General features: G+C 69.9%; 14 protein-coding genes (2 of these 14 cut by a window edge). 5 read left to right on the top strand and 9 right to left on the bottom strand.

Annotated features, from left to right (window positions below; all coding sequences use genetic code 11):
• Nucleotides 1-817: the 5' end (the start) of an SDR family NAD(P)-dependent oxidoreductase gene (locus tag ACFY3D_RS31910; protein WP_389986327.1), read on the bottom strand. 34,835 nt of this gene lie to the left of the window's left edge; 817 of the gene's 35,652 nt are visible here — the first part of the coding sequence; it begins with the start codon at nt 815-817; the stop codon falls past the left edge of the window.
• Nucleotides 818-1,226: 409 nt separating this feature from the next.
• Here ACFY3D_RS31910 and ACFY3D_RS31905 point away from each other — a divergent pair, with 409 nt between their 5' ends.
• Nucleotides 1,227-2,252, top strand: a complete 1,026-nt coding sequence (locus ACFY3D_RS31905) for a DegT/DnrJ/EryC1/StrS family aminotransferase (protein ID WP_389986324.1) — start codon at nt 1,227-1,229, stop codon at nt 2,250-2,252.
• A 161-nt stretch (nt 2,253-2,413) separates the two neighbouring features.
• Here the strand turns inward: ACFY3D_RS31905 and ACFY3D_RS31900 are convergent, their stop codons facing one another.
• The gene (locus ACFY3D_RS31900) at nt 2,414-3,961 is read right to left on the bottom strand and encodes an ArnT family glycosyltransferase (protein WP_389986321.1); all 1,548 of its coding nucleotides are present in this window, start codon (nt 3,959-3,961) and stop codon (nt 2,414-2,416) included.
• 51 nt (nt 3,962-4,012) lie between these two features.
• Nucleotides 4,013-5,857: an asparagine synthase (glutamine-hydrolyzing) gene (asnB, locus tag ACFY3D_RS31895; protein ID WP_389986318.1), complete on the bottom strand. Its 1,845-nt coding sequence runs from the start codon at nt 5,855-5,857 to the stop codon at nt 4,013-4,015.
• A gap of 634 nt (nt 5,858-6,491) precedes the next feature.
• On the opposite strand from asnB, the gene ACFY3D_RS31890 reads away from it, so the two are divergent.
• A complete protein-coding gene (locus ACFY3D_RS31890; RefSeq protein ID WP_389986315.1) occupies nt 6,492-7,727 on the top strand; it encodes a glycosyltransferase in 1,236 nt (411 codons plus the stop codon).
• 221 nt (nt 7,728-7,948) lie between these two features.
• Here ACFY3D_RS31890 and rfbB read toward each other — a convergent pair whose 3' ends face one another.
• Nucleotides 7,949-8,914, bottom strand: coding sequence for a dTDP-glucose 4,6-dehydratase (gene rfbB / locus ACFY3D_RS31885; protein WP_389779851.1), 966 nt, complete (start codon nt 8,912-8,914; stop codon nt 7,949-7,951).
• 275 nt (nt 8,915-9,189) lie between these two features.
• Between rfbB and ACFY3D_RS31880 the strand changes: the two genes are divergently transcribed.
• Nucleotides 9,190-10,419, top strand: a complete 1,230-nt coding sequence (locus ACFY3D_RS31880; RefSeq protein WP_389986312.1) for a methyltransferase domain-containing protein — start codon at nt 9,190-9,192, stop codon at nt 10,417-10,419.
• A 53-nt stretch (nt 10,420-10,472) separates the two neighbouring features.
• Nucleotides 10,473-11,411 (top strand): NAD-dependent epimerase/dehydratase family protein, encoded by a 939-nt coding sequence (locus ACFY3D_RS31875; RefSeq protein ID WP_389986309.1) that lies wholly within the window; start codon nt 10,473-10,475, stop codon nt 11,409-11,411.
• 48 nt (nt 11,412-11,459) lie between these two features.
• Here ACFY3D_RS31875 and ACFY3D_RS31870 read toward each other — a convergent pair whose 3' ends face one another.
• Entirely contained in the window at nt 11,460-12,212 is a 753-nt protein-coding gene (locus ACFY3D_RS31870) for an alpha/beta fold hydrolase (protein WP_350949965.1), read from the bottom strand.
• Between the two features lie 326 nt (nt 12,213-12,538).
• Between ACFY3D_RS31870 and ACFY3D_RS31865 the strand changes: the two genes are divergently transcribed.
• Nucleotides 12,539-14,308, top strand: coding sequence for an ABC transporter ATP-binding protein (locus ACFY3D_RS31865; protein WP_389986305.1), 1,770 nt, complete (start codon nt 12,539-12,541; stop codon nt 14,306-14,308).
• A gap of 126 nt (nt 14,309-14,434) precedes the next feature.
• On the opposite strand, the gene ACFY3D_RS31860 is transcribed toward ACFY3D_RS31865, so the two are convergent.
• The 4 genes from ACFY3D_RS31860 to ACFY3D_RS31845 all read right to left on the bottom strand — a co-directional run.
• Nucleotides 14,435-15,415: an enoyl-CoA hydratase/isomerase family protein gene (locus tag ACFY3D_RS31860; RefSeq protein ID WP_389986302.1), complete on the bottom strand. Its 981-nt coding sequence runs from the start codon at nt 15,413-15,415 to the stop codon at nt 14,435-14,437.
• Between the two features lie 169 nt (nt 15,416-15,584).
• Nucleotides 15,585-34,859: a type I polyketide synthase gene (locus ACFY3D_RS31855; RefSeq protein WP_389986299.1), complete on the bottom strand. Its 19,275-nt coding sequence runs from the start codon at nt 34,857-34,859 to the stop codon at nt 15,585-15,587.
• A gap of 38 nt (nt 34,860-34,897) precedes the next feature.
• On the bottom strand, nt 34,898-51,838 hold the full coding sequence (locus ACFY3D_RS31850) for an SDR family NAD(P)-dependent oxidoreductase (protein WP_389986296.1): 16,941 nt from the start codon (nt 51,836-51,838) through the stop codon (nt 34,898-34,900).
• Nucleotides 51,839-51,878: 40 nt separating this feature from the next.
• A protein-coding gene (locus ACFY3D_RS31845) for an SDR family NAD(P)-dependent oxidoreductase (protein WP_389986293.1) crosses the window boundary here: on the bottom strand, nt 51,879-57,671 show its end. The gene runs 44,802 nt beyond the window's last position; the window shows 5,793 of its 50,595 coding nt (coding positions 44,803-50,595); its start codon lies beyond the right edge, outside the window; it ends in the stop codon at nt 51,879-51,881.

Here is a 57,671-nt window from a genome sequence, read left to right as displayed (position 1 = left end):
CCGCGCTGCCCGAGATGACGCAGTACACGTGGTCGCCGTCCGCGACGGCGCGCGCCAGCGGCTTGAGGAGGACGACGGCGCCGCCCTCGCCGCGGACGTAACCGTTCGCCCGCTCGTCGAAGGTGAAACACCTGCCGTCGGGGGACAGCGCGCCGAGTTCCGCGGCCGCCAGGGCGCTCTCCGCGGCGAGGTTGAGCTGGACACCGCCCGCGAGGGCCATGTCCGACTCACCGCTGCGGATGCTCTCGCAGGCGAGGTGCACCGCGACCAGCGACGACGACTGGCCGGTGTCCACGGCCATGCTCGGGCCCGTCAGGGCGAGGAAGTGCGACACCCGGTTGGCGAGGATGCTGCGGTTGACGCCCGTGAGCGAGTGGTGGCCGATTCCCGCCGCGCCGCTCTGGCGGCTCAGCAACGCGTAGTCGTCGGCCATCACGCCGATGAACACGCCGACGTCGGTACCGCGCAGGAGCGCGGGCGCGACACGCGCGTTCTCCAGCGCCTCCCAGCCGAGTTCCAGCATCAGCCGCTGCTGGGGGTCCATCGCACGGGCCTCACGGGGCGAGATCCCGAAGAAGCCGGCGTCGAACCGGTCGACCGCGTCCAGGAAGGCGCCGTGCTCGCCGGGCCCCGGCTCGGTGTTCGCGCTCCAGCGGCCGGGTGGCACCGTGGACACGGCGCTCACTCCGTCGCGCAGCAGCCGCCAGAACTCCGCCGGACCTGGCGCGGAGGGCAACCGGCAGGACACTCCGACGATCGCGATGCGATCGTCGTCCGTGCCGGAGTCATGGTCAGGCATGAACTCGGGTCGATTCACGCACCGCTCCCCATACACGTCGTCATGCCGATACGCGGAGACTCGATTCGCCGCCCGGCGAGGGTGGGCGCTCGGATCACCGCGTTCGGCTCGTGGCCTCACGGCCAGCACGAACTATGCCGAGCACGGGCTGCGCGTTTCACTAGTTGTGCGGCCACCGCAGGTCAGGCGGCGCGAGAAGCCGGTGTGGGACGGACCGGCGCGGATCCTAGTGTTTTCACGAGTGCCGTCCGGGTTCTTCTTTGGTTGGCCCGGCACGTGCCCGGAGAGTCCCGCGTCGCGGCGGGGAAGGCGGGATTTTCTGAGCGCCTCCTATCGTCCCGTGCCAACGAGCCCGGCCGGCTGATGAGTGAGGAACCCCATGGCGTTCAGATATCAGGTTTCGAAACCGTACCTCGCAGGACGGGAGATGGAGTATCTCACCGAGGCCGTCGGCTCCGGCTGGATATCCTCGCAGGGCCCCTTCGTCAGGCGCTTCGAGGAGGAGTTCGCCCAGTACAACGGCGTCTCGTACGGCGTCGCGTGCTCCTCGGGAACGACCGCCCTCACCCTCGCGCTGCGGGCGCTCGGGATCGGCCCCGGCGACGAGGTCCTGGTGCCCGAGTTCACCATGGTGGCCACCGCGTGGGCGGTCACCTACACCGGCGCGGTGCCGGTGTTCGTGGACTGCGGCGACGACCTCAACATCGACGTCTCGCTGATCGAGTCCCGGATCACCCCCCGTACCAAGGTCATCATGCCGGTGCACGTCTACGGCCGGCGGTGCGACATGGACGCGATCATGAAGCTGGCGCACGAGTACAACCTGAGGGTGGTGGAGGATTCGGCGGAGGCGCACGGCGTGCGTCCCGTGGGTGACATCGCGTGCTTCTCGCTGTTCGCCAACAAGATCATCAGCGCCGGTGAGGGGGGCGTCTGCGTCACCAACAGCGAGCATCTCGCCCAGCAGATGGCCCACCTGCGCAGCATGGCCTTCAGCAAGGAACACGACTTCATCCACAAGAAGCTGGCCTACAACTTCCGCATGACGAACATGCAGGCCGCGGTCGCCCTCGCCCAGCTGGAGCAGATCGACGAGATCCTCGCCATCCGCAAGCGGATCGAGAACCACTACGACAGCGGGCTCGACGGCATCGAAGGGCTCACCCTCATGCCGCCCCGCGACGTCCTGTGGATGTACGACATCCGGGCGGAGCGCCGGGAGGAGCTGCGGGAGTTCCTCACCGACGCGGGGATCGAGACCCGGCCGTTCTTCCAGCCCATGAGCCGTCAGCCGATGTACTTCAACCCCGACTGGCCGACGCTGAACGCCGCCCGCTTCGCGGCCGACGGGCTCTACCTGCCCACCGACCCCGGGCTGTCCGAGGCCGACCAGGACTTCGTGATCGAGAAGGTGCGGGAGTTCCATCTGGAGGGTCGGCACACGCGTATGTGACCCGTCGGCCGGTACGTCTCCGGGCCGTTGTCCGCCGGTCGCTCCGGACGGTCGTCCGTCCGTGCGTCACCGCCCGTCCGTCCCTGCGTACACGTCGCTCGTCCGTCCGTACACGTCACCGCTCGCCCGTCCGGCTCGTGCGTCACCGCCGGCGCGTCGCCTCAGATGGCCGTTCGCCGGAACTCCGGCCACAGCTGCGGCCACGGGGCCCGCGGATCGTCGCACCGCCAGACGGGCGTGCCGACCTCCAGGCCGAGTCCGGTGTCCACGGTGGCCACCTGCCGCACGTCGCCGAAGTACGTGCGCAGCCGCTCGCCCTCGTCGCCGACGTACAGCACCGTGCGGGTCCCCTCGGGGGGCATGCCGAAGTACCAGTACCCACGGCTGCCGCTGTACGTCTTCGGCAGCCCACGCTCACCGCCGTAGAACTCGAGGGCGGCGGCCTGCCAGTAGACCCTGGTGATCACCACGGCGTCCCGCCGCTCGTCCGGCGGCAGTGTCCGGTACGCCCGGCTGACCGTGTCGGCGAACTCCGGCCAGCCGAACTGGCCGATCGTGATGAGCTCGACCCCGAGGTTCTCACCGGCCCTGGGCTGCCGCACCCACTCCGCCGGCAGCACCGGTAGCCAGTAGAGGGACGGCAGCACCGACAGCGCGACGACCGGCCAGGTGGGCACCCAGCGCCACCAGCGCGCCGCCCGGCGCCGCTGCAGTTCGACCGCGGCCGCGGACCACAGCACGGGGAAGAGCCCGATCACGTAGTACCACCGGCCACCGGCCAGCCAGAAGACCAGGATCACCGTGACGGCGGTCACGCCGTAGAACCGGTAGGGCCTGAGCAGCGGGGAACGCAGCAGCCGCCACAGGCCGTACCAGGCGAGCACGGCCCCGGCCAGCAGGCCGGGCTGGGCGAGCACGAGCGGGAGGAACAGCGCGCGGCCACCGTTCAGGCCCACCTCCTCCGACACCGTCCGGACCATCTCGAACTGCGGCCATCCGTTGCCGGCCTGCCACGCCAGTCCGGGAAGCGTGGTGAGCAGGGTGATCGCGGCACCGGCCCACAGCAGCGGCCTGCGCGGCAGGTCCCGTGGCCCCACCGCGAGCGCGGCCACCGCCAGTGCGAGCCACAGCACCGGGATGAGGAACTTGACCTGCAGGGCGACGGCCGTGGCGAGACCCGCCCACAGCAGCGGGCGGTCGTCGGACCGCCCCTCCTCACGCAGCCGGACCCAGCGGATCACCAGCCATGAGACCACCGCCCACAGGAAGCCGTCGAAGGCGTTCGTCGCGAGGAGGTGGCCGTTGACGACCATGCCGATCGCCGACACCGCCGCGGTCATCACCTGCGCCCGGCGCCGGCCGCCCAGCTCCCTCGCGATCTGGGCTGCGACGACGACCCCCAGCGCCGTGACGAGCGTCGCCGGAAGCCGCAGCGCGACCAGGGATCCGGGAAACAACGTGTCCATCACATGCGCGATCAACGGGAGCAGTGGCGGCTGGTCGGCGTACCCCCAGCTCAGGCGCTCGCCGGCCGCCACGAAGTACAGTTCGTCGGCGAAGTAGCCGTATCGGCCACTTGTCACCAGCAGCAGCACCGCGACCGCTCCGGCGATGACCGACACCGGACCCCGGGCGAGAGGTGCGATCGTGCCCGGAGGCGGGGCGGTCTCCGCGGTCGCCGCCCGCGCCTTCATCACCGGCTCGCCCATCCCTCACCCGTCCTGTTGTTCCTCGAACCGCGACGTCCCACCGGGAAACGGTCAGGAAATGGCGAACTCGGGCGAGTAGATGTCAAGCCAGCAGTGCATGTCGATTATCTTGTCGAGCAGAAGCTTGTCTCCGTGCGATATCTTCGCCGAGTCCATTTCGACAATGGACTTCAGCCATTCTCGGTTGAACAGCGTGAACAGCGGGCTGTGCGCGTCGGCCAGCACCTCTTTGGCCTGAATCTGCAGGGTGCTCGAATAGCGGACGTCATGCATCATCGTCGGGTAACCACTCTTCACCCGATTGGCCACCGACGGCGGAAGCAGATCCTTCACGGCGTGCCTCAGCAGGCTCTTCTCCCTGCCGTCGAACGACTTGAGCTTCCAGGGGGTGTTGTAGAGGTACTCGACGAGACGGTGGTCACAGTACGGAACCCGCACCTCAAGGCCGACCGCCATGGACAGCCGGTCCTTACGGTCGAGCAGCATCCGCAGGAACCGGGTCAGGTGCATGTGGAACATGACGCGCATCTGACGCTCGACCCGCGACGCGCTGTCGAGGTGATCGACGGCCGCCACCGCCGTCGCGTACTGATCTCCGAGATAGCCTTCCAGTCCCATCGCCTGCAGTGCCTCCCCCGTGAAAGGCATGACGGCGGAGGCGCTGGGCTGCGAGTTGAGCACCGTCGCCATCCAGGGAAAGATGGGAAGCGCGCGCATGTTGTCGTGGAACCACCGGTAGCCGCCGAAGTTCTCGTCCGCCGCCTCGCCGGACAGGGCCACCGTCGATTCATTGCGTATTTCTCGAAACAGCCTGTACATCGAGATGTCCGATTCACCGAACGCGTTCGGCGTGTCCCGTGCAGTGATCACGGAGCGGCGAATGGTCGGATCGGCCAGATCATCCGCGCTCAGCACCACCTGCCGGTGCACCGGCTTGATCAGGTCGACCATGTCCTTGACGAACGGCGCGTCCGGGGTGCTCCGGAACACGTCCGCCTTGAAGCGGTCGACGTGATCGACGAAGTCGACCGAGAACGTACGTACCCGTTCACCGCTCGCGGCCAGCCTGGGCGACGCGAGAGCGGTGATCGCGCTGGAATCCAGCCCACCGGAGAGCAGGACGCACTGCGGCACGTCAGAGATCAACTGTCGGCCGACGGTGTCGTCGAGCAGCTGCCGCACTCGTTCGACCGTCTTCTTCTGGTCGTCGGTGTGCGGCGCCGTCTGGAGTCTCCAGTACGTCCTGTCGCGGATTCCGCTCGCCTGGACGGTGACGATCGTGCCCGGCTCGACCTCGTGCATCCCCTTCCAGATCGCCTGGCCCTGCCCGATTCCGGTCACCGCGGTGCGGATCCCGTCGAGGTCGATGGCCTTGCGAGCGAGGGGGTTGGCCAGAATCGCCTTCGGTTCCGATCCGAACAGCACACCGTCGCGAGTCGGGTAGTAGTAGAGCGGCTTCACCCCCAGCCGGTCACGGATCATGACGAGCTTCTGGTCACGGGAATCCCAGACGGCGAACGCGAACATCCCGTTGAGGTGGTCGGCGACGCCTTCCCCCCATTCGAGATAACCGTGCAACACGACCTCGGTGTCGCTCGCGGTGAGGAACCGGTGCCCTTTGGCCTGCAGTTCCTTGCGCAGCTCGATGAAGTTGTAGGCCTCGCCGCTGTACACCAGGACCACGGGACCGTTCGGCGTGGCGAACTCCATCGGCTGCACGCCGCCGTCCAGGTCGATGACCGCCAATCTTCGATGACCGAGCGCGACGTGTCGTTGAAGCCATGTTCCGGAGGCGTCGGGCCCGCGCAGCGCCATGGTGGCGGTCATCGCGTCGATCGTGGCCTGCCGTTCGGTCAGATCCGCGTCATAGGACACCCAGCCGGTGATCCCGCACATAAAGGGTTCTCTCCTTGTCCGTCAAAGAAATCGACCGCGGCTCTCATGAGCGACCTGCCCGGTCGGATCCCGGCAGACCACCGATGAGGGTCGAGAGGTCTGCCGCGGACCTGGCCTTCCACCAGGGGCGGCCCGTACCCGGCACTCGCCTGTCGGCCGGAGGCTTGGACGACATCGGAGAGATGTCATCGTCCACCCCGCCCCGGTAACGCAGACACCGGCCCCGGCACCCTACTGAGACCTGATGCTATGAACGCTCGGCTAGGAAAACGCCTACTTAATCCGAGAATTCGACGCCACCTGCGATCACGCCTCCGACCTGGGACAACAAGGGAATTCTGTGTCCACGGAAGCACGGCACCCATAAAACGGACACCGTTTTTGAAAGAATCAGGCGGGCCGTTAACAGCCGGCCGCGCACCGGGCCGCGAGCGCCCGCCCATCACCCGCATCGACGCCGCGAATCTAATGATTTCCGGGGGTCGGTCACACCAGGATGTGCCGGACAGGAAAACAAGATCGCTGCTCGGATCCGCGCACATGTCACCTCGGCAGCCGATCCAGGGAGGCAACCAAGGGTGTACCCGACTTCGACCGCCACCGGCCCGGCCCTTGAACGTCCGACTGTGACGCGATGCGCGCTCTCATAGCGACCGTCGGCTCCGAGGGGGACGTCCAGCCTTTTCTCGCCCTCGGAAAACGCCTGATCGCCGAGGGTCACGACGTCGTGTTCTCGGCCTCCGACAGCTACACCGCACGCGCCGAGGCCGTCGGCGTTCCCTTCGTCGGCAGGCCGACCTGGAACGAGACGGAATTCCAGGCGAACTACCTCCGCATCATCAGCGAGAGGAACAAGCTGCGGCAACTGACCGTGGTGATCGAATTCCTGGCGCAGGAGCAGCGTGCCGCGCTACCTCAGCTGATGGCGCTGGCCGGTGAGGCCGATGTCGTCATCCACTCACCGCTGGCCATCGGCGCGGTCGCCGCGGCACGCGCGGTCGGCACGCCCCACGTGAGCGTGCACCACACCTGGCCGCTGCGCCGAGCACGCGGACACGGCCCGACCAATGTCGACCTCGGCCCCGTCGGCAACGCCTTTGCCTGGGCGGTCACCGGCGCGGGAGTCAGGCTCGCGACCGACAAGCTCCTCAACCAGGTCGTCGCCGCGGCCGGCCTTCCCCCCTGGCGCGACATTCTCTTCGACGCGAGCCATTCGCGCCTGCTCAACCTCATCGCCATCAGCTCGCACACCCTTGAGCACGATCCGCTCTTCGGTCCCGCCTACCTCAACACGGGATACTGGTTTCTCGACGAGCCGGACTACGTGCCCCCGGACGACCTCGCGGCGTTCGTGGCCGCCGAGCCGCCGGTCGTGATCGGCTTCGGCTCGAACAACGGGTTCGACGCCAACGCGGTCACCGAGCAGCTGCTCGACGCGGTCAGCGGCCTGGGCCGGCGCGTCGTCCTGCTGTCGGGCTGGGCGGGGCTCGGAGACCAGGAGCTCCCGCCCCACGTCTTCCTGGCGGGCTTCGTCCCGCACGGGTGGCTCTACGCCCGCGCCGCGTGCGTCATCCATCACGGGGGCGCCGGCACGACCGCGGCGGCGTTCCGCGCCGGTATCCCGCAGGCGGTCGTGTGGCTCCAAGGCGATCAGCTCCACTGGGGAAGAAGGATCGCGCAACTCGGCGTCGGGCCGTCTCCTCGTTCCCAGCACGCCCTCAAGGCCGGCTGGTTGCGGGGCGCGCTCGACAGCCTGCTCGACAACGGCGACATGGCGGCCCGTGCCCGGATGCTGGGCACCGCGATCCGTGCGGAGGACGGAACCGGTATGGCGGTCCGCGCGATCGAGAAGGCGTTCGCGGCCAGGTGAGGACGGCCCCGGCGGCAGTCGCATCGCACCCGAAACCCGCGCGGCGAGGCGCATGACCCGGGCGCGGCCGTACCGCCGGGGTGCCCTCACGGTGCTGTCGGGGTGCGGGGATCGAAGTCGTCGAGAGGATCCGTACGGCGGGCCGTCGGAGATCGCGTCACCGCGCGGGTTGCCCCTCACACCAACCCGCGAAGCGGCACCGGGACTTCCGGTCGCGATCCCTACGCGTCAAGGGACTCCCACCAGGATCGGTTCTCCTGATACCAGGTGACGGCGTCCGCGAGGCCCTCCTTGAAATCGATCACGGGTTCGTAGCCGATCTCCTCGGTGATCTTCCCGTGGTCCAGCGAGTACCGGTAGTCCTGGACGCGCCGGTCCGGCACGTAACGAACCCGGTCCCAGTCGGCACCGGCCAGTTCGAGCAGAAGACCGGTCAGCTCACGGTTGGTGAGCTCTATCCCGCCGCCGATGTTGTAGATCTCACCGGCGCGGCCCTTGTCGAGGACCATGGAGATGCCACGGCAGTGGTCGTCGACGTGCAGCCACTCGCGGACGGCGCTGCCGTCGCCGTGCAGGGTGAGGTCACGCCCCTGGAGCAGGCGGGTGACGAAGCGAGGGATGATCTTCTCCGGGTACTGCCGGGGTCCGTAGTTGTTGGAGCATCGGGTGATCGAGAGGTCCAGGCCGTAGGTGCGCCAGTGCGATCGGGCGAGGCAGTCACTGGCCGCCTTCGACGCCGAGTACGGGTTGTTGGGCTCAAGCCGGAACCGTTCCGTCCACGACCCCTGCTCGATCGACCCGTACACCTCGTCGGTGGACACGTGCACGACCCGCTGGATCCCGTTCATCCCGCACTGTTCGAGAAGCCGGTGGGTGCCCATCACGTTGGCCCAGACGAACGGCTCCGCGTCGTCCACCGCCCTGTCGACGTGCGACTCGGCGGCGAAATGCACGACCGCGTCGTGCCCCGGCACGAGGTCGGCGAGCAGTTCCCGATCGCAGATGTCACCGCGTACGAAGGTCAGCCTTGGATGTTCCTCGGGCAGGTTCTCCCTCCTGCCGGCGTAGGTCAGCTTGTCCAGAACGGTGATTCGGGTGTCCTCGTGGCCGGGATATCGGCCTTCCAGCATTGACCGAACGAAATGGGATCCGATGAACCCAGCTCCGCCAGTGACCAGGATTCGCATCTGATACTCCTTCATCCGCGTTACCTGCCTCGCCTCTGGCGGACAACTCGGACGGAAACACGGTGTCGGCGATCATGTGATTCCCCCAGATCAAGGGGTTTCGTTCAGGCGATTGTGCCTCAGCCGATCAGGTAATTCCCCTAGTGTTGTCGGACGTAGGCTCCGACCGCCGGCCGATCGAGGACTGGTCGTGAGCTGTCGAAACGCCTTCCGGCAGATCGAGCGCGGTGGCCACGGCGGCCGGGCGACCCGACAGCTGGAGGGAGAGAACGCTGATGGACACCACCAGCCGGTGCCTGGTGTGCGGGGCCGACCGCCTGGAGGAGGTGGTCTCGCTCACCCCGACTCCGCCCGCCAACGACATCGCGCCCACCGCAGAGCTGGCCCGATCCCAGGAGCGATACCCGCTGGACCTCGTGCGCTGCGCCGGATGCGGTCTGGTCCAGCTGGTGGACGTCATTCCCCGGTCGGTGCTGTTCGCCGACTACCGGTACGCCACGGGTGCCGCTCCCGCCCTCGTCGACCACTGCCGTGCGCTGGCCACCCTGGTCACGGATCGGCTGGGGCTCGCCGCCGGGGCGAAGGTGCTGGAGATCGGCTCGAACGACGGCACGCAGCTGAGCTTCTTCGGTGAGCGCGGCATGCGGGTGCTCGGCGTCGACCCGGCGGTAGAGGTGGGAACCTACGCGCGGGAGCACGGGGTTCCGACGCTGACCACACATTTCGGTGTGGAGACGGTCGAGAGGATCCTGGGCGACATCGGACCCGTCGACGCGGTGCTGGGCAGTAACGTGCTCGCCCACGTCAACGACGTGAACGGAGTCCTCCGCGCGATCCGCATGCTCCTCAAGCCGGGGGGCAGCGCCGTCATCGAGGTCGCGCACGTCCTGCCGATGGTCCAGCACGGTATCTTCGAGTTCGTCTACCACGAGCACCTTTCCTACTTCTCCCTGCACGTGCTGGCCCGGGCGGCCGAGGCGAACGGCCTCGCGGTGTTCGACGCCGAGCTCATCTCGACCCAGGGAGGCTCGCTGCGCTGCTGGATAGGCCGCGACGACGACGGCCGCTCCCCGAGCGCCGAGTTCGACCGGATCCTGTGGGCCGAGGTCGACGCGGGGGTGCCCGACGGCGGTTTCCTCGACGGCTTCGCGAACCGCGTCGACCGGGTCTGCACGACCCTCAACGACGTGCTGGGCGGCCTGTCGAAAACCGGCCGGCGGATCAGCGGGTACGGCGCGTCGGCACGAGCCGTCACCCTCCTCTCCCAGGCGGGAGTGGGCGGCGAGATCGACTGGATCGTCGACGACAACCCGCGCAAGGTGGGCAAGTTCACGCCGGGCGACGGTATCCCCATCGTGGGCTCCGAGCGGCTCGTCGCGGGCTCGACCGACTACTGCGTACTGTTCGCCTGGAACTTCGAGGCCAGTATCCGCGCACGGTCGACGGCGTTCTCCACGGCCGGCGGCTCGTTCGTCGTGCCGTTCCCCGAGCTGTCCATCCGGTGAGGCCGATCCTGCCGGCCCGGCACATCGCGTGACGATCGTCTGGAGGAGTTGACGTGCACGTCCTGGTCACCGGAGGTCTGGGTTATCTCGGCCGTGCGCTCACCCCCGGGCTTCTCACCGCCGGTCACCGGGTCACCGTCCTGACCCGGGGCCACCCGGACGCGGAGCGGCCCGCCGACGTCGGCCTGGTGCAAGGCGATGTCCGCGACCGCGGTCGCATCCGGGAGATCGTCGCCGCCGGACGCTTCGACGCGGTGTGCCACCTCGCCGCGGTGTCACGGGGGCGGGACTCGTTCGCCGACCCGCTGACGTACTACGACGTGAACGTGGCCGGTACCCTCAACCTCCTCATGGCACTCGACGACATCCGCGAATCGGTGCCGCCGGTTCGATTCGTGTTCGCGTCGACCGACAAGGTCTACGGTTCGCGGCACGTCGGCGCCCTGGGCGAGGATGTGGAGCCCCATCCGGAAAGTCCCTACGCGGCGTCGAAGGTCGGTGCGGAGCAACTCGTCGCCGCGTACGCCGCCACCGGGGCGATCGGCGCGGTCACGCTGCGGTGCTTCAACATCGCCGGAGCGGCCGGCGGGCGCGCCGACACCGACACCGCGCGCATCATCCCGAACATCTTCCGCGCGCTCACCGGCGAGTCGCCGTACGTCACCCTCAACGGCGACGGGTCCGCGGTCCGCGACTTCGTCCACATCCTCGACGTGGCGGCGGCGATACGGCTCTCCCTCGCCGCCGTGCGGGTGGGCGAGCACCGTGTCTACAACATCGGGAGCGGCACCGCGTCCAGCATGGCGCAGGTCGTGGCGACGGCGGAAGCCGTGACCGGGCTCCCGGTACCGGTCAGGAAGGCGCCGCCCAAGCCGGAACCGCAGATCCTCACGGCCGACAACGGCCGCGCCGTGAAAGAGCTCGGCTGGCTTCCCGAGCGATCGGACCTCACCGAGATGATCACCGAGGCGTGGAACGCCTGGAACGCCTGACGATCGGCCACGCGGTCGAGGCCCGCCGTCCGCGACGGGCCGGCGCGGCTACGCCCCGAGTTCCCTGGCGATCTCCTCGTTCACCGCCTGCTGGTGCCGGGTGAGGAAGAAGTGACCGCCGGAGAACACCTTGATACGGAAACGTCCCGAGGTGTGCCGGCTCCAGGACTCCGCCTCCTCGATCGTCGTCCTCGGGTCGGCGTCCCCGGTCAGCACGGTGATCGAACCACTCATTCGCTGCTCGGGATCTCCGGTGTAGGTCTCGATCGCACGGTAGTCGCCTCGCAGCGCGGGCAACGCCATCCGCAGGATCTCCTCGTCGCCGAGCAGCCCGGCGTCCGTGCCGTTCAGCAGCTTGAGCTCGGCGATGATGCCGTCGTCGTCGCGCCGGTGCACCGACTCGTCCCGCTGGGTGGACGGCCCACGGCGTCCCGAGGCGATCAGCGTGTGGGGCGCGTTGACCCCCTTGCGCTCCAGCCGGCAGGCCACCTCGAAGCCGATCACCGACCCCATGCTGTGGCCGAAGAAGACCGTCGGCTTCTCCGACAGCGTGATCAGCTCGTCGACGATCCGATCCGCCAGGGTGCCGATCTCGGTGATGCACGGCTCCCGCAACCGATCCTGCCGACCGGGGTACTGGATGGCCACCACATCGGCGCCCGGCGAGAACCTGGCCGAGGCCGGACGGAAGAAGCTGGCCGATCCGCCCGCGTGCGGGAAGAACACCAGGCGCTTACCCGCCCCCGCCGCCGGATGGTAGCGACGGACCCATGCGGTGCTGACGTCGTCCGCGATACTCACGATCCGTTGACCCCTTCATCTCTCCGAATAGCACTCGGGACCAGTGAAACCCATCGCGACTCACAAAAACACTAGAAGCCGGGCCGGTGGGTTCCGCCCCGAGGCCGCCGACCTGTCTTCAGGCCACGAACTCCGGTGATTTCCTGGTCTTTCGCCGTTTACTGTCACCACTGGCCGTCACTGCGCGCCGCCACCGAGTCGCGCCGCCAGGTCGATCGGCCGGCCACCGTCCGGGTGCGCCGGGTACGCGCCGTACAGAGGATGTCATGGACGCAGACAGCGGAGACCCTCGGGGTCAGCAGGCAGGCGGCATACCAGCGCCTCGGATGGAGAAGGTTCCGCGCGGGCGGGTGCGCCTCGGCGGCCTGGGCAGGTGGAACTCGTGGCGGCCGCTGTTCGACCTGGTCCGGCCGCACAAACGCGTGCTGCTGCTGGGTGGCGTGTTCACCCTGGTGGGGAGCTCCGCCGGGCTGGCGATGCCGATCCTCGCCAAGAGCGTGATCGACGCCTTCGGAAACGGTGGCGACCTCGCCGGCCCGATCCTCTGGCTGTCGGTGGCGGTCCTGCTGGCGGCCCTGCTGCTGGGGGCGGGTCGCTTCCTGCTGGAGCGGATGGGCGAGGGAATCGTGCTGACCTCGCGCATGAGCCTCGTCGACCGCATCCTGCGGCTCAGGGTGGCCGACGTGGACCGGCTCAAGCCGGGAGACCTGCTCTCCAGGGTCAACTCCGACACCACGCTGCTGCGCGCTGTCTGCACGGACGCGCTGGCCAGCTCGGTGAACGCGATCTTCATGTTCCTGGGCGCGGTGGTGCTGATGGCCGTCATCGACGGCCTGCTCCTCCTGGTCACGCTCGCGGTGGTCGCCCTGATCGGCCTGATAGCGGCGTCGATCGTGCCGCGCATCGGCCGGGCGTCGCTCCAGGCCCAGGTCGCCCTGGGTGAGATGAGCTCCATACTCGACCGCGCGCTCCAGGCGTTCCGCACGGTCAAGGCCAGCGGGGCCGAGGCACGCGAGATCGCGGTGGTGGGCGTCGCGGCCTCCGAGGCACGTGACCGCGGCGTGGCCGCCGCCGCGTGGACCTCGGTCACGAGCGTCGGCACCTGGATGGCCACCCAGCTGGCGTTCCTCGCCGTGCTCGGAGTGGGCGGCGCGCGCGTCGCCGGCGGGGCGTTGGAGATCTCGTCGCTGGTCGCCTTCCTTCTCTACATGTTCTACCTGGTCTCCCCGATCGGGACGCTGATCGACAACCTCACCCAGATGCAGAACGGCCTGGCCGCGATAACCCGTATCCAGGAGATCTCCGAACTTCCGTCCGAGCCGCCCGTCCCCGAGACGCGGGAGCCGGAGAGCACCGACCCCGTCGGCCTCGTCTTCAGCGGCGTGGTCTTCCGGTACGGCGAGAACCGGTCGATCGTCCACGACCGGGTGGACTTCGAGGTGCCCGCGGGCGGCATGACCGCCCTGGTCGGCCCTTCGGGAGCCGGCAAGTCCACGGTCTTCGGGCTCATCGAACGGTTCTACGAACCACAGGCCGGGCGAATCCTCATCGACGGCCGGGACATCCGCGAATGGCCGCTGAGCGAGCTGCGCGCCTCGCTCGGCTACGTGGAGCAGGACGCCCCCGTCCTCGCCGGTACATTCCGGGAGAACCTCGTCTTCGGCGCGCCCGGCGCCACCGAGGAGGAGATCGCCCACGCCGTGGCCCGCACCCGCCTGGACGATCTGATCGCCCGCCTGCCCGAAGGCCTCGACACACCTGTCGGCCACCGCGGCGTCCTGCTCTCCGGCGGGGAACGCCAGCGGGTGGCCATCGCGAGGGCACTGCTTCGCAAACCCCGTCTGCTGCTGCTCGACGAGGCCACCTCGCAGCTCGACGCCGTGAACGAGCTGCGCCTGCGCGAGGTGGTGGCCGAGGTGGCGCGGGAGACCACGGTACTGGTCATCGCCCATCGGCTCTCCACCGTCACCGGCGCCAACCGGATCATCCTCATGGAGGCGGGCCGGGTCCGCGCCTACGGCACCCATGACGAGTTGGTCGACGCCGACGACCTCTACCGCGAGCTCGCCGCGACCCAGTTCCTCGTCACGTCCTGACGCTTCAGGAAGCCGGTGCGGCATTCGCGGGCGACAGCCGCGAGGCCGCTCCGGCGGGGCGCTCGAACCTTCGGCCGCGAGATCCGCCGGCCGGTGCTCTCCCCGTCGCGACGGGGAGAGCACCGGTCATGACGGTGTCGGTCCGTGCGCGGGAACGTTCATGTCGAGCGCGGTGCCCTCGGTCCAGGGTTCCGGCCGGGTCAGGAACACCGAGTCGCCGTCGGTGCCCTCCTGCATCCGCACCCACCGCCGCATGGCGGCCTGGGTGACCGGTGACGACATGCTCATCAGCGCGGCGACGGCCTCCTGGTTGAGGCTGGCCCTGGCCGAGAGGGAAGGGGCGTCATTGAAGATCCGCTTCTGCAGGGCCACGGCCTTCCTCGGTCGCCTGGCATAGCGTTCCGCCATCCGCCGCACCGTGTCCAGCAGGTCCTCGGCCGGCACCACCCGGTTCACCAGGCCCAGTTGCAGAGCCTCCTGCGGCGTGTAGGAACGCGCTTCGAGCATCATCTCCAGGGCCCGGGACGGCCCGAGGAGCTGGACGAGCCGCTGCCCGCCCAGGGAGGTGTTCAGCCCCAGCGACAGTTCGGGCAGGCTGAAACCGGCATCACGGTCGGCGGACACCCGCATGTCGAAGAAGACCGACATCTCCAGGCCACCGCCGCCGCACGGCCCGTTCACCGCGGCGATCCACACCGCCGGGGAGTGCATCAGCCGCAGCGCCATGTCATGGAACCGGGTCACCGCGAGCAGTCCTTTGAGCGAGGAACGGGCGATCAGACGTTCACCCGCCCGGCCCGTCATGGTCCGCACAGTCCGGTACAGGTTCTGAGCGACCGCGCGGGAGATCTCCGGCGTGCCGTCCGCCTGCGAAGAGAGGTCGGCGATGTCGAAGTGGGTGATGAACCGGCCGGGGCGCGCGCCGGTGACGACGACCGCGCCGACCGAGGCGTCCTGCTCCACCGCCTCGACGAGCCGGATGAAGTCCCGCTGCATCGCCAAGGTCATGTAGTTGAACGGCGGAGCGTCCACCCGCGCCGTCAGCACCCGGCCCGACTGCTCAAGCCGCAACGTGGACAGTTCGAGACCCGCTGAGCTGCCATCCACCGGCCGGTGGTCCGTCTGTTCTCTACTGGGTGGAGCTGCACGATCCATTGGTCTGACAAACCCTCCCGGCGATGCCACTGGGCACAGTGAACCGCAGAAGCGACTCGCACAATCACTATTACTGGTGGCCACCTCTTCGAGCGGCCCGCGTCCGTACGTGACGCGACGGTCAGTGTGCCGAGCGGAACCAACCGTCGATCAGGCGGGCCGTGTCCTCTGCCTTCTCGGCGAGCATCGAGAAGTGGTTCGCCTCGATCGTCCGTACGGCATGCGACGGGTCGAACGGCGTCGCCCGCCAGTAATCCGATTCGGGTTCGACCTCGGAGAACGGCTCCGTGCACTGTACGAACAGCACCGGCGCTCTCACATCGGCCAGTTCGATGCCGTGCGTAATGGCAGACCAGTGCCCCATGGCGGACAGTCGCGCGGTGTTGAACTCGCCGAAAACCGTCTCCATCTGCATGATGTACTGCAGCACCTGCTCGGACAGCATCTGCGAATCGCCACCCGCGCGGGGATGGAAGGAGTCCATCATCACCACCGCCTCCGGGGAGATCCCCGACTTCTCCAGTACACCGGCTGCGCCGTAAGCGAGAATGCCACCGGCCGAATGACCGACGAGCACGAACGGTTCCCCCTCACTGGCCTGCACGATGCTTTCCGCGATGCTCCCGAGGGCGACATCGATCGTGGCGGGAAGACCCTCACCGGTGGCGTAGCCGAGCAGGGGAAGCGCCGAGACGTGCCTTTCCCCGCGGAAGTGCGCGGCGAACCGCGCGTACTGGTGAACGCCACCGGTCACCGTGGACGAACTCACACAGATCAAGCGAGGCAGAGTCGCGCCACCGGCCAGCGTCACCGATCGGGGTATTTCCTTCGGGTCGACAGGTGCGTCGTACGTGGGCCGGGCCCTCGCCACGGCATACAGCAATTCGAACGCCTCCTGCGTTTTCCCGGAACGGAAAGCGCCACGGAACAACTCTGCCAAGGTGTCGTTCACCTGGCCCGCCATCGAGGTCGCAGTCGCCTCGCCGGCATTCGTCCGGGTGACGAGTTCATGCCGAAGCCAATGGGCGAGACCAGCGGAGTTCTTGTTCTCGAACACCGCCATCAACGGGAATTCCCAACCAACCGCCCTGGCGAGGGAGTTACGCAATTCGGTCGCGCTGAACGAGTCGAAGCCCAGCTCGAAGAAATCATGTTCGAGATCGACGGCCGAGGATTCCCCGTGGCCGAGAACGGCAGCCGCATGACGCTGCACCAATTCCTGCAGCACCTCGTGCTGCTGCGCTTCTCCAAGCCCGCGCAACCGCTCCCGAGCGGTCAGCACCACCTCGTCGGAATCGGCCAGAGCCACCGCCGCGGCCAGCCCCGTCTCCGCTGGGTTTTTCGTAGGCGAACCGGTTCCGTCGAGCCAGTAACGCCGACGCTGGAAGGCGTAGGTGGGCAGGTCGATCCGGCGCCCGCCAGGCGGCAGCACCAGCCGCCAGTCGACAGGAACCCCGTGCACGTACAGCTCGGCCAGCGCAACCGTAGCCGCCGTATGCTCGTCCCTGTCCTTACGCAGCACCGGCACCAGCACCGTGTCCGACCGGTGCCGGTTGGCGGGCGATGCGGCGAGCGCGGCGAGGGTGTCGCCGGCCATCGCGGTCAGCACGCCGTCGGGGCCGAGCTCCAGGTAGGCCCGTACGCCCTGCGCGTGCAGGGTGCGCACCCCGTCGGCGAAGCGGACCGCGCCGCGCACCTGCTCCACCCAGTAGTCCGGCGAGCACAGTTGCTCGGCCGTGGCCACCTCGCCGGTCACGTTCGAGACGACCGGGATTCGCGGCGCGCTGTAGGTCAGCGTACGGGCCAGAGCGCGGAACTCCTCCAACATCGGATCCATCAACGCCGAATGGAACGCGTGCGACACCCGCAACCGCTTCGCCCTGATCCCCCGCTCCTCCAACACCGCGGCGACCCCGAGCACCGGCTCCTCCACGCCGGAGATCACCACCGAGGACGGACCGTTCACCGCCGCGATCGACACCTCACCCTCATGGCCCGCCAGCAGAGCGGCGACCTCCTCCTCGGAGGCCTGCACCGCCACCATCGCCCCACCCGCAGGAAGCGCCTGCATCAACCGCGCCCGACCCGCCACCAGCACACACGCGTCCTTCAAGGACAGCACCCCGGCCACATGCGCAGCCGCTATCTCCCCGATCGAATGCCCCGCCAGCACACGTGGCCGAACCCCCCATGAGGACACCAACCGGAACAACGCCGTCTCCACCGCGAACAACGCAGGCTGCGCCCACCCCGTCCGATCCAGCAACCCCGCCTGCTCACTACCCGGCTCGGCGAACAACACCTCCCGCAACGAACAACCCCGGTAACGCCCCGCCCGCTCAGCCTCCTCGCTGTCCGCCCCCCAGGCAGGCTTCCGGTCGAACTCCTCCAGCAGCGGCTCAAGCTCGGCGAACACCTCCTCCAACGCCTCCGCGAACACCGGGAACCGCTCATACAGCTCGCGGCCCATCCCCGCCCGCTGACTCCCCTGACCGGTGAACAACACCGCCAGCCGCGGCTCCGCCCCGGCCACCCCGCGCACCACACCCGCACCCGGCAGATCCTCGGCAACAGCCCGCAGACCGGCCAGCACACCATCACGATCGCCGGCCAGCACCACTGCCCGATGCTCGAACGCCGACCGCGTCGTGACCAGCGAGAATCCCATATCCACCCGGTCCAACTCGCGGTGCGCACTCACCTGCGCCGCCAGCCGTCGCGCCTGCTCACGCAACGCCTCGTCACTTCTGGCGGACACCACCCAGGGCACCGGACCCGCCACCGGCGTCCGGTCCCGCACCCCTGGCTCGGCCTGCGGTACCTCCGGCTCCTGCTCGATGATCAGGTGGGCGTTGGTGCCGCTGATCCCGAACGACGACACCCCCGCCCGGCGCGGACGACCGGTCCTCGGCCACTCGGCCTGCTCGGTCAGCAGTTCCACCTCGCCCGCCGACCAGTCCACCTGCGACGAGGGCGCGTCCACGTGCAGCGTCTTGGGCAGCACTCCGTGCCGCATGGCCAGCACCATCTTGATCACACCGGCCACGCCTGCGGCGGCCTGGGTGTGACCGATGTTCGACTTGATCGCGCCCAGCAGCAGCGGCTGGTCGGCTTCACGGTTCTGACCATAGGTGGCCAGCAGCGCCTGGGCCTCGATCGGGTCACCCAGCCTGGTGCCGGTGCCGTGCGCCTCCACGACATCCACCTCGGCGGCGGTCAGTCCGGCCCCGGCCAGCGCCTGGCGGATCACCCGCTGCTGCGAAGGACCGTTCGGCGCGGTCAGACCGTTGGACGCACCGTCCTGGTTCACCGCCGAACCCCGCACCACCGCCAGCACCTCATGGCCGTTGCGGCGGGCGTCCGACAGCCGCTCCAGCACCAGCATGCCCACACCCTCGGACCAGCCGGTACCGTCCGCGGTGTCGGAGAACGCCTTACACCGCCCATCGGGCGCCATCCCGCCTTCCACGCCGAGACCGAAGAACCCGAACGGGGTGGCTATCACCTTGACACCGCCTGCCAGCGCCAGGCTGCACTCGCGCGAACGCAGCGCCTGCGCCGCCAGGTGTATGGCGACCAAGGACGACGAGCACGCGGTGTCGATCGTCATCGTCGGGCCTTCCAGGCCCAGGGCGTAGGACAGGCGGCCCGACAGCACGCTGGCCGCCGTACCGGTGAGGGCGTACTGCCTCACCTCTTCCCCGGCTTCCAGGAACAGATTCCCGTAGTCCTGGCCACTGGTGCCCACGAACACCCCGGTGTGGCTACCTCTCAGCGAGACCGGGTCGATCCCGGCCCGCTCGATCGCCTCCCACGCCCCTTCCAGCAGCAGGCGCTGCTGCGGGTCCATCGCCAGCGCCTCACCCGGCGTGATCTTGAAGAACCCTGGATCGAACCCCGCCACATCGGACAAGAACCCGCCCTGACACTCCTGGCCCAGCATCGATACCGTCTCCACATCCCAGCCCCGATCGACCGGGTATGTAGAGATCGCGTCCTGTCCCTCGATCAGCAACCGCCACAGATCCTCCGGAGAGCTCACCCCACCCGGATACCGGCATGCCATCGACACGATCGCGATCGGATCGTCCGCCACCGGCACCACCGCCGACGGCACCCCCACCTGCCCCTGCTCGCCGAGCAGCTCCGCCAGCAGGAAGTCCGCCAGGACGGCGGGCGTCGGATAGTCGAAGACCAGCGTCGCCGGCAGGCTCAGGCCGGTCGCGGCATGGAGCGCGTTGCGAAGTTCGACCGCGGTGAGCGAGTCGAACCCGAGGTCCTTGAAGGCGCGCTCGGTCTCGATCGCCTCCGCGCTGGAATGCCGCAGCACCACGGCGACCTGCTCGCGGACCATGCCCCGCAGGACCTGCGACCGCTCATCCGCCGCCAGCTCGCGCAGCCGCTCCCGGAGCGCGGAAACGGCCGACTGCTCTTCCTCCCGGAGGGTACGGCCTGCCTCAACCAGACTCCGCACCTCCGGCAGATCGCCGAGCAGAGCGCTCTGCCGTACGGCGGTGAAGGTCGGGGCGAACAGCTCCCAGGCGATGTCCGCGACCGCCACGCTCGCGTCCTGATGCGCGACCGCCCGCCACAGCGCGGTGACGGCCGCCCCCGGCGCCATGGTCCGGACGCCCCGCCTGGACAGGTAGTCCTGCGCCCCGTTGGCGGCGGCCATGCCGTCCCCGGCCCACGGGCCCCAGGCGACCGAGGTCGCCACGACTCCACGCGTACGCCGCCGGCGGGCGAGGGCGTCAAGGGAGGCGTTGGCGGCGGCGTAGGCGGCCTGGCCACCACTGCCCCACACCGCGGCGATCGAGGAGAACAGCACGAAGAAGTCGAGCTCGCGGTCGCCCAGCAGCGCGTCGAGGTTCAGCGCGCCGAGGACCTTCGCCCGCATCACCTCGGCCAGCTCGGCGGCGTCCAGCCCGTCCAGGCTGTTCACCGGGCTGATACCGGCGGCATGGACAACCCCGGTCAGCGGGTACTCGGCCGGGATGTCGGCCAGCACGGCCGCGAGGGCGTCCGCGTCGGCCGCGTCACACGCCACGATGCTCACCCGGGCGCCCAGCGCGGTCAGCTCGTCGCGCAACTCGGCCGCACCGTCGGCCGCCATGCCCCGCCTGCTCGTCAGCACGAGATGTTCGACGCCTTGGGCGGCCAGCCACCGGGCCACGTGACCACCGAGCGCGCCCGTGCCACCGGTGATCAAGATCGTGCCGTGCGGTCGTGGCATGGTGTCGGTGCCCCGGTAGGGAGCGTGGGCCAGTCTGCGGCCGTAGACGCCGGTCGAGCGGATCGCCACCTGATCCTCGGAGTCGGGAACGGTGAGGATGCCCGCCAGCCAGGTCACCACCCGCTGGTCCAGCGTCCGGGGAAGGTCGATCAGGCCGCCCCACCGGTTCGGGTGCTCCAGCGCGGCCACCCGGCCGAGGCCCCACACGCCCGCCTGAGCCGGGCTCGGCGCCGTGTCGGACCGGCCGATCGAGACGGCGCCCTTCGTGACGCACCACAACGGCGCCTCGACACCGGCATCGCCCAGTGCCTGCAGCAGGGTCAACGTCAGCGCCGAGCCCTCCGAGACACCTGGCTCCGTGGTCTCACGCAGCGCCAGCAGCGATGCCACCCCGGCCGGCTCCGCGTCGAGGCTCTCGCGCAGTTGCTCGGCGAGCGCGGCCCGGTCCTGTCCGGATACGTCCAGCCGTACGGCTGCCGCGCCGAACATCTGGACCACGGACTCCGCCCAGACGTCGCCGGCCAGCTCCGCGGGCACCACGACGAGCCAGGTGCCCGGGACGACGGCGGCCGAGACGTTGGTCAGCGGCTTCCAGATGACGCGGTATCGCCAGGAGTCCGCGACGGACGTCTCGCGCCGGGCTCGGCGCCAGGACGTCAACGCCGGCAACACCGCGCTGAGCGTCTCCTGCTCCACATCCAGCCGCGCCGCGAGGGACTGGAGATCCTCACGCTCGATGGTCGCCCAGAACTCCGCGTCCACCGGATCGGCCGCGGCGGCGCCCTGGGCCAGGCCGTCGGTCTCGGGCCAGAACCGCTGGTGCTGGAAGGCGTAGGTGGGCAGGTCGACCCGGCGTCCACGCGGGAGCACCGCCTGCCACTGCACCGGTACGCCGTGCACGTGCAGATGAGCCAGCGCCTCGGTGACGACCTCGTGCTCGTCCCGGCCCCTGCGCAGCACCGGGACCAGCACCACGTCGGAGCTTGGGTCCGCCGCCAGCGTGTCCTGGGCCATGGCGGTCAGGACGCCATCGGGGCCCAGCTCCAGATAGGCCCGCACGCCCTGCCCGTGCAGAACGCGCACGCCGTCGGCGAAACGGACCGCGCCACGGACCTGGTCCACCCAGTAATCCGGCGAGCACAACTGCTCAGCCGCGGCTGCTTCTCCCGTCAGGGTGGACACGATCGGAACCCGCGGCGGGTTGTAGGTGAGCCTGCTCGCCAGCGTGCGGAAGTCCTCCAGCATCGGATCCATCAACGGCGAATGGAACGCATGCGACACCCGCAACCGCTTGGTTCGCACCCCACGCTCTTCCAGGACGGCGGCGATCCCGAGCACCGACTCCTCGACACCGGCCATCACCACAGAGGTGGGACCGTTGACAGCCGCGACGGACACCTCGCTCTCACGCCCGGCGAGCAGCTCGGCGACCTCCTCCTCTGTCGCCTGCACCGCCACCATCACCCCGCCGGTCGGCAAGGCCTGCATCAGCCGCGACCTGGCCGCCACCAGCGCACACGCATCGGCCAGCGACAGCACCCCGGCCACGTGAGCCGCCGTGATCTCCCCGATCGAATGACCGGCGAGCACATCCGGCCGTACACCCCACGACTCGACCAGTCGGAACAGGGCGGTCTCCAGCGCGAACAGCGCCGGCTGCGCCCAGCCCGTCTGATCCAGCAGCCCGGCCTGGTCGGCGAACAGCACCTCACGCAGCGAACCGTCGAGCATCGGGTCCAGCTCCGCGATCACCGCGTCCAGGGCCTTGGCGAACACCGGGAACCGCTCATACAGCTCCCGGCCCATCCCGGCCCGCTGACTGCCCTGACCGGTGAACAACACCGCCAGCCTCGGCTCACCCGCCGCCACCCCGCGCACCACACCCGCACCCGGCCGATCCTCGGCCACGCCTGCCAGCCCGGCCAGCACACCCTCACGATCGGCTGCCAGCACCACCGCCCGATGCTCGAACGCCGACCGCGTCGTCGCCAGCGAGAACGCCGCATCGGCCAGCCCCGGACCGGACTCACCCTCCAGGACCGACGCCAGCCGCCCGGCCTGCACCCGCAACGCCTCACCCGTCTTCGCCGACACCAGCACCGGCACCACACCCACAGCCGGCGCCCGTTCCTGCGGCACGTCCTCTTCCGGTGCTTCCGGCCCCTGTTCGAGGATCACGTGCGCGTTGGTGCCACTGATCCCGAACGACGACACACCCGCCCGACGCGGACGACCCGTCTGAGGCCACTCGACCTGCTCGGTCAGCAACTCCACCGCACCCGAAGCCCAGTCCACATGCGACGACGGCTCGTCCACGTGCAACGTCCGAGGCAGCACACCGTGCCGCATCGCGAGCACCATCTTGATCACACCGGCCACACCGGCCGCCGCCTGCGTGTGACCGATGTTCGACTTGATCGCGCCCAGCAGCAGCGGACGGTCCTCCGGCCGGTCCTGACCGTAGGTCGCCAGCAGCGCCTGGGCCTCGATCGGGTCACCCAACTTGGTACCCGTACCATGCGCCTCCACCGCATCCACCTCGGACGGCGACAACCCCGCACCGGCCAGCGCCTGGCGGATCACCCGCTGCTGAGACGGACCGTTCGGCGCGGTCAACCCGTTCGACGCACCGTCCTGGTTCACCGCCGAACCCCGCACCACCGCCAGCACCTCATGGCCGTTGCGGCGGGCGTCCGACAGCCGCTCCAGCACCAGCATGCCCACCCCCTCGGACCAGCTGGTGCCGTCCGCGCTGTCGGAGAACGCCTTGCAGCGACCATCGGGCGACAACCCGCCCTGCGCGCTGAACCCCATGACCCCCATCGGTGACGCCATCACCGTGATACCGCCGGCCAGCGCCAGGCCGCACTCGCCCGACCGCAGCGCCTGCGCCGCCAGGTGCAGTGTCACCAGTGACGACGAACACGCGGTGTCCACCGTCATCGCCGGACCCTCCAGGCCCAGCATGTACGACAGGCGGCCCGACAGCACGCTGGCCGAGAGACCGGTGACGCTATGGCCTTGCCCATCCGCCTGAGTACCCACGATCAGGCCCGTGTAGTCCAGGCTGTTGCTTCCCACGAACACGCCGGTGGAGCTGCCCTTCAGCGAGACCGGGTCGATCCCGGCCCGCTCGACCGCCTCCCACACCCCCTCCAACAGCAGGCGCTGCTGCGGGTCCATCGCGAGCGCCTCACGGGGCGAGATCCCGAAGAACCCCGCATCAAACCCCGCCACATCCGCCAGGAACCCACCCTGAACATCAATGCCCATCCCGGACAGCAGATCCATATCCCAGCCCCGGTCGGCCGGGACCGGCGAGATCGCGTCCTCGCCTTCCGACAGCAACCGCCACAGCTCCTCCGGCGAGTTCACCCCACCGGGGAACCGGCAGCTCATCCCCACGATCACCACCGGATCGTCGGCCACCGACGCCCTCGGCCCGGCCACCACACCCGAGACCGCCGACAGGTCCTCGCGGCCCAGCAGCTCCGACACCAGGAACCGCGCCAGCGCGGCCGGCGTCGGATAGTCGAACACCATCGTCGTCGGCAACCGCAGGCCGGTGGCGACATTCAGCCGGTTACGCAGATCCACCGCGGTCAGGGAGTCGAAGCCCAGCTCACGGAACTCCCGTCCGGGCTGAACGTCCTCTCCCGAGTCGTGCCCCAGCACCACCGCCGCCTGAGCCCGCACCAACTCCACCACCAGCCGAACCTGCTCGGCCTCGTCCAACCCCGCCAACCGCCGCACCAACTCCGAATCCCCGCCCGCCGACGCGGAGACCGCCAGGCGACGGCCCGCACGCACCAGGCCCCGCATCAGATGCGGCACCTCGCCCATCGCCCGCAACGCCGACGGCTCCAGCCGCACCGGCGCCACCATCGCCCGGCCCGACGCGGTGGCCGCCTCGAACGCCGCGAGCCCCTGCTCGGCCGACAACGCCGGTATCCCCGTCCGGTTGATCCGCCGCATCTCGATCTCACCCAGCGTGCCGGTCATCCCCGCGTCCTGGGCCCACGCACCCCACGCCAGCGACAACCCCGCCAGCCCCTCGGCCCGGCGCACCTGGGCCAACGCGTCCAAGAACACGTTGGCCGCCGCGTAGTTACCCTGCCCGGCGTTGCCTATCACCCCTGCGAGCGAGGAGAACAGCACGAACCCGGCCAGGTCCAGGTCCTGGGTGAGCTCGTGCAGGTGCCAGGCGGCGTCGACCTTCGGCCGCAGCACACTGTCCAGCCGCTCCGGCGTCAGCGACATGATCGTCCCGTCGACCAGCACACCGGCTGTGTGGATCACGGCGGTCAGGGGGTGCTCGACCGGGACCTGCGCCAACAGGGCCGCCACCGCGTCCCGGTCGGCCATGTCGCACGCCGCGATCGTGACCTCGACCCCGTGCGCGATCAACTCGGCCTGCAACTCAACCGCACCCGGAGCATCCAAGCCCCGGCGGCTGGTCAGCAGCAGATGACGCACACCCCGCTCGGCCACCACGTGCCGCGCGAACAACGCACCCAGACCACCCGTACCACCGGTGATCAACACCGTCCCATCCGGGTTCCAGACCTGACTTGCCTCTCCGTCCAGGTCGGGGCCGGGCGCCACCCGTGCCAGGCGCGGAACCCGCACCTCGCCTCCGCGCACCGCCATCTGCGGCTCCTCGGACACCAACATCCCCGGCAGCCCCGACAGTGGGGATTCCTCATCCACATCGATCAGCAGGAACCGGCCCGGATTCTCCGACTGAGCACTGCGGACAAGGCCCCACACCGCCGCAGCCGCCGGATCGGTCACCACCCCGCCATCGCCGGACGCGACCGCGCCCCGGGTGACGAACACCAGCCGCGACTCGGCGAACCGATCATCGGCCAGCCACCCCTGCAACAACTCCAGCACGTAGGCGGTCAACGCATGCGCCGACCACACCACCCCGCCCACCGGATCCGAGACCGCCTCCACCATCACCACGGCCGGGACCGGACCCGCCTCAGCCAGCACGGACAGATCCGCATACACCGGCACCACATCGCCGGCCTCCCACAACGCCGGAGCCACACCCAACCCATCCACACCAAGCACCGCCACCGGCGTCGACGCCTGACCCGCCTGCGCCACGGCACCCGCCGGTGCCCACTCCACCCCGAACAACGACTCCCAGCCCGCCCCGACACCATCGGAGACTCTCAGCTGCTCGGCCGAGACCGGCCGCAACACCACGTTGCGCGCCGACACCACCGGCCCCCCGGCCGCATCCACCGCGCTCAGCGACACCGCATCCGGGCCCGTCCTGACCAGCCGCACCCGCAGTACCGACGCCCCACCGGCGTGCAGACACACCTCACCCCAGGAGGACGGCAACAAACCGCCCTCGGAATCATCCAGATCGGCGAAGGCCACCGCGTGCAACGCCGCGTCCAGCAGCGCCGGATGCACCCCGAACGAACCCGCACTCGACTGCGCCTGCTCCGGCAACGCCACCTCGGCGAACACCTCACCGTCGGCGCCGTGCCACGCGGCCCGCAGCCCCTGGAAGGTCGGCCCGTAGACGAACCCGTCCTCGGCCAGCTCCTCGTACAGCCCGTCCACCTCGATCACCGATGCCCCGACCGGCGGCCACGTCGTCGCCTCGAACGGCGCGACCTCCGCCGCCTCGGTCGTGAGCGTGCCGCTGGCGTGCCGTACCCACGCCACCTCCTCGGCCGCATCCGCCGAACGGGCATACACACCCACGCTCCGACGACCCGACTCCTGCGAAGCCCCCACCGACACCTGCAACGCGACCGTGTCCCGCTCACCCAGCACCAGCGGCGCCTCCAGGGTCAGCTCCTCGACCACCTCGCAACCGACCTGGTCACCGGCACGCACCGCCAGCTCCACGAACGCCGACCCCGGCACCACCACCGAACCCGCCACCACGTGGTCGACCAGCCACGGATGCGACGAGAGCGACAACCGACCCGTCAGCACCACCCCATCGGAGTCGGCCAGCCCGACCGCGGCGCCCAGCAGCGGATGATCCGCCACCGCCAACCCCGCCGCCGCCACATTCCCCGCACCGGAACCGCCCTCAGGCCAGAACCGCTGATGCTCGAAAGGATAAGTCGGCAGATCGACCCGGCGCCCGCGCGGGAGCAGCGCCTGCCAGTTCACCGGCACCCCGTGCACGTGCAGACGAGCCAGCGCCTCGGTAACGGCCTCGTGCTCGTTTCTGTCCCTGCGCAGCACCGGCACCAGTACCACGTCCGGATCCGGCTCCACATCCGAGCCGGACGTCGCGGTGCTCGGGTCCGGGTCCGCTTCCAGCGTGTCCTGCGCCATCGCGGTCAGCACCCCGTCGGGACCCAGCTCCAGATACGCGCGCACACCCTGCGCGCGCAGAGTGCTCACGCCGTCGGCGAAACGGACCGCGCCGCGGACCTGTTCCACCCAGTACTCCGGCGAGCACAGCTGCTCGGCCGTGGCCGCCTGCCCGGTCAAGGTGGACACGATCGGAGTCCTCGGCGCCCTATAGGTGAGCCTGCTCGCCAGGGTGCGGAAGTCCTCCAGCATCGGGTCCATCAACGGTGAATGGAACGCGTGCGACACCCGCAACCGCTTCGCTCTGGTCCCCCGCTCCTCCAAAGCGGCGGCAACCTCCAGCACCGCCTCCTCGGCCCCGGAGATCACCACCGAGGTGGGGCCGTTGACGGCCGCGATGGACACCTGGTCTTCGCGTCCGGCCAGCAGCCCGGCGACCTGCTCCTCGGAGGCCTGCACCGCCACCATCGCCCCACCGGCGGGCAGCGCCTGCATCAACCGCGCCCGGCCCGCCACCAACGCACACGCGTCCTGCAGCGACAACACACCGGCCACATGCGCAGCGGTGATCTCCCCGATCGAATGACCCGCCAGCACATCGGGCCGGATCCCCCACGACGACACCAGCCGGAACAGCGCCGTCTCCACCGCGAACAGGGCCGGCTGAGCCCACCCGGTCTGATCGAGCGCCTCCGCCTCGGCTGTACCCGGCTCGGCGAACAGCACCTCACGCAACGACCCCTCAAGCAACGGATCCAGTTCGGCGATCACCGCGTCCAGCGCGGTCGCGAACACCGGGAAACGGTCGTACAGCTCCCGGCCCATCCCGGCCCGCTGACTGCCCTGACCGGTGAACAGGAACGCCAGCCTCGGCTCGCCTCCGGCCACCCCGCGCACCACACCCGCACCCGGCAGACCCTCGGCCAACGCACCCAGCCCGGCCAGCACACCCTCACGACCATCGGCCAGCACCACCGCCCGATGCTCGAAAGCCGACCGCGTCGTCGCCAGCGAGAACGCCGCATCGGCCAGCCCCGGGCCAGACTCACCATCCAGGACCGACACCAACCGCCCGGCCTGCGCCCGCAACGCCTGGCCCGTCTTCGCCGACACCAGCACCGGCACCACACCCTCGGCAGGAACCCGGTCCTGCGGAACGTCCTCTCCCTCCGGCGCTTCCGGCCCCTGTTCGAGGATCACGTGCGCGTTGGTGCCACTGATCCCGAACGACGACACACCCGCCCGACGCGGACGACCCGTCTGAGGCCACTCGACCGGCTCGGTCAGCAGCTCCACCGCACCCGAGGCCCAGTCCACATGCGAGGACGGCGCGTCCACATGCAACGTCTTGGGCAGCATCCCATGCCGGAGAGCCAAGACCATCTTGATCACACCGGCCACGCCCGCGGCGGCCTGGGTGTGACCCAGGTTCGACTTGATCGCCCCCAGCAGCAGAGGCCGGTCCTCCGGCCGGTCCTTGCCGTACGTGGCCAGCAGGGCCTGCGCCTCGATCGGGTCGCCCAGAACCGTGCCGGTCCCGTGCGCCTCCACCGCGTCCACCTCGGACGGCGACAACCCGGCACCGGCCAGCGCCTGGCGGATCACCCGCTGTTGCGAAGGACCGTTCGGTGCTGTCAACCCGTTCGACGCACCATCCTGGTTGATCGCCGAACCCCGCACCACCGCCAGCACCTCATGACCGTTGCGGCGGGCATCCGACAACCGCTCCAGCACCAGCATGCCCAGGCCCTCGGACCAGCTTGTGCCGTCCGCGGCGTCGGAGAACGCCTTGCACCGCCCGTCGGGCGACAACCCGCCCTGCGCGCTGAACCCCATGACCCCCATCGGTGACGCCATCACCGTGGCACCGCCGACCAGCGCCAGGCCGCACTCGCCCGACCGCAGCGCCTGCGCCGCCATGTGCATCGCCACCAGCGACGACGAACACGCGGTGTCCACCGTCACCGCCGGGCCCTCCAACCCCAGGGTGTAGGACAGCCGACCCGACAGCACGCTGGCCGACATACCGGTGACGCCATGGCCTTGCACATCCGTCTGCGTACTTACGATCAGGCTCGTGTAGTCCTGGCCGTTGGTGCCCACGAACACGCCGGTGTGGCTGCCTTTCAGCGAGAGCGGGTCGATCCCGGCCCGCTCGACCGCCTCCCACGACGTCTCCAACAGCAAACGCTGCTGCGGATCCATCGACAACGCCTCACGCGGCGAGATCCCGAAGAACCCCGCATCAAACCCCGCAACATCCGCCAGGAACCCACCCTGAACATCAATGCCCATCCCGGACAGCATCCCCAGGTCCCAGCCCCGGTCGGCCGGGACCGGCGAGATCGCCTCCTCGCCCTCCGACAGCAACCGCCACAGATCCTCCGGAGAGTTCACCCCACCGGGGAAGCGGCAGCTCATCCCCACGATCACGATCGGATCGTCCGCCACCCACGTCCTCGACCTGGCCACCACACCCGAGACCGCCGCCAGGTCCTGCCGGCCCAGCAGCTCCGACACCAGGAACCGCGACAGCACGGTCGGCGTCGGATAGTCGAACACCAACGTCGCCGGCAACCGCAACCCCGTCGCGATGTTGAGCCGGTTACGCAGGTCCACCGCGGTCAGGGAGTCGAAGCCCAGCTCACGGAACTCACGTCCGGGCTGAACGTCCTCTCCCGAGTCGTGCCCCAGCACCACCGCCGCCTGAGCCCGCACCAACTCCACCACCAGCCGAACCTGCTCGGCCTCGTCCAACCCCGCCAACCGCCGCACCAACTCCGAATCCCCGCTTGCCGACGCGGAGACCGCCAGGCGGCGCCCCCCGCGTACCAGGCCACGCATCAGATGCGGCACCTCGGGAATCGTGCGCAGGACCGAGAGATCCAATCGCATCACCACCACCGGCGAGTGACCCGTCGTAGCGGCCGCCTCGAACGCCGCGAGCCCCTGCTCGGCCGACAACGCCGGCATCCCCGCCCGCGCCATCCGCCGCATCTCGATCTCACCCAGCGTGCCGGTCATCCCAGCGTCCTGAGCCCACGCACCCCACGCCAGCGACAACCCCGCCAGCCCCTCGGCCCGGCGCGACTGAGCCAGCGCGTCCAAGAACACATTCGCCGCCGCGTAGTTACCCTGACCAGGTGCCCCTACCACCCCCGCCATGGAGGAGAACAGCACGAACGCCGCCAGATCCAGCTCCCGGGTGAGCTCGTGCAGATGCCAGGCCGCGTCGACCTTCGGCCGCAGCACACCGTCCAGCCGCTCCGGCGTCAGCGACGGAATCGTCCCGTCATCCAACACACCGGCTGTGTGAATGACCGCGGTCAGGGGGTGCTCGGCCGGGACCTGCGCCAGCAGGGCCGCCACCGCGTCCCGATCGGCCATGTCGCAGGCGGCGACCGTGACCTCGACCCCGTGCGCGATCAACTCCGCCTGCAACTCCACCGCACCCGGAGCGTCCAACCCCCGGCGGCTGGTCAGCAGCAGACGCCGCACCCCACGCTCGGCCACCACATGCCGCGCGAACAGCGCACCCAGACCACCCGTACCACCGGTGATCAACACCGTCCCCTCCGGATCCCAGACCCGGTCGGCGCCATCACCGGAGACATCAGCGAGAACGTCGGCCGAGACGTTGCCGGATGTCACCCGCACCAATCGCGGGACCAGCACCTCGCCCCCACGCACCGCCGCCTGCGGCTCACCCGCCACCAACACTCCCGGCAGCACACCGAGCAAGGCCGACAGCGAGGCCTGGTCCCGGTCCGTGTCGACCAGTACGAACCGGCCCGGGTTCTCCGACTGAGCACTGCGGACCAATCCCCACACCCCGGAAGCCGGCAGATCCGCCACCACCTCGCCGTCACCCGACGCGACCGCACCCCTGGTGACGAACACCAGCCGCGACTCGGCGAACCGGTCATCGGCCAGCCAGCCCTGCAACGACTCCAGAACATAGGCGGTCAGCGCATGCGCCGACCCCACCACCCCGGCCGCCGGATCCGAGACCACCTCCAGCAGCACCACACCCGGCACCGCACCCGCCTCGGCCAGCGCGGACAGATCCGCATGCACCGGCACCACGTCCCCGGCCGCCCGCAACGCCGCCGCGACACCCAGCGCATCCGCACCGAGCACCGCCACCGACACCCCACCGACCTTCGGCACAGCACCCGCCGACGCCCACTCCACCCCGAACAACGACTCCCAGCCCGCGCCAACCCCCTCCGAGACCCTCAGCTGCTCGGCCGAGACCGGCCGCAACACCACCGACCGCGCCGACACCACCAACTCCCCGACCGCGTCCACCGCGCTCAGCGACACCGCATCCGGCCCCGTCCTGACCAGCCGCACCCGCAACACCGAAGCGCCACCGGCGTGCAGACACACCTCACCCCAGGAGAACGACAACAAACCGCCCTCGGAATCGTCCAACCCGGCGAAGGGCACCGCGTGCAGCGCCGCATCCAGCAACGCCGGATGCACCCCGAACGAACCCGCCTCCGACACCGCCTGCTCCGGCAACGCCACTTCGGCGAACACCTCACCGTCGACACCCCGCCAGAGCCCCCGCAACCCCTGGAACGTCGGACCGTAGACGAACCCGTCCTCGGCCAACCCCTCGTACAATCCCTCCACCTCGATCGCGACCGCCCCAGCCGGCGGCCACACCGCCGCCTCGAACGGCACGGCCTCCGAAACACCGGCCGCGAGCGTGCCGGTCGCGTACCGCACCCACGCCACCTCCTCGGCCGAGCGGGCATACACGTTCACGCTCCGACGGCCCGCCTCCTGCGGAGCCCCCACCCACACCTGCACCACGGCCGTATCCCGCTCGCCCAACATCAACGGCGCCTCCAGGGTCAGCTCCTCGACCACCTCGCAGCCGACCTGGTCACCGGCACGCACCGCCAGCTCCACGAACGCCGAACCCGGCACCACCACCGAACCCGCCACCACGTAGTCGGCCAGCCACGGCTGCGCACTCACCGACAACCGACCCGTCAACACCACCCCGTCGGAATCGGCCAGCGACATCACCGCACCCAGCAGCGGATGATCCGCCGCGGCCAACCCCGCCGCCGCCACGTTCCCTATACCGGAACCGATGTTCTCCGGCCAGAACTGCTGGCGTTCGAAGGGGTAGGTGGGCAGGTCGACCCGGTGCCCGCCCGGCAGTACTGATCGCCAGTCGACCGGCACCCCGTGCACATGCAGCTCGGCCAGCGCCGTCATGGACGCCATGTGCTCGTCCCGGTCCTTGCGCAGCACCGGCACCAGCACCGCAGGCGACTCGTGTCCATGTGCCTCCGGCTCGGTCGCGATGGTGTCCTGGGCCATGGCGGTCAGCACCCCGTCGGGGCCGAGCTCCAGGTAGGCCCGCACCCCCTGAGCGTGGAGGGTGCGGATGCCGTCGGAGAAGCGGACCGCGCCGCGGACCTGCTCGACCCAGTAGTCCGGCGAGCACAGCTGCTCGGCTGTCGCCGCCTGTCCGGTCAGGGTCGACACGATCGGAGTCCTCGGCGCCCCGTAGGTGAGCCTGCTCGCCAGCGTACGGAACTCCTCCAACATCGGATCCATCAACGGCGAATGGAACGCGTGCGACACCCGCAACCGCTTCGCCCTGATCCCCCGTTCCTCCAAAGCGGCGGCAACCTCCAGCACCGCCTCCTCGGCCCCGGAGATCACCACCGACGTGGGACCGTTCACCGCCGCGACCGACACCTCCTTCTCCCGCCCGGCCAGCAGCTCGGCGATCTGCTCCTCGGAGGTCTGCACCGCCACCATCGCCCCACCGGCGGGCAACGCCTGCATCAACCGCGCCCGCGCCGCCACCAACGCACACGCGTCCTTCAAGGACAGCACCCCGGCCACGTGCGCGGCCGTGATCTCCCCGATCGAGTGCCCGGCCAGCACATCGGGCCGCACTCCCCAGGACTCCACCAGCCGGAACAGCGCCGTCTCCACCGCGAACAACGCCGGCTGAGCCCACCCGGTCTGATCGAGCGCCTCCGCCTGCGCCGACCCCGGCTCGGCGAACAACACCTGCCGCAGCGATCCGTCCAGCAACGGGTCGAACTCGGCGATCACCGCGTCCAACGCGGTCGCGAACACCGGGAACCGCTCATACAGCTCCCGGCCCATCCCGGCCCGCTGACTACCCTGACCGGTGAACAACACCGCCAACTGCGGCTCACCCGCAGCCACCCCGCGCACCACACCCGCACCCGGCAGACCCTCGACCAGACCGGCCAACCCGGCGAGCACACCCTCACGACCATCGGCCAGCACCACCGCCCGGTGCTCGAACGCCGACCGCGTCGTCGCCAGCGAGAACGCCGCATCGACCAGGCCCGGACCGGGCTCACCCTCCAGGAGGGACAGCAGTTGCCCGGCCTGCGCCCGCAACGCCTCACCCGTCTTCGCCGACACCAGCACCGGCACCACACCCGCAACCGGCACCCGGTCCTGCGGAACGCCCTCTCCCTCCGGCGCTTCCGGCCCCTGTTCGAGGATCACGTGCGCGTTGGTGCCACTGATCCCGAACGACGACACACCCGCCCTGCGCGGATGACCGGTCTCCGGCCATTCCGCCGACTCGGTCAGCAACTTCACCGCGCCCGCCGACCAGTCCACGTGCGAGGAGGGAGTATCGACATGTAGCGTCTTGGGCAGCACGCCGTGCTGCATGGCCAGCACCATCTTGATCACACCGACCACACCCGCCGCCGCCTGCGTGTGACCGATGTTCGACTTGATCGCCCCCAGCAGCAGCGGACGATCCTCGCCCCGATCCTGCCCATAGGTCGCCAGCAGCGCCTGCGCCTCGATCGGGTCGCCCAGAACCGTGCCGGTCCCGTGCGCCTCCACCGCGTCCACCTCGGACGACGACAAACCGGCGCTGACCAGTGCCTGGCGGATCACCCGCCGCTGGGAAGGACCGTTCGGCGCGGTCAACCCATTGGACGCACCGTCCTGGTTGATCGCCGACCCACGCATCACCGCCAGCACCTGGTGACCGTTGCGGCGCGCGTCCGACAACCGCTCCAGCACCAGCATGCCCACACCCTCGGACCAACTGGTGCCGTCCGCGGCGTCGGAGAACGCCTTGCACCGCCCGTCGGGCGCCATCCCGCTGCCCTGTAGGCCGAATCCGACCAACGCCATCGGCGACGTCATCACCGTGATGCCGCCGGCCAGCGCCAGCGAGCACTCCCCAGACCGCAGCGCCTGCGACGCAAGATGCAGTGTCACCAGCGACGACGAACACGCGGTGTCCACCGTCACCGCCGGGCCCTCCAACCCCAGGGTGTAGGACAGCCGACCCGACAGCACGCTGGCCGCCACGCCGGTGACGCCATTGCCCTGCACATCCGCCGGGGCGTTCATGATCAGGCTCATGTAGTCCTGACCGTTGGTGCCCACGAACACGCCGGTGTGGCTGCCCTTGAGCGAGAGCGGGTCGATCCCGGCCCGCTCGACCGCCTCCCACGCCCCCTCCAACAGCAAACGCTGCTGCGGATCCATCGACAACGCCTCACGCGGCGAGATCCCGAAGAACCCCGCATCAAACCCCGCCACATCCGCCAGGAACCCACCCTGAACATCAAGGCCCATCCCGGACAGCAGCTCCACATCCCAGCCTCGATCGGCCGGGACCGGCGAGATCGCGTCCTCACCCTCGATCAGCAACCGCCACAGATCCTCAGGAGAATCGACCCCACCTGGAAAGCGGCATGCCATCGACACGATAGCGATCGGCTCATGCCTGCCCGACTCAACCTCTTCGAGCCGCCGGCGGGTCTCGTGCAAATCGGCGGTGACCCACCTCAGGTATTCGACGAGCTTCCGGTCTTCAGACATGAGAGTGGCCCTTCACATTGTTCAGACGCGGGCTCGAATCACAGATCTTTCGAGCGGCCCAGTTCGTTGTCGATGAAGCTGAGGATTTCCTCGGTACTCGCCGATTCGAGCATGCCCGCGACAGCGATTTCACTAGTTTCCGTACCGCTCTCGCTCACCTTCGTCAGCAGGTGCCGCAGCCGGGTCGAGATGCCGTTCCGGGCGAGTTCGTCGAGCGTGTAGCCGGAAAGAGCGGTCTCGAAGCGGTCGAGATCGGCCAGCAACGACAGCTCCACCGTGGTGTCCGCTCCGGGCGCGATTTCCTCCAGGAGGTATTCGGCAATGCTGGCCGGGGTGGGGTAGTCGAAGATGAGGGTGGCGGGCAGCCGCAGCCCGGTGACGGCGTTGAGCCGGTTGCGCAACTCCACCGCGGTCAGGGAGTCGAAGCCCAACTCACGGAACTCCCGTCCCGGCCGGATCGCGTCCACCGAGTCGTGCCCCAGCACCGCCGCCGCCTGCGCCCGCACCAGCTCCACCACCAGCCGAACCTGCTCGGACTCACCCAGCCCCGCCAGCCGCCGCACCAGCTCCGCTTCCCCGCCCGCGAGAACGGAGACCGCCGAGCGGCGCCCCACACGGACCAGGCCCCGCATCAGATGCGGCACCTCGGGGAACGTGCGCAGTACCGAAAGATCCAGCCGCGCCGCCACCACCGTCGCCCGACCCGACGTGGTGGCCACCTCGAACGCCGCCACCCCCTGTTCGGCCGAGAGCGCCGGCATCCCCGCCCGCGCCATCCGCTGCAGATCGATCGTCCCGAGCCCTCCGGTCATCCCGGTCTCCTGCTCCCACAGGCCCCACGCCAGCGACAATCCCGGCAGTCCCGCAGCTCGGCGCGCCTGGACCAATGTGTCCACAAACGCATTCGCCGCCGCGTAGTTGCCCTGCCCGGCGTTGCCCATCACCCCGGCGAACGAGGAGAACACCACGAACCCGGCCAAATCCAGGCCCTGGGTGAGCTCGTGCAGATGCCAGGCGGCGTCGACCTTCGGCCGCAGCACACTGTCCAGCCGCTCCGGCGTCAGCGACGGAATCGTCCCGTCGGCCAGCACACCCGCGGTGTGGATCACCGCGGTCAGCGGATGCTCGGCCGGGACCTGCGCCAGCAGGGCCGCCACCGCGTCCCGATCGGCCATGTCGCACGCCGCGATCGTGACCTCGACCCCGTGCGCGATCAACTCGGCCTGCAACTCAACCGCACCGGGGGCGTCCAGGCCCCGACGGCTGGTCAGCAGCAGACGCCGAACCCCACGCTCGGCCACCACATGCCGCGCGAACAACGCACCCAGACCACCCGTACCACCGGTGACCAGGACGGTTCCCTCCGGATCCCAGACCCGGCCCGCCTCGTCGCCAACGTCAGATCCTGGCGCCATCCGCACCAGGCGCGGAACCCACACCTCACCCTCGCGCACCGCCACCTGCGGCTCACCTGAAGCCAGCACTCTCGGCAATGCATCGAGCAGGGTCGGCAGCGAGGACTCCTGGTCATCCATGTCTACCAGTACGAACCGGTCCGGGTTCTCCGACTGAGCACTGCGGACAAGGCCCCACACCCCGGCGGCCGGAAGGTCAGCCACCGCCTCACCATCGTCGGTCGCGGCGGCGCCCCGGGTGACGAACACCAGGCGCGAATCGGCGTACCGCTCGTCCGCCAGCCACCGCTGCAGCAGGTCCAGAACGTGAGCGGTGAGCGCATGCGCCGACTCCACCACCCCGGCCGCCGACTCGGAAAGCACCTCCACCATCACCACGGCCGGGACCGGATCCGCCTCGGCCAGCGCGGGCAGGTCCGCATACACCGGCACCACGTCCCCGGCCGCCCGCAACGCGGGGGCAAGCCCCAGGGCGTCCACGCCGAGCAGCGCCACCGGCACCTCGTCGGTCTGCGGCAGGCCACTCACGGCAGACCACTCCACCCGGAACAGCGCGTCCTGCCTGGCTCCACGGGGGTCGAAGCCGACCAAGTGCTCGGCGGCCATCGGTCGCAGCACCACCGACCGGGCCGACACCACCGGCGCCCCGGCCGCGTCCACCGCCACCAGCGACACCGTATCGCCGCCCGTCCTGGCCAGCCGTACCCGCAGCACCGACGCCCCGCCCGCGTGCAGGCACACCTCACCCCATGACAGCGGCAACCGGCCACCTTCCACCGGCTCCAGCCCGGCGAAGGTCACCGCGTGCAGCGCCGCGTCCAGCAGCGCAGGGTGCAGCCCGAACGAAGCCGCATCACCGGTCTGCTCCGGCAAACTCAGCTCGGCGAACACCTCGTCATCACGTTGCCAGGCTGCCCGCAATCCCTGGAACGCCGGGCCGTACGCCAAGCCCTCCTCCGCCAGCTCTTCGTACAGCCCCGCCAGCTCGATCGCAGCCGCGCCGGCCGGAGGCCACACCGCCGCGTCGAACGACACGGCAGGCGGAGCACCCGCGGTGAGAGCGCCGGTCGCGTGCCGCACCCACGGCACTTCATCGACCGCATCCGCCGAACGGGCGTAAACGTTCACCGTCCGACGGCCCGACTCCTGAGGGGCGCCCACCCAGACCTGCACCGCGACCGCCTCGCCCTCCCCCAGCAGTAGCGGCGCCTCCAGCGTCAGTTCCTCCACCGCGTCACAGCCGACCTGGTCACCGGCCCGCACCGCCAGCTCCACGAACGCCGACCCCGGCACCACCACCGAACCCGCCACCACGTGATCGGCCAGCCACGGCTGCGCACTCACCGACAACCGACCCGTCAACACCACCCCGTCGGAATCGGCCAGCGGCATCGCCGCACCCAGCAGCGGGTGATCCGTCGCGGCCAGCCCCAGCACGCGAGCATCACCATTCTGCTTGGCGTTCGGCCAGAACCGCTGGTGCTGGAAGGCGTAGGTCGGCAGGTCAACCCGCCGACCACCGGTCAGCACCTGCTGCCAGTCCACTGCCACGCCGCGCACGAACAGCTCGGCCGCCGAGACCAGCACCCGCTCCAGACCGCCCTCATCGCGACGCAGCGTCCCGGCGATCACTGTCGTGGTATCGGTCTCGTCCACACACTCGCCGATGCCGACCGTCAGCACCGGATGCGGACTCACCTCGACGAACACCCGATACCGCTGCTCCAGCAACTCTCCGACCGCCGGAGCGAAGCCCACCGTGCGCCGCAGATTCTCACACCAGTACCCGCCATCGAGCTCCTGGCCCTCCAGCCACTGACCGGTCACCGTCGACAGCATCGGCACCCGCACGGCACCCGGGCTCACCCCCGCCAGCACCTGCGCCAGCTCCTCGCGAATCAGATCCACCTGCGCCGAATGCGAGGCGTAGTCCACCGCGATCCGCCGCACCCGCACATCCTCAGCGGAAAGGCTTTCGACCAGTTCCTCGACCGCCGCGACCTCACCGGCCACCACCACAGAGTTCGGACCGTTCACCGCCGCCACCGACACCCGCCCGTCCCACGCCGCCACCCGCTCGGCGACCCGCTCGACCGGGAGCGCCACCGACGCCATCGCCCCACGCCCAGCAAGCCGCTCACCGATCAACCGGCTGCGCAGCGCCACCACCCTGGCGCCATCGGACAACGACAGGCCACCGGCCACCACCGCCGCCGCGATCTCACCTTGGGAATGACCCACCACCGCATCCGCGCGAACCCCCAGCGACTCCCACACCGCCGCCAACGACACCATCACCGCGAACGACACCGGCTGCACCACATCCACCCGATCCAGCGACGGAGCACCCTCCACCTGCCGCACCACATCCAGCAGAGACCACTCCACGAACGGCTCCAACGCCGCCGCACATTCGGCCATCCGAGCCGCGAACACCCCCGACTCCTCCAACAACCGCGCACCCATCCCCACCCACTGCGCCCCCTGACCCGGGAACACCCACACCGACTTCCCCACCACATCGGCCGCGCCCTCAACCACACCACCGGACACCGGCTTACCGGAAGCCACCGCACCCAGCCCCGCCAGCAACTCCTCGCGACCCCCACCGACCACCACCGCACGGTGCTCGAACACCGACCGCGACACCACCAGCGACGACCCCACATCCACCGGGTCAAGCTCGTCGGCCGCCCGCACGTGCGCCAGCAATCGCCCGGCCTGCGCCCGCACCGCTTCCTCGGTCTTCGCCGACACCACCCACGGCACCGCACCCGGCGCCTGGCCCTGGTCACGCGACTCCCGCTCAGGAGCCTCCGGCCCCTGCTCCAAGATCACGTGCGCGTTGGTGCCACTGATCCCGAACGACGACACACCCGCCCGACGCGGACGACCCGTCTGAGGCCACTCGACCTGCTCGGTCAGCAACTCCACCGCACCCGAGGCCCAGTCCACATGCGACGACGGCTCGTCCACATGCAACGTCCGAGGCAGCACACCATGCCGCAGAGCCATCACCATCTTGATCACACCCGCCACACCGGCCGCCGCCTGAGTGTGACCCAGGTTCGACTTGATCGACCCCAGCAGCAGCGGCCGATCCTCGTCCCGATCCTGACCGTAGGTCGCCAACAGCGCTTGGGCCTCGATCGGATCGCCCAGCGTCGTCCCCGTACCGTGCGCCTCGACCGCGTCCACCTCGGACACCGAGAGCCCCGCCCCGGCCAGGGCCTGACGGATCACCCGCTGCTGCGAGGGACCGTTCGGCGCGGTCAGACCGTTGGACGCGCCGTCCTGGTTCACCGCAGACCCGCGCACCACCGCCAGCACCTGGTGGCCGTTGCGGCGCGCGTCCGACAACCGCTCCAGCACCAGCATGCCCACACCCTCGGAGTAGTTGGTGCCGTCCGCCGCGTCGGCGAAGGACTTGCACCGCCCATCTCCTGCCAGCCCACCCTGCGCACTGAATCCGATGAAGACCGCGGGGGTGGCCATCACCGTCACACCACCGGCCAGTGCCAGGTCGCAGTCACCCGAGCGCAGTGCCTGCGCCGCCATGTGCATCGCCACCAGCGACGACGAACACGCCGTGTCCACCGTCACCGCAGGACCCTCCAGGCCCAGCGCGTACGAAATCCGACCGGTCGCGACGCTGCCCGCCGTACCGGTGCTGATGAAGCCCATCGCCTCCGGCGGGAGTGCGGCGCTCATCCCGTAGTCGTGATACATCACCCCGGCGAACACGCCGGTACGGCTGCCGCGCAACGAGATCGGGTCCACGCCCGTCCGCTCGATCGCCTCCCACGACGTCTCCAGCAGCAACCGCTGCTGCGGGTCCATCGCGAGCGCCTCACGCGGCGAGATCCCGAAGAACCCCGGATCGAACTGCGTGGCACTCTCCAGGAAGCCCCCCTCGCGCACGTAGTCCGAACTGTACGAGGCCCCCAGATCCCAGCCTCGCGTGGTCGGAAACTCGGAGATCCCGTCCCCGCCCTCGGCCACCAGCCGCCACAGATCCTCCGGAGAAGCGACCTCACCCGGGAAACGGCACGCCATGCCCACGATCACGACCGGATCGTTCGTCACCGGCACCGGCATCGAGGGAACCCGCACATCGGCGTCCTCACCGAACAGTTCGGCCAGCAGGAAGTCCGCCAATATGGTCGGTGTCGGGTAGTCGAACACCAGCGTGGACGGCAACCGCAGCCCCGTCGCGGCATTCAGCCGATTACGCAACTCGACCGCGGTGAGAGAGTCGAAGCCCAGCTCACGGAACTCCCGACGCACCTCCACCATGTCGGACGAGGCATGACCCAGCACCATCGCCGCCTCGACACGCACCAGGTCCACCAGCACCTCGGCCCGCTCGGCCGCCCCCAACGGAGCCAACCGCTGCAACAACGTCGCGGCCACCACCGAACCCGACGCCGCCGACCGCCGACCACCCCGCACCAGACCACGCAACAACGCCGGCACCTCGCCGTACGTGCGTATCGAAGGAAGATCCAGCCGAACCGGAACCAGCACCGCGTGCTTCAGCGCGGTAGCGGCCTCGAACAGCGCCATGCCCTGCTCCACCGACAGCGGCGGCATGCCCGTACGGGTGATCCGCTGCATATCGATATCGCCCAGCGTGCCGGTCAATCCGGTGTCCTGAGTCCAGGGCCCCCAGGCCAGCGAGAGCGCGGGCAACCCTTCGGCCCTGCGCACCTGCGCCAAGGCGTCCAAGAACGTGTTCGCGGCCGCGTAGTTGCCCTGCCCTGCGGAGCCCATCACGCCAGACAGGGACGAATAGGTGATGAACGCGGCCAGATCCAGATCCCGGGTCAGCTCGTGCAGATGCCAGACGGCGTCGACCTTCGGCCGAAGGACCGTCTCCAGCCGCTCAGGCGTGAGCGACGGGATCGTGCCGTCGGCCAGCACACCGGCGGTGTGGATCACCGCGGTCAGCGGATGGTCGGCATCGATCCCGGCCAGCAGAGCCGCCACCTGGTCGCGGTCGGCCATGTCACAGGCCGCGACCGTGACCTCGACACCATGCGCGATCAACTCCGCCTGCAACTCCACCGCACCCGGAGCCTCCAGACCGCGACGGCTGGTCAACACCAGATGCCGCACCCCACGCTCGGCCACCACATGCCGAGCCAGACTCCCTCCCAGACCACCCGTACCACCGGTGATCAGCACCGTGCCGTCCGGGTCCCAGGGCTGTCCGGCCTCATCGGCCGGTGCCACCCGCGCCAGGCGCGGGACTCGCACCCCGCCCTCACGCACCGCCACCTGCGGCTCACCCGAAACCAGCACGCCGGCCGGCACCGACGACAACCCACCGTCACCATCGACGTCGACCAGCACGAACCGGCCCGGATTCTCCCACTGCGCCGACCGCACCAACCCCCACACCGCCGCAGCCGCCAGATCAACGACCACATCACCGTCCCGCGCCTCGACCGCACCCCGAGTCACGAACACCAACCGCGACCCGACGAACCGCCCATCGGCCAACCACTCCTGCAACAACCCCAGGACCTGCGCGACCACCGCGTGCGTCGACTCCACCACGTCCTCGGCATCGGCCGACCCCACCGAGACCATGACCACATCCGGCACCGAATCCAGCAGGTCCAGGTCAGAAAGGGCTTCTCCGGCGAGTTCGGCCACGTCCGGTTCGGCGTCGGATACCGGCATCTGAGCCAAGGGCGTCCACTCCAGGCCGAACAACGCGTCCCGCTCCACCGCCGGGGTGCTACCGACGGCGACGAGCTGGTCGGCCGAGACCGGGCGCAGCACCAGGGAACGCGCCGACACCACCGGCTCCCCGGCGAAGTCCACCGCACTCAGCGACACCGCGTCCTCGCCCACCTTGACCAGTCGCACCCTCAGCAGGGTCGCCCCACTCGCGTGCAGGCACACCTCGTCCCAGGAGAACGGCAAGCGCGTACCCGCCGCGGCGTCCAGCCCGGCGAAACTCACCGCGTGCAACGCCGCGTCCAGCAGAGCCGGGTGCACCCCGAACGACCCCGCGTCCGACTGTGCCTCCTCCGGCAGCGCCACCTCGGCGAACACCGCGCCATCGGCACCCCGCCAGGCCGCCCGCAATCCCTGGAACACCGGGCCGTAGGTGAGCAACCCTTCGGCCAGCTGGTCATAGAGGCCGTCCAGCTCGATCGCGGTCGCGCCGGCCGGCGGCCACACCGCCGTGTCGAACGGCACCGCGGCCCGGTTACCCGTGGCGAGCGTGCCGGTGGCGTGTCGTACCCACGGCACCTCCTCGGTCGCGTCCGCCGAACGGGCGTAGACACTCACGCTCCGACGACCGGTCTCCTCCGGCGCACCCACCGCGATCTGCACCACGACCGCGTCATCCTCGCCCAGCACCAGCGGAGCGTCCAGGATCAACTCCTCGACCACCTCGCAGCCGACCTGGTCACCGGCACGCACCGCCAACTCCACGAACCCGGTCCCCGGGAAGAACACCATCCCGGCCACCACATGATCGGCCAGCCACGGATGCGACGAGAGTGACAAGCGGCCCGTCAACAACACACCGTCGGAATCGGCCAGGCCCACCGCCGCACCCAGCAGCGGATGACCCGTCGCGGCCAGGCCCAGCACATGAGCGTCACCGCTCTGCTTGGCGTTCGGCCAGAACCGCTGGTGCTGGAAGGCGTAGGTGGGCAGATCCACCCGCCGGCCACCGGGCAACACCTGCAGCCAGTCCACCGTCACGCCACGGACGAACAGCTCGGCCGCCGAGACCAGCACCCGCTCCAGGCCGCCCTCATCACGGCGCAACGTCCCGGCGATCACGGTGGTGGCATCGGTCTCGTCCACACACTCACCGATACCGACCGTCAGCACCGGATGCGGACTCACCTCGACGAACACCCGATACCGCTGCTCCAGCAACTCTCCGACCGCCGGAGCGAAAGCCACCGTGCGCCGCAGATTCTCACACCAATACCCGGCCCCCAGCTCCAGCCCCTCCAGCCACTGACCCGTCACCGTCGACAGCATCGGCACCCGCACCGAACCCGGGCTCACCCCCGCCAGCACCCCGGCCAGCTCCTCGGCGATCAGATCCACCTGCGCCGAATGCGAGGCGTAATCCACCGCGATCCGCCGCACCCGCACCCCCTCAGCGGAAAGACTCTCGATCATCTTCTCCACGGCTTGAACCTCACCGGCCACCACCACCGAGCTCGGACCGTTCACCGCCGCCACCGAGACCCCATCCACCAAAGCGGCCTCGACCCGCTCGACCGGCAGCGCCACCGACGCCATCGCCCCACGCCCAGCAAGCCGCTCACCGATCAGGCGGCTCCGCAGCGCCACCACCCGGGCGCCATCCGACAACGACAACCCGCCGGCCACCACCGCCGCCGCGATCTCACCTTGGGAATGACCCACCACCGCGTCCGGCCGCACTCCCAGCGACTCCCACACCGCCGCCAACGACACCATCACCGCGAACGAGACCGGCTGCACCACATCCACCCGATCCAGCGACGGAGCACCCTCGCTCTGCCGAATCACCTCCAGCAGAGACCAGTCCACGAACGGCTCCAACGCCGCCGCACATTCGGCCATCCGAGCCGCGAACACCCCCGACTCCTCCAACAAAGCCGCACCCATCCCCACCCACTGCGCCCCCTGACCCGGGAACACCCACACCATCCGGCCATCCACATCGGCGACACCCCGCACCACCCCGGGCGCCGACTCACCCACGCTCAGCGCACCCACACCCGCCAGCAGACCCCCACGCTCCTCGCCGACCACCACCGCACGGTGCTCGAACACCGACCGCGACGCCACCAGCGAGAACGCCGTATCCACCAGGCCCAACTCGTCGCGCGCGTCCATGAACGACACCAGACGACCCGCCTGCGCCCGCAGTGCCTCCTCGCTCTTGCCCGACACCACCCACGGCACCACACCCACGGCCGAACCGGTATCACCGGCCTCCGGTTCCGCGACCTGCGGCCCCTGCTCCAAAATCATGTGTGCGTTGGTGCCGCTGATCCCGAACGACGACACACCCGCCCGGCGCGGACGACCCATGTCCGGCCAGTCCATCGTCTCGGTCAGCAGCTCCACCGCACCCGAGGACCAGTCCACATGCGACGACGGCTCGTCCACGTGCAACGTCTTGGGCAGCACCCCGTGCTGGAGAGCCATGACCATCTTGATCACGCTCGCCACACCCGCCGCCGACTGCGCGTGACCGAGATTCGACTTGATCGACCCCAGCAGGATCGGTCGCTCCTCCGGCCGGTCCTGGCCGTACGTCGCCAGCAGCGCCTGCGCCTCGATCGGGTCACCCAGCGTCGTCCCGGTGCCATGCGCCTCGACCACGTCCACCTCGGAGGGAGACAGCCCGGCGACAGCAAGCGCCTGACGGATCACCCGCCGCTGCGAGGGGCCGTTCGGCGCGGTCAGGCCGTTGGACGCGCCGTCCTGGTTGATCGCCGAACCCCGCACCACCGCCAGCACCTGGTGACCGTTGCGCTGGGCGTCCGACAGCCGCTCCAGCATCACCAGACCGACACCCTCGGACCATCCGATACCGTCCGCCGAGTCGGAGAACGCCTTGCAGCGGGCATCCTGCGCCAGGCCGCCCTGCTCACCGAACTCCGCGAACGCCGCGAGAGTCGTCATCACCGTCACACCGCCGGCGAGGGCCAGCGAGCACTCCCCGTTGCGCAGGGCCTGTGCCGCCATGTGGATGGTCACCAGCGACGACGAGCACGCGGTGTCCACCGTCACCGCCGGACCCTCCAGCCCGAAGGTGTAGGAGATCCGGCCGGAGGCCACGCTACCCATCAGGCCGGTCATGATGTAACCGAGAGACTCCTCCCCGGGCGTGTAGCCCGAGCCGGAGGCACCGATGAAGACGCCGGTCTCGCTGCCGCGCAACGAGTCCGGGTCGATGCCCGCGCGTTCGAGGACCTCCCAGGCCGTCTCCAGCAGCAGCCGCTGCTGCGGGTCCATCGCGAGCGCCTCACGCGGTGAGATCCGGAAGAACTCCGCGTCGAACCCGGGGGCGTCGGAAACGAACCCGCCCTTCAGGCCCAGAGCGCTGAACCCTTCCCATCCGCGACCGGCCGGCAGCGGGGTCATCACGTCCTGCCCCTCGACGACCAGCCGCCACAGGTCCTCCGGAGAGCTCACCTCTCCGGGGTAGCGGCAGGCCATCGAGACGATGACGATCGGGTCGTCCCCGACCGAGACCGTGGCCACCGGCAGGATGGCGTCGCCGTGCGCGCCGAGCACCTCGCTCAGCAGATACTCACCGAGCACGGCGGGGGTGGGGTAGTCGAAGACGAGGGTGGAGGGCAGCCGCAGCCCGGTGGCCACGTTGAGGCGGTTGCGCAGTTCGATCGCGGTCAGCGAGTCGAAGCCCAGCTCGCGGAACTCCCGTCTGACGTCCACCGCCGTGGAGTCGGAGTGTCCGAGGACCGCAGCGGCCTGACCACGGACCAGATCGGTCATGAACCGGGTCCGGTCGGTCTGCGTCAGCCCGGCCAACTGCCGCACCAATGCTCCCTCATCGGCCGCACGCGCCACCGCCGCCGTACGACGGGTGCCGCGCACCAGGCCGCGCAGCAGCGGCGGCACCAGCTGAGCGGGCATCGCCGGTAGGTTCAGCAGGACCGGAAGCACCAGCGGTGCGTCCGACCCCAGGGCCGCGTCCAACAGCGCCATACCCTGCTCGGTGGTGATCAGCGGCAGCCCGGCCGAGGTGATCCGCTGCACGTCGGCCTGCGACATGGCCCCGGTCATCCCGGTGGCCTGCGCCCACAAACCCCAGGCCAGCGAGAGCCCCGGCAGTCCCTGAGCCCGGCGCCGCGCCATCAACGCGTCCAGCCAGGCGTTCGCCGCCGCGTAGTTACCCTGACCCGCGTTGCCCATGACCCCGGCGAACGAGGAGAACACCACGAACCCGGCCAGGTCCAGGTCCTGGGTGAGCTCGTGCAGGTGCCAGGCGGCGTCGATCTTCGGCCGCAGCACGGTGTCCAGCCGCTCCGGCGTCAACGAGGTGATCGTCCCGTCGTCCAGCACACCGGCGGTGTGGATCACCGCCGTCAGCGGATGCTCCTCCGGCACCCCGGCCAGCAGCGCCGCGACCGCGTCCCGGTCGGCCATGTCGCACGCGGCGACGGTGACCTCGACCCCGTGCGCGATCAACTCCGCCTGCAACTCCACCGCACCCGGAGCCTCCAGACCCCGGCGGCTGACCAGCAGCAGATGCCGCATGCCGTGCTCGGCCACCAGATGCCGGGCGACCTCCGCGCCCAGACCACCCGTCCCACCGGTGATCAACACCGTGCCCTCCGGGTCCCAGACCCGGGGCATCGTCAGCACGATCTTGCCGGTGTGCCTGGCCTGGCTCATGAACCGGAACGCCTCCCGGCCCCGGCGCACATCCCACGCCGTCACCGGCAACGGCCGCAACTCACCCGCCGCGAACAGCTTCACCAGCTCACCCAGCATCTGCCGCAACCGCTCCGGCCCGGCATCCGCCACATCGAACCAGTGATATTTCAATCCCGGGAAGCTCTCCTGGTCGCGGATGTCGAGCTTGCCCAACTCGATGAACCGGCCACCCGGACGCAGCAGACGTGCCGAGGCGTCGATGAACTCACCCGTCAGCGAGTTGAGCACCACGTCGACGCCCCGCTCACCGCAGACCTCCTGGAAGCGCTCCTCGAACTCCAGGGTGCGCGAGGAGGCGATGTGATCGTCGGGGATGCCCATCGACCGCAGCACGTCCCACTTCGCCGGACTCGCGGTCGCGAAGACCTCCACCCCGAGCCGCTGGGCCAGCTGGATCGCCGCCATCCCGGTCCCACCGGCGCCCGCGTGCACCAGCAGCCGCTCGCCTTCCCGCAAGCCCGCCAGTTCCATCAGCCCGTAGTAGGTGGTGAGGAACGCCACCGGGATCGTCGCGGCCTGCTCGAACGAGCAGTGATCGGGAATCTTCACCAAGATCACGGCTTCGGCGACGACCACCGGTCCGAACCCGCCATCGGCCAGACCCATCACCCGATCCCCCGGACGCAGGTCCTCGACGCCGGGACCGACCTCAAGGACCACACCGGCGACCTCACTGCCCATCAGGCCGACCTTGTCCTGGAACCACCCCAGCGCGTTCAGACCGTCCAGCAGGTCACGGAAGTTCACCCCCGCCGCGTGCACCGCCATCCGAACCTGACCGGCCTCCAGCGGCTCGCTCGCCTGCGGGAACGGAAGCAACTCCAGCGCGTCCAGGCTGCCCTTGGCCCGGCTGCCCAACCGCCACGGCGTACCCGACGGAGGCAACAGGCCCGCACCCGAGGTCAGCGACGCCAACCTCGGCACCCGCACCCCACCCTCACGCACCGCCACCTGCGGCTCATCCAGTGTCGGCATCGCGAGCAGTACGTCGCGCAAAGCAGCGAGCGAGGAATCCTGACCATCCAGGTCGACCAGCACGAACCTGCCCGGATTCTCCGACTGCGCCGACCGCATCAGGCCCCACACCGTCGCGGCCGCCAGGTCGGTGATCGCCTCGCTCTCGCTCACGGCCACGGCGCCCCGCGTGACGAGCACCAGTCGCGAATCGGCACACCGCTCATCGGCCAGCCACTCCTGCAGCAGGCCCAGCACCCCGGCCGTCACCGCATGCGCCGAGATCGCCTCGTCCCCGACCTGATCGACCCAGACCTCGGCCAGCACCACCTCGGGCACCGGCCCCGCCTCGGTCAGTGCCGACAGATCACGGTGAATCGCGACCGGCTGGTCGGCCGACTTCCGTACTTCGGCAAAGCCCAGCGGGTCGGGCTCGCACCCCGCAAAACCGACCACTGCCACCGGCACCACATCGACCATGGAAAGCTCCGGCAGCGGAGCCCAGTCCAACCGGAACAACCCGTTCCCCGCCGTCGCCTGCCCGCCATCGGCGGCGGCGAGTTGGTCGGGCGAGAACGGGCGCAGCACCAGCGAACGCGCCGACAGCACCGGCTCCCCGGCAACGTCCACCGCGACCAGCGACACCGAGTCGGCAGCGGTCCGGCTCAGCCGCACGCGCAGCATCGCCGCCCCGGTGGCGTGCAGGCTCACCTCTGCCCAGGAGAACGGCAACCGCGTCCCCACCTCGTCGTCCAGTCCGGCGAACGTCGAGGCGTGCAACGCCGCGTCCAGCAACGCCGGGTGCACCCCGAACGCATCCGCACCCGACAGCGCCTGCTCGGGCAGGGCGACCTCGGCGAACACCTCGCCCCCCTCGCCCCACCAGGCCGCCCGCAACCCTTGGAACACCGGGCCGTAGGCGAGCAACCCCTCGGCCAGCCGGTCATAGAAACCGTCCAGCCCGATCGCGGTCGCACCGGCCGGCGGCCACACCGCCGTGTCGAACGGCACGACGGCCCGGCCACCCGTGGCGAGCGTGCCGGTGGCGTGTCGTACCCACGGCACCTCCTCGGCCGCGTCCGCCGAACGGGCGTACACGTTCACGCTCCGGCGACCCGACTCCTGAGCCGCGCCCACCCACACCTGCACCGCGACGGCGTCACTCTCGCCCAGCACCAACGGTGCGACCAGGGTGAGCTCCTCGACCAGGTCACATCCGACCTGGTCACCGGCCCGCACCGCCAGCTCAAGGAAACCGGTGCCGGGGAAGAACACCATTCCGGCCACCGCGTGATCGAGCAGCCACGGATGTGAACGCAACGACAGCCGTCCGGTCAGCAGCACCCCATCCGAGTCGGCCAGGCCCACCGCCGCACCCAGCAGCGGATGATCCGTCGCGGCCAGTCCCGCCGCGGCCACGTTTCCGGCCCCGGATCCCGTTCCCTCGGGCCAGAACCCCTGATGTTGGAAGGCGTAGGTGGGCAGATCCACCCTGCGGCCGCCCGGCAGCACCTGCTGCCAGTCCACCGTCACGCCGCGGACGAACAGCTCGGCCGCCGACGTCAGCACCCGCTCCAGGCCGCCCTCGTCACGGCGCAACGTCCCGGCGATCACGGTGGTGGTATCGGTCTCGTCCACACACTCGCCGATACCGACCGTCAGCACCGGATGCGGACTCACCTCGACGAACACCCGATACCGCTGCTCCAGCAACTGCCCGATCGCCGGAGCGAAGCCCACCGTGCGCCGCAGGTTCTCACACCAATACCCGGCCTCCAGCTCCGGACCCTCCAGCCACTGACCGGTCACGGTCGAGAGCATCGGCACCCGCACCGGCTGCGGCGCCACCCCCGCCAGGATCTGAGCCAGTTCCTCGCCGATCAGATCCACCTGCGCCGAATGCGAGGCGTAATCCACCGCGATCCGCCGCACCCGCACCCCCTCAGCGGAAAGACTCTCGATCATCTTCTCCACGGCTTGAACCTCACCGGCCACCACCACCGAGTTCGGACCGTTGACCGCCGCCACCGACACCCCCTCGACCAAAGCGGCCTCGACCCGCTCGACCGGCAGCGCCACCGACGCCATCGCCCCACGCCCCGCCAGCCCACGCCCGATCACCTGACTGCGCAACGCCACCACCCGCGCACCGTCCTGCAACGACAGGCCACCGGCCACCACCGCCGCCGCGATCTCACCCTGCGAATGCCCCACCACCGCGTCCGGCCGCACTCCCAGCGACTCCCACACCGCCGCCAACGACACCATCACCGCGAACGACACCGGCTGCACCACATCCACCCGATCCAGCGACGGAGCACCCTCCACCTGCCGCACCACATCCAGCAGAGACCACTCCACGAACGGCTCCAACGCCGCCGCACACTCAGTCATCCGAGCCGCGAACACCGCCGACTCCTCCAACAACCGCGCACCCATCCCCACCCACTGCGCCCCCTGACCCGGGAACACCCACACCGACTTCCCCACCACATCGGCCACCCCGGACACCACACCCGCCGTGGGCTCACCCGAAGCCACCGCCGCCAGCCCCGCCAGCAAACCCTCACGATCCCCGCCGACCACCACCGCACGGTGCTCGAACACCGACCGCGACACCACCAGCGAGAACGCCGTATTCACCAGCGCCACCTCACGATGGCCCTCCACATGCGAGACCAGCCGCTCGGCCTGCGCCCGCAACGCCTCACCCGTACGACCCGACACCAGCAGCGGAACCACGTCGGCGGCCGGCGTCCGTGCCTGCGGAGCGCCTTCTCCCTCCGGCGCTTCCGGCCCCTGCTCCAAGATCACGTGCGCGTTCGTACCGCTGACCCCGAACGACGACACACCCGCCCGGCGCGGACGACCCGTCTTCGGCCACTCGGCCGACTCGGTCAGCAGTTCCACCGCGCCCGCCGACCAGTCCACGTGCGAGGACGGCGCGTCCACGTGCAGCGTCTTGGGCAGCACCCCGTGCCGCATCGCGAGCACCATCTTGATCACACCGGCCACACCGGCCGCAGCCTGGGTGTGACCGAGGTTCGACTTGATCCCCCCCAGCAGCAGCGGACGACCCTCGTCCCGGTCCTGGCCGTACGTCGCGAGCAGCGCCTGGGCCTCGATCGGGTCACCCAGAACCGTGCCGGTGCCGTGCGCCTCCACCGCGTCCACCTCGGACACCGAGAGCCCCGCCCCCGCCAGCGCCTGACGGATCACCCGCCGCTGCGAGGGACCGTTCGGCGCCGTCAACCCGTTCGACGCGCCGTCCTGGTTCACCGCCGACCCGCGGACCACCGCGAGCACCTGGTGGCCGTTGCGGCGCGCGTCCGACAACCGCTCCAGCACCAGCATGCCCACACCCTCGGACCAGCTGGTGCCGTCCGCGCTGTCGGAGAACGCCTTGCACCGCCCGTCGGGCGCCATCCCGCCCTGCGCGCTGAAGCCGACGAACACCATCGGCGACGTCATCACCGTGATGCCGCCGGCCAGCGCGAGCGAGCACTCCCCCGACCGCAGCGCCTGTACCGCGAGGTGCAGTGTCACCAGCGACGACGAGCACGCCGTGTCCACCGTCACCGCAGGCCCCTCCAGACCCAGGGTGTAGGACAGGCGGCCCGACAGCACGCTGGCTCCCAGACCGGTGACGCCATGGCCCTGAAGATCCACCCGAGTGCTCATGATCAGGTTCATGTAGTCCTGACCGTTGGTGCCCACGAACACCCCGGTGTGACTGCCCTTGAGCGAGGCCGGGTCGATTCCGGCCCGCTCGACCGCCTCCCACGTCGTCTCCAGCAGCAGCCGCTGCTGCGGGTCCATCGCGAGCGCCTCACGCGGCGAGATCCCGAAGAACCCGGCGTCGAACCCCGCCACATCCGCCAGGAACCCGCCCCGGACCTCGCCACCCGCGCCGTCGGATCCCAGCTCCGACGACATCCCCAGGTCCCAGCCCCGATCGGCCGGGACCGGCGAGATCGCGTCCTCACCCTCGGCCAGCAACCGCCACAAATCCTCAGGAGAGGCGACTCCACCTGGAAAGCGGCATGACATCGACACGATGGCGATCGGCTCGCGCTTGCCCGACTCCACCTCTTCGAGCCGTCGGCGGGTCTCGTGCAGATCGGTGGCGACCGACTTCAGGTAGTCAACGAGCTTCAGGTCTTCCGACATGGGAGAAGCCCTCCAGGCTATTCGCGTATGAGCCGGGACATCACAGGTCCTTGAGGCGACCCAGTTCGTTTTCGATGAAACCGAGGATGTCCTTGGTACTCGCCGAGTTGAGCACGTCGGCGACAGCGATTTCACTAGTTTCCGTGCTGCTCTCGCTCATCTTCGCCAGCAGCTGCCGCAGCCGGGTGACGATACCGTTCCGGGCGAGATCGTCGAGCGCGGTGTCGGAAAGAGCGGTCTCGAACCGGTTGAGATCGGCCAGCAACGACAACTCCGTGGCCTTGTTCGCCCCGGGCGCGATCTCCTCCAGGAGGTGTTCGGCGAGGCTGGCCGGGGTCGGGTAGTCGAAGATGAGAGTGGCGGGCAGCCGCAGTCCGGTGGCCGCATTGAGCCGGTTGCGCAGTTCCACGGTGGTGAGAGAGTCGAAGCCCAGTTCGCGGAACTCTCGTCCCGGCTGGATCGCGTCCAGCGACTCGTGTCCCAGCACCACCGCCGCCTGCGTGCACACCAGGTCCATCATGAGCCGGACCTGCTCGGTGTGCTCCAGGCCGGCGAGCCGCTTCACCAGCTCCGCTTCACCGCCCGCGAGGACCGAGACCGCCGAGCGACGCCCAGCGCGGACCAGGCCCCGCATCAGATGCGGCACCTCGCCCATCGCCCGCAGCGCCGACAGCTCCAGCCGTACCGGCGCCACCGCCGCCCGGCCCGACTCGACCGCGGCCTCGAACGCCGCGAGCCCTTGCTCGGCCGAGAGCGCCGGCATCCCTGTCCGGTTGATCCGCCGCATCTCGATCTCGCCCAGTGTGCCGGTCATTCCCGCGTCCTGGGCCCACGCGCCCCACGCCAGCGACAGACCCGGCAGTCCCGCGGCCCGGCGCACCTGAGCCAGCGCGTCCAGGAACACGTTCGCCGCCGCGTAGTTGCCCTGACCAGGCGCTCCCAGCACCCCGGCGAACGAGGAGAACATCACGAATCCGGCCAGGTCCAGGTCCTGGGTGAGCTCGTGCAGGTGCCAGGCGGCGTCGACCTTGGGACGCAGCACCGCCCCCAGGCCCTCCGCCGTCAGCGACGGAATCGTCCCGTCGGCCAGCACACCCGCGGTGTGGATCACCGCGGTCAGCGGGTGCTCGTCGTCCACCTGCGCCAGCAGGGCCGCCACCTGATCCCGATCGGCCATGTCACACGCCGCGATCGTGACCTCGACCCCGTGCGCGATCAGCTCGGCCTGCAACTCCACCGCACCGGGAGCGTCCAGGCCCCGGCGGCTCGTCAGCAGCAGATGCCGCACCCCACGCTCGGCCACCACGTGCCGCGCGAACAACGCGCCCAGACCACCCGTACCACCGGTGATCAGGACGGTTCCCTCCGGATCCCAGCCCCGGCCGCCATCCTCACCGGAGTCGTCACCGAACGCCTCTGCCACAACATCCCCGGGCAGTACCCGTGCCAGGCGCGGAACCCGCACCTCGCCCCCGCGTACCGCCGTCTGCGGCTCTTCGGACACCAACCTCCCCGGCAGCACCGACAGCGGGGATTCCTCGTCCACGTCGACCAACAGGAACCGGCCCGGGTTCTCCGACTGCGCGCTGCGCACCAGGCCCCACACCGCCGCGGCCGCCGGATCGGTGACCACTTCGCTGTCACCCGCCGCGACCGCGCCCCGGGTGAGGAACACCAGCCGCGACTCGGCGAACCGGTCATCGGCCAGCCACCCCTGCAGCAGGTCCAGAACGTGGGCGGTCAGCGCATGCGCCGACTCCACCATCCCGGCCGCCGACTCGGAGATCACCTCCGCGAGCACCACCGTCGGCACCGGACCCGCCTCCACCAGCGCGGGCAGATCCGCATGCACCGCCACCGCATCCCCGGCCTCCCGCAACGCCGGAGCCACACCCAGCGCATCCGCACCGAGCACCGCCACCGACATTCCGTCGACCTCCGTCACAGCACCCGCGGGCGTCCACTCCACCCCGAACAACGACTCCCAGCCCGCCCCGGCACCATCGGAAACCCTGAGCCGCTCGACCTCGACCGGCCGCAACACCACGTTGCGCGCCGACACCACCGGACCACCGGCGGCATCCACCGCGCTCAGCGACACCGCATCCGGGCCCGTCCTGGCCAGCCGCACCCGCAGCACCGACGCCCCACCGGCGTGCAGGCACACCTGCTCCCACGAGGACGGCAACCGGCCACCCTCCACCGGCTCCAGCCCGACGAAGGTCACCGCGTGCAGCGCCGCGTCCAGCAGCGCCGGATGCACCCCGAACGAACCCGCACTCGACACCGCCTGCTCCGGCAACGCCACCTCGGCGAACACCTCGCCCTCGGCGCCGCGCCAGACCTCCCGCAGCCCCTGGAACACCGGCCCGTAGACGAAGCCGTCCTCGGCCAGCTCCTCGTACAGCCCGTCCACCTCGATGGCGGTCGCCCCCTGCGGAGGCCAGACGGACGCGTCGAACGGCGCGACCTCCGCCACTTCGGTCGCGAGCGTTCCGGTCGCGTACCGCGTCCACGCCACTTCCTCGGCCGCCTCCGCCGAACGGGCGTACACACTCACGCTCCGGCGGCCCGACTCCTGTGGAGCTCCCACCGACACCTGCATCGCGATCGTGTCCCGCTCGCCCAGCACCAGCGGTGTGATCAGGGTTAGCTCCTCGACCGCCTCGCAGCCGACCTGGTCACCGGCACGCACCGCCAGCTCCATGAACACCGAACCCGGCACCACCGCCGAGCCCGCCACCACGTGGTCGGCCAGCCACGGATGCGACGAGAGCGACAACCGACCCGTCAGCACCACCCCATCGGAGTCGGCCAGCCCGACCGCGGCGCCCAGCAGCGGATGATCCGTCGCGGCCAGTCCCGCCGCCGCCACATTCCCCGCACCCGCACTGCCCTCGGGCCAGAACCGCTGGTGCTCGAAGGGATAGGTCGGCAGATCGACCCGGCGCCCACCCGGCAGCACCGAGCGCCAGTCCACCGGCACCCCGTGCACATGCAGCTCGGCCAGCGCCGCCATGGACGCCGCGTGCTCGTCCCGGCCCTTGCGCAGCACCGGCACCAGCACCGTGGGCAACTCGTGCGCCTGTGCCTCCGGGTCGGCCGTCAGCGTGTCCTGGGCCATCGCGGTGAGCACCCCGTCGGGGCCCAGCTCCAGATACGCCCGCACACCCTGCGCGCGCAGAGTGCTCACGCCGTCGGCGAAACGGACCGCGCCGCGGACCTGCTCCACCCAGTAGTCCGGCGAGCACAACTGCTCGGCTGTCGCCGCCTGTCCGGTCAGGGTCGACACGATCGGAGTCCTCGGCGCCCCGTAGGTGAGCCTGCTCGCCAGGGTGCGGAAGTCCTCCAGCATCGGGTCCATCAGCGGCGAATGGAACGCGTGCGACACCCGCAGCTGCTTCGTCCTGATCTCCCGTTCCCGCAGAGCGGCGGTCACTTCCCGCACCGCCTCTTCGGTACCGGAGATCACCACCGAGGTCGGGCCGTTCACCGCCGCGATGGACACCTGGTCTTCGCGTCCGGCCAGCAGCTCGGCGATCTGCTCCTCGGAGGTCTGCACCGCCACCATCGCCCCACCGGCGGGCAGCGCCTGCATCAACCGCGCCCGGCCCGCTACCAACGCACACGCGTCGGCCAGCGACAACACCCCCGCCACATGAGCAGCCGTGATCTCCCCGACCGAGTGACCGGCCAGCACATCGGGCCGGATTCCCCACGAGGACACCAGCCGGAACAGCGCCGTCTCCACCGCGAACAGGGCCGGCTGAGCCCACCCGGTCCGGTCGAGCGCCTCCGCCTCGGCTGTACCCGGCTCGGCGAACAACACCTCACGCAACGACCCCTCAAGCAACGGGTCGAGCTCGGCGATCACCGCGTCCAGCGCGGTCGCGAACACCGGGAACCGGTCATACAGCTCCCGGCCCATCCCGGCCCGCTGCGACCCCTGACCGGTGAACAGGAACGCCAACTGCGGCTCACCCACGGCCACCCCGCGCACCACACCCGCACCCGGCAGGTCCTCGGCCAACGCACCCAGCCCGGCCAGCACACCCTCACGACCATCGGCCAGCACCACCGCCCGGTGCTCGAAAGCCGACCGCGTCGTCGCCAGCGAGAACGCCGCATCGACCAGGCCCGGACCGGGCTCACCCTCCAGGAGGGACAGCAGTTGCCCGGCCTGCGCCCGCAACGCCTGACCCGTCTTCGCCGACACCAGCACCGGCACCACACCCGCAACCGGCACCCGGTCCGGCGAAGTGTCCTCTCCCCCCGACGCTTCCGGCCCTTGTTCGAGGATCACGTGCGCGTTGGTGCCACTGATCCCGAACGACGACACACCCGCCCGACGCGGACGACCCGTCTGAGGCCACTCCGTCGCCTCGGTCAGCAACTCCACCGCACCCGAAGCCCAGTCCACATGCGACGACGGCTCGTCCACGTGCAACGTCCGAGGCAGCACCCCGTGCCGCATCGCGAGCACCATCTTGATCACACCGGCCACGCCCGCCGCCGCCTGGGTGTGACCCAGGTTCGACTTGATCGCGCCCAGCAGCAGCGGACGGTCCTCCGGCCGGTCCTGACCGTAGGTCGCCAGCAGGGCCTGGGCCTCGATCGGGTCACCCAGCTTGGTACCCGTACCGTGCGCCTCCACCGCGTCCACCTCGGACGCCGACAACCCCGCACCGGCCAACGCCTGACGAATCACCCGCTGCTGAGACGGACCGTTCGGCGCCGTCAGGCCGTTCGACGCACCGTCCTGGTTCACCGCCGAACCCCGCACCACCGCGAGCACCTCATGCCCGTTGCGACGGGCGTCCGACAACCGCTCCAGCACCAGCATGCCCACACCCTCGGACCAGCCGGTGCCGTCCGCGCTGTCGGAGAACGCCTTGGATCGCCCGTCGGCCGCTATCCCGCCCTGCGCGTTGAAGCCGATGAACCCCAACGGTGACGCCATCACCGTCGTACCACCGGCCAGCGCGAGCGAGCACTCCCCCTGCCGCAGCGCCTGCGCCGCCAGATGCAGCGCCACCAGCGACGACGAGCACGCGGTGTCCACCGTCATCGCCGGACCTTCCAGGCCCAGCATGTAGGACAGGCGGCCCGACAGCACGCTGGCCGAGAGACCGGTGACGCCATGGCCTTGCACGTCCGTCTGCGTACTTATGATCAGGCTCGTGTAGTCCTGGCTGTTGCTTCCCACGAAGACGCCGGTGTGGCTGCCCTTGAGCGAGAGCGGGTCGATCCCGGCCCGCTCGACCGCCTCCCACACCCCCTCCAACAGCAGGCGCTGCTGCGGGTCCATCGCGAGCGCCTCACGCGGCGAGATCCCGAAGAACCCGGCATCAAACCCCGCCACATCCGCCAGGAACCCACCCTGGACATCCACCCCCGTCCCCGACAACATCCCCAGGTCCCAGCCTCGGTCGGCCGGGACCGGCGAGATCGCGTCCTCACCCTCGACCAGCAACCGCCACAACTCCTCCGGCGAGTTCACCCCACCGGGGAAGCGACAGCTCATCCCCACGATCACGATCGGATCATCGGCCACCGACACCCTCGGCCCGGCCACCACACCCGACCCGACCGCCACCTCCTGCCGACCCAGCAACTCCGACACCAAGAACCGCGCCAGCACGGCCGGCGTCGGATAGTCGAACACCAACGTCGCCGGCAACCGCAGACCGGTGGCGACATTCAGCCGATTACGCAGATCCACCGCGGTGAGAGAGTCGAAGCCCAGCTCACGGAACTCACGCCCAGGCTGAACCGCCTCCCCTGAGGCGTGCCCCAGCACCACCGCCGCCTGAGCCCGCACCAACTCCACCAC

The sequence above is a fragment of the Streptosporangium sp. NPDC000509 genome (assembly GCF_042898365.1).
In the GTDB taxonomy this organism is placed as follows: domain Bacteria; phylum Actinomycetota; class Actinomycetes; order Streptosporangiales; family Streptosporangiaceae; genus Streptosporangium.
Note: the sequence above shows the minus strand (reverse complement) of the source record. Positions and strands in the feature narration are given on the sequence as shown.

Bases quoted from the DNA above. Each gene is read 5' to 3' on its own strand.
- rfbB (WP_389779851.1), bottom strand. From the start codon at position 8,914: ATGCGAATCCTGGTCACTGGCGGAGCTGGGTTCATCGGATCCCATTTC.
- ACFY3D_RS31855 (WP_389986299.1), bottom strand. From the start codon at position 34,859: ATGTCTGAAGACCGGAAGCTCGTCGAATACCTGAGGTGGGTCACCGCC.
- ACFY3D_RS31900 (WP_389986321.1), bottom strand. From the start codon at position 3,961: ATGGGCGAGCCGGTGATGAAGGCGCGGGCGGCGACCGCGGAGACCGCC.
- ACFY3D_RS31905 (WP_389986324.1), top strand. From the start codon at position 1,227: ATGGAGTATCTCACCGAGGCCGTCGGCTCCGGCTGGATATCCTCGCAG.
- ACFY3D_RS31890 (WP_389986315.1), top strand. From the start codon at position 6,492: ATGCGCGCTCTCATAGCGACCGTCGGCTCCGAGGGGGACGTCCAGCCT.
- asnB (WP_389986318.1), bottom strand. From the start codon at position 5,857: ATGTGCGGGATCACCGGCTGGGTGTCCTATGACGCGGATCTGACCGAA.
- ACFY3D_RS31880 (WP_389986312.1), top strand. From the start codon at position 9,190: ATGGACACCACCAGCCGGTGCCTGGTGTGCGGGGCCGACCGCCTGGAG.
- ACFY3D_RS31865 (WP_389986305.1), top strand. From the start codon at position 12,539: ATGGAGAAGGTTCCGCGCGGGCGGGTGCGCCTCGGCGGCCTGGGCAGG.
- ACFY3D_RS31850 (WP_389986296.1), bottom strand. From the start codon at position 51,838: ATGTCGGAAGACCTGAAGCTCGTTGACTACCTGAAGTCGGTCGCCACC.